Source organism: Mycolicibacterium nivoides (assembly GCF_003855255.1).
GTDB lineage: Bacteria > Actinomycetota > Actinomycetes > Mycobacteriales > Mycobacteriaceae > Mycobacterium > Mycobacterium nivoides.
Genome location: NZ_CP034072.1, coordinates 1,603,723 through 1,660,772 on the forward strand (window position 1 = coordinate 1,603,723; position 57,050 = coordinate 1,660,772).

57 protein-coding genes, 1 pseudogene and 1 riboswitch (1 of these 59 running past the window's edge) are annotated in these 57,050 nt (G+C 67.6%); of the genes and pseudogenes, 32 read left to right on the plus strand and 26 right to left on the minus strand.

What is annotated here, in order from left to right; genetic code table 11:
- Both EH231_RS33765 and aceA read right to left on the minus strand, forming a co-directional pair.
- Window positions 1–186, minus strand: a pseudogene (locus tag EH231_RS33765) (hypothetical protein); the annotation flags it as partial.
- A 238-nt stretch (window positions 187–424) separates the two neighbouring features.
- Window positions 425–2,701, minus strand: a complete 2,277-nt coding sequence (gene aceA, locus EH231_RS07635; protein ID WP_124712179.1) for an isocitrate lyase ICL2 — start codon at window positions 2,699–2,701, stop codon at window positions 425–427.
- 216 nt (window positions 2,702–2,917) lie between these two features.
- Between aceA and EH231_RS33770 the strand changes: the two genes are divergently transcribed.
- Both EH231_RS33770 and EH231_RS07640 read left to right on the plus strand, forming a co-directional pair.
- Window positions 2,918–3,079, plus strand: coding sequence for a hypothetical protein (locus tag EH231_RS33770; RefSeq protein WP_164480804.1), 162 nt, complete (start codon window positions 2,918–2,920; stop codon window positions 3,077–3,079).
- A 62-nt stretch (window positions 3,080–3,141) separates the two neighbouring features.
- Entirely contained in the window at window positions 3,142–3,537 is a 396-nt protein-coding gene (locus EH231_RS07640; protein ID WP_090433089.1) for a DUF4267 domain-containing protein, read from the plus strand.
- Between the two features lie 16 nt (window positions 3,538–3,553).
- On the opposite strand, the gene EH231_RS07645 is transcribed toward EH231_RS07640, so the two are convergent.
- Window positions 3,554–4,855 carry a spinster family MFS transporter gene (locus tag EH231_RS07645; protein WP_090433091.1) on the minus strand — a complete coding sequence of 434 codons (1,302 nt, stop codon included), beginning with the start codon at window positions 4,853–4,855 and terminating at the stop codon, window positions 3,554–3,556.
- The gene (locus tag EH231_RS07650; protein ID WP_170856471.1) at window positions 4,848–5,702 is read right to left on the minus strand and encodes an SDR family oxidoreductase; all 855 of its coding nucleotides are present in this window, start codon (window positions 5,700–5,702) and stop codon (window positions 4,848–4,850) included. Before EH231_RS07650 ends, EH231_RS07645 begins: the two co-directional genes overlap by 8 nt.
- Window positions 5,703–5,762: 60 nt before the next feature.
- Here EH231_RS07650 and EH231_RS07655 point away from each other — a divergent pair, with 60 nt between their 5' ends.
- The 3 genes from EH231_RS07655 to EH231_RS07665 all read left to right on the plus strand — a co-directional run bounded on the left by EH231_RS07655 (window position 5,763) and on the right by EH231_RS07665 (window position 8,275).
- Window positions 5,763–6,563, plus strand: a complete 801-nt coding sequence (locus EH231_RS07655; RefSeq protein WP_090433381.1) for an SDR family NAD(P)-dependent oxidoreductase — start codon at window positions 5,763–5,765, stop codon at window positions 6,561–6,563.
- A complete protein-coding gene (locus tag EH231_RS07660) occupies window positions 6,560–7,063 on the plus strand; it encodes a nuclear transport factor 2 family protein (RefSeq protein ID WP_090433095.1) in 504 nt (167 codons plus the stop codon). Before EH231_RS07655 ends, EH231_RS07660 begins: the two co-directional genes overlap by 4 nt.
- A 120-nt stretch (window positions 7,064–7,183) precedes the next feature.
- Complete coding sequence (locus tag EH231_RS07665; protein ID WP_090433096.1) at window positions 7,184–8,275, plus strand: DUF7159 family protein; 1,092 nt, start codon at window positions 7,184–7,186, stop codon at window positions 8,273–8,275.
- 7 nt (window positions 8,276–8,282) lie between these two features.
- Here the strand turns inward: EH231_RS07665 and EH231_RS07670 are convergent, their stop codons facing one another.
- The 5 genes from EH231_RS07670 to EH231_RS07690 all read right to left on the minus strand — a co-directional run bounded on the left by EH231_RS07670 (window position 8,283) and on the right by EH231_RS07690 (window position 13,547).
- Window positions 8,283–9,287, minus strand: coding sequence for a hypothetical protein (locus EH231_RS07670; RefSeq protein WP_124712180.1), 1,005 nt, complete (start codon window positions 9,285–9,287; stop codon window positions 8,283–8,285).
- A complete protein-coding gene (locus EH231_RS07675; RefSeq protein WP_124712181.1) occupies window positions 9,284–10,615 on the minus strand; it encodes a Dyp-type peroxidase in 1,332 nt (443 codons plus the stop codon). The genes EH231_RS07670 and EH231_RS07675 overlap by 4 nt, the downstream gene beginning before the upstream one ends.
- 5 nt (window positions 10,616–10,620) lie before the next feature.
- Entirely contained in the window at window positions 10,621–11,181 is a 561-nt protein-coding gene (locus EH231_RS07680) for a hypothetical protein (RefSeq protein ID WP_170856469.1), read from the minus strand.
- A gap of 255 nt (window positions 11,182–11,436) precedes the next feature.
- Entirely contained in the window at window positions 11,437–12,957 is a 1,521-nt protein-coding gene (locus tag EH231_RS07685) for an AMP-binding protein (RefSeq protein WP_124712182.1), read from the minus strand.
- Entirely contained in the window at window positions 12,954–13,547 is a 594-nt protein-coding gene (locus EH231_RS07690) for a TetR/AcrR family transcriptional regulator (protein WP_124712183.1), read from the minus strand. Before EH231_RS07690 ends, EH231_RS07685 begins: the two co-directional genes overlap by 4 nt.
- A gap of 114 nt (window positions 13,548–13,661) precedes the next feature.
- Here EH231_RS07690 and EH231_RS07695 point away from each other — a divergent pair, with 114 nt between their 5' ends.
- From EH231_RS07695 to EH231_RS07705, 3 genes are read left to right on the plus strand one after another with little or no spacing between them, the layout of a single operon-like run.
- Window positions 13,662–14,498, plus strand: coding sequence for a mycofactocin-coupled SDR family oxidoreductase (locus EH231_RS07695; RefSeq protein WP_124712184.1), 837 nt, complete (start codon window positions 13,662–13,664; stop codon window positions 14,496–14,498).
- Window positions 14,495–15,679 carry a cytochrome P450 gene (locus EH231_RS07700; protein WP_090433108.1) on the plus strand — a complete coding sequence of 395 codons (1,185 nt, stop codon included), beginning with the start codon at window positions 14,495–14,497 and terminating at the stop codon, window positions 15,677–15,679. Before EH231_RS07695 ends, EH231_RS07700 begins: the two co-directional genes overlap by 4 nt.
- 5 nt (window positions 15,680–15,684) lie before the next feature.
- Window positions 15,685–16,143: an SRPBCC family protein gene (locus tag EH231_RS07705; protein WP_090433110.1), complete on the plus strand. Its 459-nt coding sequence runs from the start codon at window positions 15,685–15,687 to the stop codon at window positions 16,141–16,143.
- A gap of 104 nt (window positions 16,144–16,247) precedes the next feature.
- Here EH231_RS07705 and EH231_RS07710 read toward each other — a convergent pair whose 3' ends face one another.
- The 3 genes from EH231_RS07710 to EH231_RS07720 form a co-directional block, all read right to left on the minus strand.
- Window positions 16,248–17,921 (minus strand): acyl-CoA synthetase, encoded by a 1,674-nt coding sequence (locus EH231_RS07710; protein ID WP_124712185.1) that lies wholly within the window; start codon window positions 17,919–17,921, stop codon window positions 16,248–16,250.
- 84 nt (window positions 17,922–18,005) lie between these two features.
- Window positions 18,006–18,443, minus strand: coding sequence for a hypothetical protein (locus tag EH231_RS07715; protein WP_044518856.1), 438 nt, complete (start codon window positions 18,441–18,443; stop codon window positions 18,006–18,008).
- A 113-nt stretch (window positions 18,444–18,556) separates the two neighbouring features.
- Complete coding sequence (locus EH231_RS07720; protein WP_090433112.1) at window positions 18,557–18,943, minus strand: Rv0313 family protein; 387 nt, start codon at window positions 18,941–18,943, stop codon at window positions 18,557–18,559.
- Between the two features lie 90 nt (window positions 18,944–19,033).
- On the opposite strand from EH231_RS07720, the gene EH231_RS07725 reads away from it, so the two are divergent.
- The 3 genes from EH231_RS07725 (at window position 19,034) to EH231_RS07735 (ending at window position 20,915) form a co-directional block, all read left to right on the plus strand.
- On the plus strand, window positions 19,034–19,834 hold the full coding sequence (locus EH231_RS07725; protein WP_124712186.1) for a ketosteroid isomerase family protein: 801 nt from the start codon (window positions 19,034–19,036) through the stop codon (window positions 19,832–19,834).
- 71 nt (window positions 19,835–19,905) lie between these two features.
- Complete coding sequence (locus EH231_RS07730) at window positions 19,906–20,469, plus strand: hypothetical protein (RefSeq protein ID WP_090433116.1); 564 nt, start codon at window positions 19,906–19,908, stop codon at window positions 20,467–20,469.
- Between the two features lie 44 nt (window positions 20,470–20,513).
- Entirely contained in the window at window positions 20,514–20,915 is a 402-nt protein-coding gene (locus tag EH231_RS07735; RefSeq protein WP_090433118.1) for a DUF732 domain-containing protein, read from the plus strand.
- Here EH231_RS07735 and EH231_RS07740 read toward each other — a convergent pair.
- Both EH231_RS07740 and EH231_RS07745 read right to left on the minus strand, forming a co-directional pair.
- On the minus strand, window positions 20,912–21,682 hold the full coding sequence (locus tag EH231_RS07740) for an SGNH/GDSL hydrolase family protein (RefSeq protein ID WP_090433121.1): 771 nt from the start codon (window positions 21,680–21,682) through the stop codon (window positions 20,912–20,914). The genes EH231_RS07735 and EH231_RS07740 overlap by 4 nt on opposite strands.
- Before the next feature lie 101 nt (window positions 21,683–21,783).
- Entirely contained in the window at window positions 21,784–22,083 is a 300-nt protein-coding gene (locus EH231_RS07745) for a hypothetical protein (protein ID WP_090433123.1), read from the minus strand.
- A 299-nt stretch (window positions 22,084–22,382) separates the two neighbouring features.
- Here EH231_RS07745 and EH231_RS07750 point away from each other — a divergent pair, with 299 nt between their 5' ends.
- Window positions 22,383–22,880, plus strand: coding sequence for an NUDIX hydrolase (locus EH231_RS07750; protein ID WP_044519593.1), 498 nt, complete (start codon window positions 22,383–22,385; stop codon window positions 22,878–22,880).
- A 4-nt stretch (window positions 22,881–22,884) separates the two neighbouring features.
- Here EH231_RS07750 and EH231_RS07755 read toward each other — a convergent pair whose 3' ends face one another.
- From EH231_RS07755 to lysA, 5 genes are all read right to left on the minus strand, one after another.
- A complete protein-coding gene (locus EH231_RS07755; protein ID WP_205263817.1) occupies window positions 22,885–24,000 on the minus strand; it encodes a PDR/VanB family oxidoreductase in 1,116 nt (371 codons plus the stop codon).
- 11 nt (window positions 24,001–24,011) lie between these two features.
- Window positions 24,012–24,911 carry a metal-dependent hydrolase gene (locus tag EH231_RS07760; protein WP_124712187.1) on the minus strand — a complete coding sequence of 300 codons (900 nt, stop codon included), beginning with the start codon at window positions 24,909–24,911 and terminating at the stop codon, window positions 24,012–24,014.
- A gap of 97 nt (window positions 24,912–25,008) precedes the next feature.
- Window positions 25,009–25,419, minus strand: coding sequence for a hypothetical protein (locus EH231_RS07765; protein WP_090433127.1), 411 nt, complete (start codon window positions 25,417–25,419; stop codon window positions 25,009–25,011).
- 79 nt (window positions 25,420–25,498) lie between these two features.
- Entirely contained in the window at window positions 25,499–27,640 is a 2,142-nt protein-coding gene (malQ, locus tag EH231_RS07770) for a 4-alpha-glucanotransferase (RefSeq protein WP_124712188.1), read from the minus strand.
- A 33-nt stretch (window positions 27,641–27,673) separates the two neighbouring features.
- Window positions 27,674–28,951, minus strand: a complete 1,278-nt coding sequence (lysA, locus tag EH231_RS07775; protein ID WP_241177906.1) for a diaminopimelate decarboxylase — start codon at window positions 28,949–28,951, stop codon at window positions 27,674–27,676.
- Window positions 28,952–29,029: 78 nt separating this feature from the next.
- Between lysA and EH231_RS07780 the strand changes: the two genes are divergently transcribed.
- From EH231_RS07780 to EH231_RS07790, 3 genes are read left to right on the plus strand one after another with little or no spacing between them, the layout of a single operon-like run.
- Window positions 29,030–29,638: a TetR/AcrR family transcriptional regulator gene (locus EH231_RS07780; RefSeq protein ID WP_124712189.1), complete on the plus strand. Its 609-nt coding sequence runs from the start codon at window positions 29,030–29,032 to the stop codon at window positions 29,636–29,638.
- Entirely contained in the window at window positions 29,635–30,543 is a 909-nt protein-coding gene (locus tag EH231_RS07785; RefSeq protein ID WP_124712190.1) for an SDR family NAD(P)-dependent oxidoreductase, read from the plus strand. The genes EH231_RS07780 and EH231_RS07785 overlap by 4 nt, the downstream gene beginning before the upstream one ends.
- Before the next feature lie 30 nt (window positions 30,544–30,573).
- Window positions 30,574–31,836 (plus strand): MFS transporter, encoded by a 1,263-nt coding sequence (locus EH231_RS07790; protein WP_090433134.1) that lies wholly within the window; start codon window positions 30,574–30,576, stop codon window positions 31,834–31,836.
- Here the strand turns inward: EH231_RS07790 and EH231_RS07795 are convergent.
- From EH231_RS07795 to EH231_RS07805, 3 genes are read right to left on the minus strand one after another with little or no spacing between them, the layout of a single operon-like run.
- Window positions 31,780–32,109, minus strand: a complete 330-nt coding sequence (locus tag EH231_RS07795; RefSeq protein ID WP_164481170.1) for a DMT family transporter — start codon at window positions 32,107–32,109, stop codon at window positions 31,780–31,782. The genes EH231_RS07790 and EH231_RS07795 overlap by 57 nt on opposite strands.
- Window positions 32,109–32,444, minus strand: a complete 336-nt coding sequence (locus EH231_RS07800) for a DMT family transporter (RefSeq protein WP_044518839.1) — start codon at window positions 32,442–32,444, stop codon at window positions 32,109–32,111. Before EH231_RS07800 ends, EH231_RS07795 begins: the two co-directional genes overlap by 1 nt.
- A gap of 56 nt (window positions 32,445–32,500) precedes the next feature.
- Window positions 32,501–33,751: an acyl-CoA dehydrogenase family protein gene (locus EH231_RS07805; RefSeq protein ID WP_090433138.1), complete on the minus strand. Its 1,251-nt coding sequence runs from the start codon at window positions 33,749–33,751 to the stop codon at window positions 32,501–32,503.
- 186 nt (window positions 33,752–33,937) lie between these two features.
- Here EH231_RS07805 and EH231_RS07810 point away from each other — a divergent pair, with 186 nt between their 5' ends.
- The 6 genes from EH231_RS07810 to EH231_RS07835 all read left to right on the plus strand — a co-directional run bounded on the left by EH231_RS07810 (window position 33,938) and on the right by EH231_RS07835 (window position 40,319).
- A complete protein-coding gene (locus tag EH231_RS07810) occupies window positions 33,938–35,500 on the plus strand; it encodes a carboxylesterase/lipase family protein (protein ID WP_241177907.1) in 1,563 nt (520 codons plus the stop codon).
- A gap of 29 nt (window positions 35,501–35,529) precedes the next feature.
- Entirely contained in the window at window positions 35,530–36,441 is a 912-nt protein-coding gene (locus EH231_RS07815; RefSeq protein ID WP_124712191.1) for a sterol desaturase family protein, read from the plus strand.
- 333 nt (window positions 36,442–36,774) lie between these two features.
- Window positions 36,775–37,383: a LysM peptidoglycan-binding domain-containing protein gene (locus tag EH231_RS07820; protein WP_090433143.1), complete on the plus strand. Its 609-nt coding sequence runs from the start codon at window positions 36,775–36,777 to the stop codon at window positions 37,381–37,383.
- 188 nt (window positions 37,384–37,571) lie between these two features.
- Window positions 37,572–38,234 carry an Rv1815 family serine proteinase gene (locus EH231_RS07825; protein WP_090433394.1) on the plus strand — a complete coding sequence of 221 codons (663 nt, stop codon included), beginning with the start codon at window positions 37,572–37,574 and terminating at the stop codon, window positions 38,232–38,234.
- 106 nt (window positions 38,235–38,340) lie between these two features.
- Complete coding sequence (locus EH231_RS07830) at window positions 38,341–38,835, plus strand: VOC family protein (protein WP_090433395.1); 495 nt, start codon at window positions 38,341–38,343, stop codon at window positions 38,833–38,835.
- Window positions 38,832–40,319, plus strand: coding sequence for an FAD-binding protein (locus EH231_RS07835; protein ID WP_090433145.1), 1,488 nt, complete (start codon window positions 38,832–38,834; stop codon window positions 40,317–40,319). Before EH231_RS07830 ends, EH231_RS07835 begins: the two co-directional genes overlap by 4 nt.
- A gap of 13 nt (window positions 40,320–40,332) precedes the next feature.
- Here EH231_RS07835 and EH231_RS07840 read toward each other — a convergent pair whose 3' ends face one another.
- Complete coding sequence (locus EH231_RS07840; RefSeq protein ID WP_090433147.1) at window positions 40,333–42,246, minus strand: ABC transporter ATP-binding protein/permease; 1,914 nt, start codon at window positions 42,244–42,246, stop codon at window positions 40,333–40,335.
- 32 nt (window positions 42,247–42,278) lie between these two features.
- The gene (locus EH231_RS07845) at window positions 42,279–44,210 is read right to left on the minus strand and encodes an ABC transporter ATP-binding protein/permease (RefSeq protein ID WP_090433149.1); all 1,932 of its coding nucleotides are present in this window, start codon (window positions 44,208–44,210) and stop codon (window positions 42,279–42,281) included.
- Between the two features lie 98 nt (window positions 44,211–44,308).
- Here EH231_RS07845 and secA2 point away from each other — a divergent pair, with 98 nt between their 5' ends.
- From secA2 to gcvP, 11 genes are all read left to right on the plus strand, one after another.
- Complete coding sequence (gene secA2 / locus EH231_RS07850; protein ID WP_124712192.1) at window positions 44,309–46,654, plus strand: accessory Sec system translocase SecA2; 2,346 nt, start codon at window positions 44,309–44,311, stop codon at window positions 46,652–46,654.
- A gap of 9 nt (window positions 46,655–46,663) precedes the next feature.
- Entirely contained in the window at window positions 46,664–47,293 is a 630-nt protein-coding gene (locus EH231_RS07855) for a CDP-alcohol phosphatidyltransferase family protein (protein ID WP_164480805.1), read from the plus strand.
- Complete coding sequence (locus EH231_RS07860) at window positions 47,290–48,189, plus strand: DUF881 domain-containing protein (protein WP_090433155.1); 900 nt, start codon at window positions 47,290–47,292, stop codon at window positions 48,187–48,189. Before EH231_RS07855 ends, EH231_RS07860 begins: the two co-directional genes overlap by 4 nt.
- Before the next feature lie 28 nt (window positions 48,190–48,217).
- Window positions 48,218–48,550 carry a small basic family protein gene (locus tag EH231_RS07865; RefSeq protein ID WP_003882035.1) on the plus strand — a complete coding sequence of 111 codons (333 nt, stop codon included), beginning with the start codon at window positions 48,218–48,220 and terminating at the stop codon, window positions 48,548–48,550.
- A 1-nt stretch (window position 48,551) separates the two neighbouring features.
- Window positions 48,552–49,484: a DUF881 domain-containing protein gene (locus EH231_RS07870; RefSeq protein ID WP_420891955.1), complete on the plus strand. Its 933-nt coding sequence runs from the start codon at window positions 48,552–48,554 to the stop codon at window positions 49,482–49,484.
- Between the two features lie 37 nt (window positions 49,485–49,521).
- Window positions 49,522–49,917 (plus strand): glycine cleavage system protein GcvH, encoded by a 396-nt coding sequence (gene gcvH / locus EH231_RS07875; RefSeq protein ID WP_036449745.1) that lies wholly within the window; start codon window positions 49,522–49,524, stop codon window positions 49,915–49,917.
- 189 nt (window positions 49,918–50,106) lie between these two features.
- The gene (garA, locus tag EH231_RS07880) at window positions 50,107–50,586 is read left to right on the plus strand and encodes a glycogen accumulation regulator GarA (protein ID WP_090433156.1); all 480 of its coding nucleotides are present in this window, start codon (window positions 50,107–50,109) and stop codon (window positions 50,584–50,586) included.
- A 3-nt stretch (window positions 50,587–50,589) separates the two neighbouring features.
- Entirely contained in the window at window positions 50,590–51,339 is a 750-nt protein-coding gene (gene ftsR / locus EH231_RS07885; RefSeq protein ID WP_090433157.1) for a transcriptional regulator FtsR, read from the plus strand.
- A 123-nt stretch (window positions 51,340–51,462) separates the two neighbouring features.
- Window positions 51,463–51,957 carry a bifunctional nuclease family protein gene (locus EH231_RS07890; RefSeq protein ID WP_044518823.1) on the plus strand — a complete coding sequence of 165 codons (495 nt, stop codon included), beginning with the start codon at window positions 51,463–51,465 and terminating at the stop codon, window positions 51,955–51,957.
- Between the two features lie 255 nt (window positions 51,958–52,212).
- Window positions 52,213–52,833 carry a MerR family transcriptional regulator gene (locus EH231_RS07895; protein ID WP_090433159.1) on the plus strand — a complete coding sequence of 207 codons (621 nt, stop codon included), beginning with the start codon at window positions 52,213–52,215 and terminating at the stop codon, window positions 52,831–52,833.
- 116 nt (window positions 52,834–52,949) lie between these two features.
- Window positions 52,950–53,048: riboswitch (glycine riboswitch) on the plus strand.
- A 153-nt stretch (window positions 53,049–53,201) separates the two neighbouring features.
- The gene (gene gcvP / locus EH231_RS07900; protein WP_124712193.1) at window positions 53,202–56,033 is read left to right on the plus strand and encodes an aminomethyl-transferring glycine dehydrogenase; all 2,832 of its coding nucleotides are present in this window, start codon (window positions 53,202–53,204) and stop codon (window positions 56,031–56,033) included.
- A 30-nt stretch (window positions 56,034–56,063) separates the two neighbouring features.
- On the opposite strand, the gene EH231_RS07905 is transcribed toward gcvP, so the two are convergent.
- Both EH231_RS07905 and EH231_RS07910 read right to left on the minus strand, forming a co-directional pair.
- Entirely contained in the window at window positions 56,064–56,489 is a 426-nt protein-coding gene (locus EH231_RS07905; protein ID WP_090433163.1) for an EVE domain-containing protein, read from the minus strand.
- A 43-nt stretch (window positions 56,490–56,532) separates the two neighbouring features.
- On the minus strand, window positions 56,533–57,050 hold the final stretch of the coding sequence (locus EH231_RS07910) for a substrate-binding domain-containing protein (protein WP_124712194.1). 1,774 nt of this gene lie beyond the right edge of the window; only the last 518 of its 2,292 coding nucleotides appear in the window; the start codon falls outside the window, past its right edge — the gene reads right to left on this strand; the stop codon is at window positions 56,533–56,535.

The following is a 57,050-nucleotide window of genomic DNA, read 5'->3' on the forward strand; positions in this document are numbered from 1 at the left end:
ATCGGACATGCCACGGTAACCGCCGTGGTGATAGCCCTGGCCCGCACCGATCATCAGTCCGCTGAAGAAGATGACGGCAACGATGAAGAGGATCCCGGCGATGATGCCCACCACGGCGGCAGCCTGACCGAGCCGGTTGGGCCGGCTTACAGATTCGTCCGTGTGGGGTTGGGGTGCTTCGGTCATGTCTGCTGCCCTCCTGAACGAATGTGGCTGTGGTCAGTATGTGCCGCCTTGGCGGCTGCCAATAGGGACGTTGGTCCTCAATTTGGGCAGCACGGGTCCGTTGTCAACTGTGCATCGGATTCCACGGCCGGGTGGCGATCAACCCTGCGGTCCACGTGCCGCCGCCGAATGAGCACACGTGCATCGGCTGCGCATCGCACATGCGTCAGTGACGCGGTACGAATTTCCGGCGAAAACCTCAGTCCTCCTTGCGGATCAACCGTCCCAGTGCCTCACGATCGGGTGCCAGCAGTTCATCGATGCGGGCCTGGTTCACATCGGCGACGATGATCTCACCGACCTCCTGGTACACATCGCTGAAGATGCCGTGCGCCTTCATCTTCTCGGTCTGATAGACGTTGTCCTCGGTCGGCGTCACGTAGTAGACGATCTCCGGCTTGAACCGGTGGATCAGCCACACATGGATCAGATCCATCAGGCGCTTCTTGCGCAGCTTCTCGGCGAAGGTGTTCTGGTCGCGCACCGTGAGAATGTTGCGGCCGTGCCGGTCCTTGATCGGGTCGACGACGACGTTGGCCAGCGGCTCCTCGCCATCACCGTAGATGCCGAGGTCGAGCACGTCCGACCCTGCGCGGCGCGGCCGAAGCTGCACGCGCAGATTTTCACCGATCTTGTAGTAATCGCTCCACAGCGCCAGCCACTCCTCGAGCAGCTTCTTGGGCACCTCGGTCTGCACCAGATGTTGGTGTTGCGTGGAGCCTGCGCCCATCGCCTTGGTGGTGGCGGTGCGGCCCGAAGAGGCGGCCAGGGCGGCATCGCTGCGAGGCCCGCCCACCAGGGTTTGCGGTGTGCGATAAGGAGATTCGACCAACCGCATCTTGCGTTGCAGCCGGGCCAGCGCCAGCATGCCCTCCTGCTGCAGGGACGTCGCGAATTCCTCGCACGCCACGCCGTCGACCTGATGGCCGCCGTAGGTGATGAAGTTGAAGACGAACCCCATCTTGCCGAGTTCCGCGGGGAAGGCCCGCATTTCGTCGTCGGTCATGCCGGTGGTGTCCCAGTTGAACGACGGTGACAGGTTGTAGGCCAGCATCTGGTCGGGGAACTCGGCGTGGATGGCATCGGCGAACTGCTTGGCATCGGCCAGGTCGGCGGTCTTGGTCTCCATCCACAGGATGTCGGCGAACGGTGCGGCCGCCAGCGACTTCGCAATCGCATACGGGATACCGCCGCGCACCTGGTAATAGCCCTCGGGGGTCTTGACCCGCTCGCAGTCCCAGGCCACGTCGGCGCCCAGCTCGTGGGCTTTCTCCTGCGCCGTGTACAGCGACGCCCGGGCAGCGAAGGCGCGCCAGTCGGCGGCGCTCATCGCGGCGGGCTCGCCCTCGCGTTCCCGGAATTCCAGAAGCTCGGCAACCGCCTCGCCGTAGGTGTTCAGACCGGCGTCGGCCTGCCACGCCTCGACGAATGCCGACTCGACCTTGTCGAAGAGGGCATCCACCGAGCCGCCGGTGTGGCCCTTGACGGCGTCGGCGATGGTGCTCGTGAGGCCCTGGCGTTCCAGCCAGGCCTCGGCGGTCGCGTACTCGCCGGTAGGCAGCGCGTACAGCAGGTGGCCGTTGAGTTCGGTGACACCGAGGTCGTAGAACCGGCGCACCATTGCCAGGAAACACGACTTGTACGTCGGCACCGAGAGGTTCGTAGCCCCCAGCAGGAATGGTTGATCACGCTCATCGGCGCGGCTGTCGATCAGATTGGCCGCCTCGGCGTCGGTGCGCGCGACGATGATGCCGGGCACGCGCATGATGTCCAGCTGGAATCGCGCGGTGTTGAGCCGTTTGATCTGCTCATCCGAGGGCACCAACACCTTGCCGCCCTGGTGTCCGCATTTCTTGGTGCCGGGACGCTGATCTTCGATGTGATAGCCCGGCACCCCGGACTCGACGAAGCGGCGGATCAGGTTGCGCACATGCGGATCGCCACCGTGACCGGTGTCGGCGTCGGCGATGATGAACGGCCGGTAGTCGACCGCCGGGGTGGCCGCGCGCTGTTCGGGGGTCATCCGCAGCCGCAGATACTGCTGGTTGCGGTCAGCGGTGAGCAGCGCCCGCACCAGCCCGGCTGCTTCATCAGGCACCTGACTCAACGGGTAGCTGGCCAGGTCGGGCCCGGGATCCTCACTGATCGAGCCCTTGGCCGAGGTGGCCCATCCACCGAGGTAGATTCCCCTGATCCCCATCCGTTTCATCACCACCGCCTGGCCAGGCGAGTACGGCCCGAAGGTGGTGATGCTCAGCTTCTGCGCGAACAGGTCTCGAAGGTAGAGAAAGAACTCCGTGGCGGCCTCACGGGCCACCGGATAGTCCGATGGGATCGTGCCGCGTTGCTCGGCGACCTGACGCGCCGAATACAGCCGGGTGATGCCCGCGAACCGAGGGCTGTCGATGTAGGCCTGGGTGGCCTCGACATCCTTCGTGAACGGTGACGTCTCTGCGTTGGCTTCGATGGTGGCCATGGGTTTGCTCCTCTACGAGCTCGGCTTCCTCGATTATCGCGGCGTAGGCGATGAAAGGGACCGGATGCGGAAAAATCGCCGCGATGGCCGGCAGCACCGATGCCACCTGCTTGCGGACAATCTCGAAAAGCTGTGTATTTCAGCCAGTTTGACAAGCGGTTTCGCCGACTTCGCCAACCCGTGGCCGCCGCCTGCGTTCGCCCCTACGATCGGGGCATGCCGAAGCTGACCAAGAAGGTGAAATCGCTGTTCAGTAGGCGTCGGCCGGTCACGCGCGAAGATGCCGCAGAGATTGCCGACTGGCTCAACGAAGGCGGTGCGCTGCATCCCGACGGACCGCCGACGGTCATCGATCCGAATAAGAGCAAGAACGCCTGACACCGGGCCGGATTCGCAGATAACGGGCTTGTCGATTCCGCTCGCCGCCTAGGCTGCACGCCATGTCGATCGACCGGGCCGCGCTGGCCGCCGGTGCCATCCGATTCGCGTCGGGCGTCTCGTTTCTCGTCGACCCGAAGCGGGCCGACCGGTTGTGGGGCGGACGGGAAACACCAGACGCGACCGCGCAGTTGATGTGGCGGTCGATGGGCTATCGCGATGCGCTGATCGGCGGCCTGCTGCTGGCGGCGGGTCTGCGGGGCAGGGACACCCGCGGTTGGTTCCTGGCCTCCGGCGGGGCTGATGCCGCCGACCTGCTCGGCGGGATGGCGGTACACGACCAGCTGCCACGGTCGCAGCAGGTCATCGGCCTCGGGGGAGCCGTGGTCGGCATCGCGGTGGGACTCTGGGGCGCAACCCGCCGCCGTGAGCGCGCGGCAGAATCGGTCACCGGCTAGGTCGATCGACCTCGATCTAGAAATCTGCCTCGACGATGTCGCCGCGGTACCAGCGCGTCCCCATCAGATAGCAACCCATGGCCATCAGCTGCAGCGTCGGCACCAGGATCAGCAGCGCCCGGCCCAGCGCGTGTGCGCCGAGATCAGGGGTCAGCGTGTCACTGATCAGGCCGGTGACGAACGGCCCGACGGCCCCCAGGGTGGCATTGAAGAACAAGAAGATCGCCGAGGCGGTCGCCCGTTGACCGGGTAGCACCAGACGTTGAATGGCTGCGATCGACGGGGCCATGTACGACGTGCCGATGATGTAGCTCAGCGCCAGGAACCACACGCATGCCACCCGACTCTCGACCGTGAACGCCAGCACCGAGGCCGGCAGCAGCAGGGCCGTGGTCAGCACCACGATCCACAACAGCCAGCGCGGATCGCGCGCGGCCAGCCGATCCGCCAGCCGGCCCACGATCAAAAGCCCCAGGACTCCGGCCACCCCGGTGGCCAGGCCGTACTCCCACCCGACCTCACTGAGCGTCATGGACCGGGTCCGCATCAGGAAAGCCGGGGTGAACGTGGTCAGCGAGTACCCGGCGGCCGCGATGAACGCGGTGCCGCCGACAAGTGACAGGAAGCTGCGCTTGCGCAGCAGGGCCCACCACTTGACCTGCGTGCCCGGTTCCGCGGGCGCCGTCACCGGCAGCGACTGGCGGACCCCGACCAGCAGCAGCACCAGCGGGGCGAACACCACGCTGATCACACCCATCACCACGAAAGCCGTTCGCCAGCCGAGGTTGTCGGCCAACAGTCCGCCGCCGATCAGGCTGGCGCCGCTGGCCAGGGGGATGGCGAAGGTGAGCACCGCCAGCGGTGCCGCGCGATGCTGCGGGGCGAAGTTGCGGGCCACGTACGCATGAGCGGCCGGGGTGCTCCCGGCCTCACCCACCGCAACGCCCACCCTGGTGAGGGCGAGCTGAAAGCCGGACTGCACGGCACCACCGAGCATGGTCATGGTGCCCCACAGCGTCAGGCAGGCCGCGACGACCGCGCCATACGTTCCGCGGTCGGCGATTCGCGCCACCGCGATGCCGAGCACCGCGTACACGATGAGGAAGCCGAACCCGTTGATCACCCCGATCGCGGTGTCCGACAGGGCGAGGTCGTGCTTGATGGGCTCGGCCAGCACCGCAGGCAGGAACCGGTCGACGTAGTTGAGGGTTCCGACCAGGGTCAACAGTGCGACCGCCGCCCACGCCCGCCGCGGCCCGTGCCCGTCGGCGGCTGCGGACGGCAGGGTGGTCAATGGCGCCTGGCCGGTCTCACCCATGCCGGACGCCGCGCGCGAACCGCCACAGGTACTGCGGCAGACGCCGTACCGGCACGGACTTCGGCCAATCCCGGGGACGGAAGAAGGCGTCGGAGCCTCCGTCGACGAACACCACACTGCCGCAGAGGAAATCGGCCGAGTCCGACAGCATGAAGCAGATCCAGTCGGCCAGATGGCCGGCGTCGCCGTAGCCACCGATGGGCACCGGGAACGACCGTACGGCGCGGCCCTCGCGCGGATCCGCGAGTTGGGCCTCGAGCAACGGCGTCAGGATCGCCCCCGGAGCCAGTGCGTTGAGCCGGATCCCTGCACCGGCCCACGCTGCGGTGACCGCATTGATCCGCAGCCAGCGGCTGACCGCGATCTTGGAGGCCGCGTACATGATGGCCGACCCGTTGCGGCCCAGCAGCCGCAACGAGCGCACCGCCTTGTCGGTGTCACGCGCCAACAGCGCCCGAATGGTCCGGCGCGGAACGACCGGTACGGTTGTCGTCGAATTACTGGCGATCACAACGACTTTGGCGCGGTCCGCGGCGGCCAGTGCCGGGCGCAAGGCATCCAGCAGCTCCACCACGCCGAGGAAGTTGACCTCGGCGATCAATCGGTTCCGGTCAGCGCCGGATCCGGGACCCAGCCCGGCGGCCAGCACGGCCCCATCGAGCACCCCGCCGCACGCTGCCAACACGCCATCGGCCGCTGCCCGGCGCCCCTGCGGGGTGGACAGATCGGCCACCACATCGCCGGACGTGACGTCCACGCCGACCACGGTGTGCCCGAGTTCTCGCAGCCGTTCGGCGGCCTGCAGTCCCATGCCGGATGCGGACCCGGTAACCGCGTATGTGCCGATGATCGCCTCCTTGCGGCCCGATCGTGGGCCGGTCCGGCGGCCAAAGATAGCATCCGAGACATGACCGACCTTGCCAAATACGGGCCGTGGGCCGTAATCGCCGGCGGCTCCGAGGGGGTCGGCGCGGAGTTCGCCCGGATGCTCGCCGAGGACGGGTTCAACCTGGTCCTGCTGGCGCGGAAAGCCGGTCCGCTGGAGGTCACCGCGCAGCGCTGCCGGGACCTGGGCGTGCAGGTGCGCGCCGTGGCGGTCGATCTGGTGGACGATGCGTCGACCGCGCAGATCGCCGAGGCGACTGCCGACCTGGAGATCGGCCTGCTGATCTACAACGCCGGGGCCAACACCTGCAGCGAACGCTTCCTGGATGCGCCGCTGGCCGATTTCCAGAAGGTCGTCGACCTCAATATCACCAGGATGATGGAGTTGGTTCAGCACTTCGGCAGGCCGATGGCCGCACGAGGCCGGGGCGGAATCCTGCTGGTGGGTTCACTGGCGGGCTACGCGGGGTCGATGCGGCACACCGTCTACGGCGGGGTGAAGGCGTACGGCCGGCTGTTCGCCGAGAGCCTGTGGCTGGAGTTGCGCGAATACAACGTCGACGTGCTGGAGCTGGTGCTCGGTGTGACCCGTACCCCGGCGATGGAACGCGCCGGCCTGAACTTCGAGGCACCGGGCATGCGGATCAACGATCCGGCCGAGGTCGCGCGGGAGGGGCTGGATCACCTCGGTGCGGGGCCGGTGCACGTGGCGGGCGGCAACGCCAAACGCGCCGAGATGAACAGTGCGCCGGACCGGGCGCAGGTTGTGCTCAAGTCCGACGCCGCGATCCGCAACCTGATCAATCAGCGGGCGCCGCAATGACATCCGAGCTCGCTGCGCTCGAGGCGCGGCTGCGCCGACTCGAGGACGAACGCGACATCGCCCGGTTGATCGCGTCCTACGGCCCGCTGGTGGATGCCGCGGACGCCGACGGGACCGCCGCGCTGTGGGCGACCGACGGTCGCTATGAGGTCGAGGGCTGGGCGATGGCCGGCCGGGCAGACGTCCACGCGATGGTCAGCTCGACATCCCACCGCGCCCTGGTGGCCACGGGATGCAGTCACTTTCTCGGCCCCGCCGTGGTCACCGTCGACGGCGACACCGCGGTGGCCGTGTGTGAGTCGCTGGTGCTGGTCCGCCGCGAGACCCCCGACGACGGGTCCAGCGAGTATGGGGTGTGGCGGGCAACGGCCAATCACTTCGAGCTGGCCCGCATAGACGGGCGATGGCAGATCAGCCGGCGTTCCAGCCGCCTGCTCAACGGCGACCCGGCAGCACACCGGCTGCTGACCGCCGGTGTGGCCGGAGAGCCAGCGACCTGACCCAGATGAATTCTCGGTGCCCAGGCGGTTACCGATCTCTCCTCCGAGATGCCGATGCGGCCGGGGCGACTTACGCTCGTCGCGGTCGGGTGTCAGCCGAGGGGAATCGAGGTCGCAGGGGTGAAGACAGTGCTGGGGCTGTCGGTGACTTCGCACGGCATCGCCTGGGCGCTGGTCGACGGCCGCTCGACGGATGTCACCGCGCTCGATGACGACGCTTTCGAGGTCGACGCCTCCGATCAGCTGGCCGACCGCGTCGCTGCCGCTGCCCGCAGTGCACAGGCCATCGCGGCGACCAGCGGCCAGGACGTGGCCGCGATCGGTGTGACCTGGCACGGGCCCGACGGTGCCGATACCAGCGACGAGTTGGCCGAACTTCTCGATCTTCTTGCCGCCGCGGGGTTCGACGACGTGCGCGTGGTTGCCGGGCAGACCGGCGCCGACGACCTGGACGAGGACGAGGCTCAGGTGCGCGACGCCCAGGCCGCCGCACGAGCTGTCGCGACCAACGCGGTCGCCGCCACATCCAGACTGCCCCGCTACCGCCCGCCGGCCCCGTGCAAAAACCGGGCGGCACGGGTGGTGGCCGCCGCCGCGGCGACGGTTGCGGCGGGCATGCTGACGGTCGGCTCACAGTTCACCGCACCCGCACCGGTCCCGGCCGGCGACGAGGGGGACATCACCGCGGCGGCCCCGGCTCCGCGGCTGGTCACCGTCGCCGCACCCCGACTGTCGGAACGTGCGGTGCCGATGCTGCCCACCGAGGAGCCCGTCCAGGTGCAGGTCGCCGAGCGGGCCGAACGGGCACCGGTCGAGCAACCGGCGGAACCGGTCGTGGCCGCACACGTGACGCCCGCCGAGCCGGTTGCTCCCGTGCAACTCGCCCAGCCGGTATCCGTGGTGCAAACCGCTGGGCCCCAAACGGTTCCAGTGGTTCAGATGGCAGTCCCGGCGCAGGCGCCGGTCGCGTCGAACATACCGACGCAGCAGCCGGCCGGAGTCCCCGCCGCGCACCTGCCGGCTGTCCAGCCGCAGCTGCCTGCAGCCGAAGCCCACATCGCGGCCGATCCGTCGCCGGGCCCCACGTCGGCCCCCACTGCCTTGTCGGTACCCGCCCCAGCACTGGCCCCCGCGCCTCTGACGGCCCCCGCGCCGGCCCCCGTACCTCCACCTGATCCCATCAGCGGATGGCTGCTCGCCGCGATGCCGTAGCGCGGGGTCAACCCATCGTCGCCAGGTTGTTCCAGAAATGCCTCAGACTGCCGGTGCCGCCGAACAACGTCGTGAAGTTGGTGGAATCGACCAGGACGATATCGCCGGCCCGGCCGGACGCCGGGGGCATCCAGATCAGCGCGTTGAACTCGGCGTTGCCCGCCTCGGTGAACGGATGCGGCCGGGTGGGGTCGACGAGCTGGCGTCCCAGCACCCGCAGGGCGTCGCTTTCCGGTGCCGTCAGTTCGTAGTGCGGCAGGTGCGGATGGAAATTGAAGGTGCTGACGTCGGCGAGCAATCCAGGGGAGTCCAGATCGCGCAGTGCCGTCAGCGGTGCGATCTCGGTGGTGCCCTCGACGACGGCCGGACGCAGCCCCCACACGTTGTGCACCGGGACGTCGAGCGCGGCCATCAGCGAGCGGGTGTACTGGCCGAAGCGCTGTTGCCGTGGTACCAGCGGATCTCCGTGATGCAGGTACTCGACCTGGCGCCGGCCGAAGTCGTCAGTGTCACCGACGTCGTGGTGCGGCGCCAGCAGCAGGCAGGTGCCCTCGCGCTGTAGCCAACGCCGGATCGCCGCGATCTCGGCCGGGTCGGCCTCTTGTTCCGACAGGATGTGGTCGAGGCCGAACACCATCAAGGTGTCGCAGTCATCGAGAACCCGCTCGTCGATGGGGAGCCGGTAGCCGGCCTGATCGATCCGCTGGAACACGGCCACCGGATGCCCAGTGACCTCACCTGCCAATTCCTGGAAGGCCAGCGTCGAACGGTGGAACAACTCCAGCGTGCCGGCGATGCCCTGCAGGAAGGAGGCGGCATCGTATTCGGGCGTCTCGTATGCCGGCCACAGCACGTTGCGGACTTCGGTCATGGTGGAGAACCGGTTCTCCATGGCCGCCGGATCGCGTTGGGCTTCCCAGGGGTAGCTCCAGGTCCAGTAGATGCTGATCCGGCGGTGCCCGTCGTGAGGGCGGGGAATGTGCGTCTGGTTGTACGTGCGGGCACCGGTCATGAGGCCGCCTCTCCTTCACCGGTGGCCAGATAGCGCAGTCCCGACATGCCCGGCAGGAAGAAATACGCACCACCCCGAAGTGTGGTGAAAGCTGGAATCCCCTTGTGTACCTTACGTATCGGCCGCTTGGGGACGGTGAAGTCCAGGGTTCCGTCCTGCGTGCCGCAAATGGGGTCGTGCTCGTTGCCCAGCTCGTGGAACGTCTTGTCGTTGATCCAGACGTTCTGGGCGAACTCGAACTGGCGCACCAGGTCGGCGCAGATGATGAACGCCGCGATACCCCGGTCCGCTCCGTCGTCGGGTGCGTCGTCCGGTAGGGCCGGACCGTAGGTGGCGCCGCGCCGGATCATCCGCCGCCGGTTCATGTAGTGCGCGGTGTCGCGGGGGTTGAGCCGGCGCGCGTGCGACCCCAGGGGGCAGGCGTAGCCGAAGGGGTCCATCTCCTTGTAGTTGAAATCGTTGTTGCGCAGGGGATCCGCGCCGAGCTCGGGATCGTCGTGGTCGGGTGCCAGCACCAGGGGAGCGCCGCTGCGCCACCGGCCCATGAACTTCGCCGCCAGTAGTTCCTCGGCTTCCGGCGTATCCGACCGCTGGCGAACGTACTCCCGGAACAGCGTGACGTGTTCCTCTAGCCGGCGGTAGGCCATATAGCTGCCGTTGCGCGAAAGTACCTCCGGTTGAGGAAGATTCGGTATAGACCCGTCCTCGTCGGGATAGCCGAGGATGAATTCGCCGGGCTCGAGCGGGTCGCCCGATCCCGGTGTCGGCTCTTCCCCGGAACCCTTCATCACCGGCTGGGACAACCGGTCGCGGAATCCGAAGTGATCGTGTGCGTAGTTGAACGGCGGCGTCGCGTTCAGGTCCAGATAGGACAGGCTGCGCACGCCGGCGGTTCTGTCGAGCAGTTTGTCGTGCTCCTCGATGGAGCGCCGGCACTGCTCTTCGGTGCGTGAGAACAGGATCGCGATCGCATGAAGATCCTCACCGGCAAGACCGCCCAACCAGTGTTCGGGTGCGGCCTCACCGGTGTCCCCGAGGATCGTGGCACGCTGCGCCATGCCCTCCCGGAACGCGGCCGGGAAGGTCGCCAGCGACTCCTCGCCGACACCGAGTGCCCGCAGTCCGGTCCAGGTGAACGCCAACGTGACCCAGCGGTCGGATTCGTCCATGGTGGATACCGCCTCGGTGGCCGAGGCCACCTTGTCCAGCAGCTCGGAGAGCCACGCCCGGCCGCCCTCCGGGGTGTCGAAGGTCAGGAACTCGTAGCGCCCGGTGATGGCCGGGGTGCGAGTCAGCAGGATGTGCTGGATCTCGTCGAACTCGAGCACGGCCGCTACTGCATCTGGTCGAGCATGGTGGAGAAGGCGGCCTTGAGCCGCAGTGCTTTCTTGATCTCGTCGGCGGTCACGTACGGGTACTCGCCGTACTCCAGGAAACTCGGGACCTGGTGGGCCCGGACGAACTCGATGAATGCCTGGGGGTTCTCCTTCCAGTCCTCGGGGAACCCCTCCAGATTGGTGAAGACGGTGGTGATGCCGGTGGCACTGAACAATTGCACCGCGTCCTCGGTGTACTTGTCGAAGTCGGTGTCGAAGATGCCCTGATATTGGAAATGCAGTCCCGAGCCGACGTCGAAAAGTACCCAACGCAAATAATGCAGCCGCAGCGGCGCCAGCACCTCCGGGCTGGCCGCGATCGCCTCCTCGATCTGTTTTCCGTATGCCCGCACCGCATCTTCGCGGCCTTCTTTTACCTTCGCGATGATGGAAAAGCCGTGGCAGGCAGGGGTTCTCGGGTAGGTGGGCCCGTACCGGCCCGGCTCGAGTTCGAAATAGCCTTCGGGCGGGATGGCCATCGCGGCCGGCTTGCTCCAGACAGGTTCGGTGGCAGTCAATTTGGGGCCCCCTATACGCTCTCGGATAACGCGGAACGCTAGCACTGTTGCAGGCCCGTGAACGGCGATTGTGTTGACGCGCCATTAAATTTGCCGCGCATTTCTCGGAAAACCTGGAAAACACGCGTACCGGGCGTATTGTCCGCTGTGTCGGGGCCGTTCGAGGGGTAGGCCGCGACCGTTACCGAGTGACAGTGCGCCAGAGATGGGGCAGCGATGACGATCGGAGCGGGCACGAGGATGAAGCCCGATCTGTTACGCGTCCTGGGTACCGCCGCGGTCGACGGCAGCGCGAGCGAAGGCGCGAACCTGGTCCTTCGCGACCTTCCCGTTGCCGGTCAGCGGTAGCCCCTCGGTGAACAGCACCACCCGCGGTCGCTTGAAACCCGCGATCTCTGTCCGGACGTGGTCGACGAGTTCTTCGGCGGTCGGCCGGAGTCCCGGCACCGGGACGACCACCGCGCACACCGCCTCGCCCCAGTAGTCATCGGGTACCGCGACCACGGCCACCTGGTCCACCGCTGGGTGGCCGGACAAAACGTCCTCCACTTCACGGGAGGACACGTTCTCGCCGCCGGTGACGATGATGTCCTTGAGCCGGTCGACGACGAACAACCGACCGTCGGGGTCGGTGCGGCCCATGTCCCCGGTGTGCAGCCAACCGTTCTCGGTAGTGACACCGCCGGGCCAGTAGCCGGGCGTCACCTGCGCGCCGCGCACCACGATCTCACCGACCTGCCCGGACGGCAGTAGATCCCCGGACGGCGCGGCGATTCCGATCTCGACGTCCCGGTGCGGATAGCCGGCACTGGTGAGCAGCTCGGGTCGGTCCGCCGCTCCGGCGCGGTGGTCGTCGGGGCCGAGAAACGTGATATTCCCACCGGTTTCGGTCATCCCGTACCCCTGGTGAAAGTCCACGCCGAGCATCTCGATCGCGCGGCGCAGCAGATCCAGCGGCATCGCGGCCGATCCGTAGGCGATCGCCGTGAGGCTGGGCAGGCCGGTCCCGGTGTGGTCCAGATGGCCGAGCAGCGAGTGCAGCATGGTCGGCGCCAGCGAACACGAGGTCACTCCGTGCGTGCGGACGAGCTGTGCGAAACCCTCCGGGCGGAACTGTGCGCACAGGACGACCGTGGCCGCCACCGCATGCTGGACCAGTATGTTGTATCCGGCGATGTGACACATCGGGAACGGCAGCAGGTACACCCCGCCGGGCGGCACGGAGCGGCCCTCGACCGAGCCCCAGACCGCCGTAAGAATCGAACGATGGCTGTGCGCAACAGCTTTCGGTACACCGGTGGACCCGCTGGTGAACAGCAGCCAGGCCGGATCGTCCGGGTTCGTGACGTCAGGGCAGGGGAGATCGGCCGCGGGGGCGGTCCGCCACTGCTCGTCTTCGAACGCGATTGCCTGCTCGACGGGAGCCCCGGCGCCGGCCAGGGCCGACAGATAACGCTCGTCGCCGAGCAACAGGGAGGGCGCGGCGGTGACCAACTGCGCGGCCTGCTCGGCCGGGCTGAGACGCTGGTTGATCAGCGTCAGTACGCGTGCACTGCGCGGCACGGCGTAATACAGCTGGGCGTAGGCGGCGCTGTTGTCGGCGACGACGGCCACCCGGTCACCAGGAGCGGTCCGGGCGGCCACCCAGCCTGCGACACCGCGGATCTGGCGGTCGAACTCGGCAAAAGTGGCGGTGGTGCCGTCGTCGGTCACCACGGCCCGGCGCTGAGGCGCACCGGCCGCCGCCGCCGAGATCAACTCATGCAGCAGGGTCATGCCGGGCCACCCGGGGGGAGTTCGAACCGGTCCAGATATCGCCGCACGAAATCCTGCGCCTGGGTATGGCCGCGGCTGATGCCCAGGCCCTGCTCCAGCACCAGGATGCGCGCCAGGCTCGCCACGATCATCGACATCACCACGGGTGGGAATTCGTCGGTGTCGACGCCGTGGGCCTGCAGCGCCGAGGCCATTGCGGACTCCTCAAGGTCGCGGAACCGGTCGGCGTAGCCGGCGATCTCGCTGCGGATGGCCTTGCGGTGGTTGGCCAGCGCCATGAATTCCATCCACAGCGCCGCACCTTGCGCGCTGTTGAGTTCCCACAGCGCATGCAGCGGGGAGTCCTCGGCGAAGGCCTCCTGCTGGGTGCTCAGGTTCGTCTCGGCGCCGGCCTGCAGCACCGCCACGAACAGGTCGTCCATGCTGGGGAAGTAGTAGTGCACGAGTGCGGGTTTGACCCCGGCCTGCGCGGCGACCCGCCGCGACGTCGCCGCGGCGTACCCCTCTTCGAGCATGACCTGGGCGGTGGCCCGGATCAGCGCCCGGCGGGTCGTCGAATCGCGTCCGGAAGGCGCCTTTTGCGTACTCATCGCACCCTTGACCACGCGCGGCAGCGGCTGCTAGACATGGCCTGAGTGTAATTATTGGGCGATCGCCCAATATCGGCAGTGTGGCGGCACCTGCCCTGGCGACGAAGGTGGGCAATGACAGGACGGGTCGACGGCAAGGTCGCGCTGATCACCGGGGCGGCACGCGGGCAGGGACGCAGCCATGCCGTGCGGCTGGCCGCCGAGGGCGCCGACATCATCGCCGTGGACATCTGCGCGACCTTCGACCGGTCCCCGGCATCGGGTGCGACGGCCGAGGACCTCGCCGAGACCGCCGATCTGGTCAAGAACCTCGGGCGGCGCATCGTCACCGCCGAGGTGGACGTGCGCGATTTCAGCGCACTCAAGGCAGCGGTCGACAGCGGCGTCGAACAGCTGGGCCGGCTCGACATCATCGCGGCCAACGCGGGTATCGGCACCACCGGGGTGAAGCTGGACCGGATGGACGAGGACCTCTGGCAGGAGATGATCGACGTCAACCTCAGTGGGGTGTGGAAGACGGTGAAAGCCGGTGTGCCCCATATGCTCGCTGGCCGACGCGGCGGCTCGATCATCCTGACCAGCTCGGTGGCAGGGTCGAAGGCTTACCCGTTCACGGGGCACTATGTCGCGGCCAAGCACGGCGTGGTCGGCCTGATGCGCAGCTTCGCGGTCGAACTGGGCCACCATTCGATCCGGGTGAACTCCGTGCACCCGACCCACGTCAACAGCCCGATGTTGATGAACGAGAAGACCTATCGCATGTTCCGGCCCGATCTGGCGAATCCGGGACCGGACGATCTGGCGCCGATCTGCCAGACCTTCCACATGCTGCCTATCCCGTGGGTCACACCCGAGGACATCAGCCATGCGGTCCTGTTCCTGGCGTCGGACGAAGCCCGTTACATCACCGGGGTCACGTTGCCCGTCGACGCCGGTAGCTGCTTGAAATGACCGTCTACTACGACCCGTACGACGTCGGCATCGTCGCCGATCCGTATCCGGTGTACACCCGCCTGCGCGACGAGGCGCCGATCTACTACAACGAGCGCTACGACTTCTGGGCGTTGTCCCGGCACGCCGATGTCGAAAAGGCGTTGTCGGACTGGGAAACCTTCTCCAACAGCCGAAGCGACATCCTCGAACTGGTCAAGTCCGACTTCGACATGCCGCCCGGCGTGATGATGTTCGAGGACCCGCCCATGCACACCCTGCTGCGCGGACTGATGTCGCGGGTGTTCACCCCGCGGCGCATGGCCGAGATCGAGGATCAGATCCGGCAGTTCTGTGTGCGCTGTCTGGACCCGCTGGTCGGCTCGGACGGATTCGACATCATCGCCGAACTGGCGTCGATGATGCCGATGCGGGTGATCGGAATGCTGCTCGGCATACCGGAATCCGAGCAGATCGGGGTTCGTGACGCCAACGACGCCAATCTGCGCACCAAGCCCGGCGCGCCGATGAAGGTCGTGCAGGCCGACCGTATCGCCGACGGCCGGATCTACGCCGACTACGTCGAGTGGCGGGCCAACAACCCGTCCGACGACCTGATGACGGCCCTGCTCAACGTCGAATTCACCGACGAATTCGGAGTCACCCGCAAGCTTGACCGCAAAGAAGTCCTGCACTACACGCAGGTGGTGGCCGGGGCGGGCAACGAGACCACCGGCCGGCTCATCGGCTGGCTGGCGAAAGTGCTTGCCGAACACCCCGACCAGCGTCGCGAGGTGGCCGATGATCGCTCACTGCTGACCCGCGCGGTCGATGAGACACTCCGCTTCGAACCCACCGGCCCGCACGTAGCGCGATGGGTGGCAAGGGATTTCGAGTACGACGGCACAACGGTACCGGCCGGCAGTGCGGTGCTGCTGCTGTTCGGTGCCGCCAACCGCGACCCGCGTCGCTACCGCAACCCCGATACCTTCGACATTCACCGCGACAACATCAGCCACCTCACCTTCGGCAAGGGGCTGCACTACTGTCTGGGCGCCAACCTGGCCCGGCTGGAGGGCCGCGTCGCACTCGATGAGCTGCTCAACCGCTTCCCCGAGTGGGAGATCGACTACGACAGTGCCCAACTGGCGCCGACCTCGACGGTACGTGGCTGGGAGAAACTGCGCCTTGTGGTGAACTGAGCACCGTGAACATCTGGATCGGACAGGCCCGGCGCCGCGTCGGCGGTGAGGTGCCCGCACCGCCCGAGCAGGTGCGGGCCTTCTACGTCGACCTGGACAACATCTCGCAGGTGCACCCGCTCGTGCAGTGGGTGCGCAGCACGTCCCGGGTGGACCTGGCCGACGGGTATCGGCAGGACTATCAGGTGCGCGATCGAATACCGTTGGGGCCGTTGGCGCTCCCGATCACCTACCGGGCCCGGCTCATCGTTCCCGCCGTGGGTCCGGTGACCGCGCAGGCCCGGCAGTTCCCGCAGGTGAGGCTGGACAGCCGGGTGGACTTCGCGGCCACCGGGACCGGAACCCGGATCACCGAGGAGTTGACCATCGCCGCGCCCAGGCCGTTGCTGGCGATCACCGTGAAGCAGGCGGTTGCTGCCCACGCCACGATGCTGGCGGCCATCGGAAAGCTGTTCGCGGCCTGAACTGAGGCCCAACGTTTTTCCGCGAGCAGACGCGTATGTACCCGGAAATCGCGGATTCGGGGTACATACGCGTCTGCTCGCGCGAAAAAAGGGGGCTCGTCGGGCTACGAGGTGGCGACCGCCTCAGCGTGCTCGGTGGCCACCGTCTTCGCCCAGCGGTAGTCGGCCTTGCCGGCAGGGGAGCGCACGATCTGCGGGGACCGGACGAACGCCTTCGGGATCTTGTAGCGCGCGATCGAGCGCTCACACACCGCCGCGAGATCCTCGTCGGTGGCCGAGGCGCCCTCGGCGAACTGCACGACCGCCACGACCTCGTTGCCCCAGCGCTCCGACGGGCGGCCGACCACGACCACGTCGTAGACGGCGGGGTGCGCGGCGACGGCCCGCTCGACCTCTTCGACGAAGATCTTCTCGCCGCCGGAGTTGATGGTGACCGAATCCCGGCCCAGCAGCTGAATACGCCCGTCTTCCAAGACATTTGCCCGGTCACCCGGAACCGCCCAGCGGACCCCCTCGATGGTGGGGAAGGTGCGTGCGGTCTTGGCCTCGTCGCCCAGGTAGCCGAGCGGGATCAGATCGCGCCGCGCCAGCCAGCCGCCGCTCTCGCCGGGGCCGAGCACCCGGGACAGATCCTCGGCCACCACAGCTGTGTCGGACTGGGCGTTGAAGGTGGCTGCCTCGGAATCGGTGCCTGCGGTGGAAGCGGTGCTCATCTGGGTGCCCGACTCCGAGGAACCCACGGCATCGAGCAACATCAGATGCGGCAGCGCGGCCAGGATGCGCTCACGCACGGTCGGGGACAGCGGCGCGCCGCCGTTGGTGATCGTGAACAGACCCGACAGGTCGTAGTCGCCCTTCTCGATCTCGTCGATCAACGGTCGGGCGATCGCATCGCCGACCACCGGGATGCTGAGCACCCGTTCGCGTGCGGCCAGCTCCAACACGTTGTCCGGGCGCATCTTCACCACATCGTCGGGGATGACGAGCTTCCCGCCCATGGTGATGGCGTTGTAGGCGGCCCACTGCGCGGCACCGTGCATGAACGGCGGGATCATCAGCAGCGACAGCCCGCCGCCGGCGGTGGCGGCCCGCTCGGCGAGTTCCTCGTACGACGCGATGAAGGTGTCGCTGCCGAACGGCCGGCCACCCATCGAGGACAGGAAGATGTCGTGCTGGCGCCACAGCACGCCCTTGGGCATGCCGGTGGTTCCGCCGGTGTAGAGGACGTACAGGTCATCGCCCGACGGAGTCGGCATCCCTGCTGGGGGCGCAGGGGTTTTCAGGATCGTCTCGTAATCGACGGCACCCGGCAGGAGCTCGTTGCCCGATTCGTCGGCGACCTGGATGAGCACCTGCAGATTCGGCAGCTGGTCGCGGATCGCGGCCACCCGGGGCGCGAACTCGGCGTTGTAGATCACCGCCCGGGCGTTCGAATCCTTCAGCAGGTAGAGGAGTTCCTCCTCGACGTAGCGGTAGCTGACGTTGAACGGTGCCACCCGGGCGCGGTAGCTGCCGATCATCGACTCGAGGTACTCGTTGCCGTTGCGCAGGTAGATGCCAAGGTGGTCCTGACCTGATTCGTGTCCGGCCAGCCCGTCGCGCTCGGCGTGCGTGCCGAGACCGGCCGACACCAGGTAGTGGGCGAATCCGTCGACGCGCGCGTCGAAGTCGGCGTAGCTGAAACGGCGGTCCCGCCACACCAGGAAGGTTTGATCGGGCACGGCTTTGGCCACCGTGGAGAACACTGTGGACAGGTCGAACTTCACGTCAGCGCTCATGGCACTCCTGGTGTGCGCGGATTCGGGCTCCACGACCATACATGGACCACTTGGCTGTATGGCCTAGGGGATGTGACCCGCGCCTCAGACCGGGAAGAAGCCGTCTCCGGTCAGAATCCCCGGCTGCCAGCCCTGCGGTCCGAGGCACAGCATCGGCCGGCCGTCAGGCGACTGAGCGGCCTCTTGCGGCCCCGGACACGGCGACCCGATCTCCTGCACGCCGTTCAACGGGTAGGCGTAGGTCCAGAAGCCGGTGTAGACGGGCGGCCACTGGTTGGGAATCCACTTGCACTGCATCGCCGTGCCGCCCGGCCCACGGCCGAACACGTTGCGTTCCCAGCTGTAGCAGGGTGCGCCGTTGGACGCCTCGTAGCTCATCCCCGGGACATCGGTGGGGTAGCGGCCCGGATTGTCGGGATACATGTTGCTGCCGTCGTCGGCCATCGCACCCGGCGCAGCCGAGATCGCTGTTGCCAGTGCCGCCGCGGCGACCGCCGTCGTGGCGAAGAGTTCGCGAATCATGTTCCACCCTCAGCATTGCCGACCGCCAGTCGAATCAGGCTGGCCAGTTCTTTGACTTTGGGCCAGAAGCCTAGCTGGTCGCCAAGGCGAGCAGTCGACATTTGGGGCCGTTGTTACTCGCCGGTATCGGTGTCGAGCACGCTGACCGCGATGCCGTAGGGCAGGAACCGCACCCGCCGGACCGGATCGGTGTTGCCCGCGTTGGCCCGCAGGGCTTCGAGCTCGCTGGGATAGACCTGCTCGATGTGGGCGCCGCCGGCGTCGTCGACGGTGTAGATGGCCCACACCCCGTCGCCCTTCTCGCCGGTGGTCTCGGGCTCGGTCCTGGGCCGGGAGAAGCGGGTCACCTCATCCAGCAGGCCGGCCCACCCGGTGGCCTGGCCGGGGTTTGCGATGAACTTGCTCAACCCGTCGATGGCATCGCGCAACCCTTCGCCGGCCTCACGGGCGACGCGGTCGAAGTCCTCAGGGTCGAATCCGAACGGTCCACTGCCACTCATGGCGCTCTCCTCGGTGGTTGTGGGCAATCTCAACCTGTCAAACACCAGTGTGCTCGCATGCGGCGGTGAGCGGGATGGTAAACGAACCATATGGCCTTCACACGGGACGAACTGTTAGCCACCGTCGAATTGTCACCGCAGGCAGCGGGTGCACACGACCGCCAGGGTTGGGTGGGACTGTTCGCTGCGGGCGGAAAGGTCGAGGACCCGGTGGGTTCGCGGCCACACCGCGGAGCCGCCCAGATCGAGCGGTTCTACAACACCTTCATCGCCCCGCGCGACATCACCTTCCACCGCGACGTCGACATCGTCGCAGGGTCCACGGTGATCCGCGATCTCGAGCTCGAAGTCGTCATGAGCCCGTCGGTCACCATGCGGATCCCCGCGTACCTGCGCTACGCCGTCGCTCCCGGCACGGAGGGACCGCGAATCGACGAACTGCAGGCCTATTGGGAGCTGCCCGCGATGATCGGGCAATTCGCCCGGGCCGGACTCGGCGCCGTGCCGGTCGGGCTGCGGCTGAGCGCGGCGTTGCTGCGTAACCAGGGGCTTTCGGGCACGCTCGGTTTCGCCAAGGGAATGGGTGGCGCGGGCCGCAAGGGCGAGCGTCTGATCGCCGGGCTGCTCGACGACCTGTGCCGCGGTGACGCGGTGGCGGTGCAACGACGGCTGGGCGCCGACACCGTCATCTGCGCCGGCGACGACGGACCGCTGAGTGCGTCCGGGCTGGTGGAGCACACCTCGGGCGCGTCCTGGCGCAAACTGATCGCGTCCGGCCCGAGCCTGGTGGCCGGGCTGGACCGCGACGGCCGCCGGGCGGTCGTGATCGTCGATCTGGGCAGCCGGCCGCGCGCGATCGCCCGATTGCGGTACTTCGCTGACGCGACATGACCGCGGCATGAACACGCGTACAGGCCCGGCTGCACCATCCCCACATACCGGCGTGAGACCGTAGAAGGATCATGGCTGATCACGCTTTCATCACCTACGAGGAATTCGGTCGCCGGTTCTTCGAGGTGGCCGTATCCGAGGACCGGGTCGGCGACGCCATCGGGGCGATCGCCGGCGATGAGTTCGAGCTGGGTCCGATCGGCCAGGGGCCTGGCAAGATCGCCAAGGTCACCGCGCGGGTCAAGATCCAGAAGCCCCGGGTGAGCCGCATCGTGGGCGAAACCATCACGTTCTCCATCCGGATCCCGCTGGAGATCGACATGGTGATCGACCTGCGCATCGACCGGCCCAAGTTCATGGTGTTCGGCGAAATCGCGCTGCGCGCCTCGGCGTTGGCCGCCGAGCCGCTGTTGCTGATCCTCGACGTCAAGAAACCGCGCCCGTCCGACATCTCGATCCACGTCACCTCGAAGTCACTGCGTGCCGAGGTGTTGCGCATCCTGGCGGGTGTCGACGCGGAGATCAAACGGTTCATCGCCGCGCACGTGGCCGGTGAGATCGACAGCCCGGAATCGGAGCAGGCCAAGGTGATCGATGTCGCCAAGGAGCTCGACTCCGCGTGGGGCGGGATCTGACACCGAGGCGGGGGTGCCGGGCGTCGGCCCGTACCATTCAAGCCATGCAGCGCAACGTGATCCGGTCCAGTCGAGTGCTCGCGGGTGCCGGGGCATCGGTGGTGATCGGGATCGCAGCTGTCGTCATCGCAGCGCCGGCCCACGCCGATCCGGTGGACCGGACTTTCGTCGACGCGCTGAGCCAGGCGGGCGTGGGCGCGGCAGATCCGGCCCAGGCCGTGGCGCTCGGGCAGTCGGTGTGCCCGATGCTCGCCGAACCGGGTCAGAACGCCGCCGATGTGGCAGCCAAGGTCGCCGATGCCGGCGGGATGTCGCTGGGGCCGGCCACGATGTTCACCGGGATCGCGATCTCGACGTTCTGTCCCGCGATGGTGGCCAAGGCCGGCGAGGGCAATCTGACCGGCGGCCCGGCCGACCTGGCCTGGTCGATCCTCGGCTTCGGTTAGGCGGTCAGGTACATCAGATCGGGCCGGCGCGGCGAGCGGCCGGTGCCGCCCGACTGGCCGCGAAGGTGACGCCACAGCCACGGCATGAGCATGTTCTGCGTCCACAGCACCTGTGAGTACGCCCGGGACCGGAACGACTGGGTCTGGTCACGACCGGTGGCCAGCGCCCAATCATGGTTGCTGCCAGGCAATCCGAGTGCCTCTGCGGCTGCCGCGGCGAACAGGCGGTGTCCCTTCGCCGACCCGTGCACCCGATCGGGACTCCAGGTCTCCGGTTCGCGCATCGAAGGCGCCGAGTACAGATCGACAAGGTGGAACCCGTAGCGATCGGCGGCACCGTTGACCGCGTCGTTGATCTGGATCACCCGCTTCCCGAGCAACCGGCCCACCGGCAGGATCTGGGTGATGTCCGGGAACGTCGTGGTGACGACGGTGGCCCCGGAATCCGCGAGGGTGCGGTAGACGTACTCGAGATCGCCGAGTGCCCGGGTGAACGAGCGCCCGGGCCGGGTCACATCGTTCATCCCGATGCACACGGTGACCAGGTCGGGCCGCATGGACAGCGCGGTGGGCAACTGGGTGTGGAGCACATCGCCGATGCGATGGCCGCGAATGGCGAGATTGGCATACCCCAACCCCGGGTAGAGCCCGTCGAGGCGTACCGCGAGCCGGTCGGCAAAACCCATCAGGCCGACGGTGTCGTCGCCATCCCACAGTCCTTCGGTCTGGCTGTCGCCCAGGGCGACATACCGGGTGAAACGTCGCACTCTGGGGACTCTAGCGCGCACGGGATCGGGCTCCGCACCCAGACACGTCGAAGGGGCGCCCGAAAAGGGCGCCCCTCCTTGATGTTTCGATAAGTTTGGGCTTACTTCACGTCCACGTAAACCGTCTTGTTGACGACGTTGGTCTGCAAGTTGTCGCCCGGGTTACCGGAATCTGTCCGGGTGTAGGTCTGCCCCGGTCGTACCGCCACCACCGACGCCTTGTCCAGCGGGGTGGAGCCGACGTGGTTGACGACCACCTTGTAGCCCTGGGCCTGCAGTTCGCTGATGGTCTGTTGGGCGTTGCCCGGTCCGGTCGGAGCGGCTTGGGCGGGTGCGGCCAGGCCGATCACCGCTGCGGCTGCCGCGCCTACCAGTGCTGTGGCAAATCCGATTCTCATCATCTTTGGTGCCTTCTTTCTTGTTCTGTTGTGCCGCATGCGACGCACCGGTAGGAGATGTCGGTTGGCGCCGTAGCTTGTTCGTTTAGGTGTTACATAGGAGTTAACCAGCAGTTCACAAATAAAATTCCGGCTGCACGAAAAGGTATGCAGAGGGCTGCGTCACACTCGGGAACCGGCGGGCGGGTGCCGCGTGCGGGTTCGTGATACCGACGCTGAAGTGACCCGAGTTACGCAGATCCAGCAAAGTGTCCTGGATCACCTGCGTTGTCGTGGCCCGGCGCTCGCGTAGCGTGCAAGCCGTGGCAAAGCTGAGCGCCGGTGTTCTGCTGTACCGCTTCGCCGGAACCGATGTGGAGGTGCTGATCGCCCACCCGGGCGGGCCGTTCTGGGCCCGTAAGGATGCCGGGGCATGGTCGGTACCGAAGGGTGAGTACGCCGACGGGGAAGACCCGTGGTCGGCGGCGCAACGCGAGTTCACCGAGGAACTCGGCGCACCGCCGCCCACCGGCCCGCGGATCGATCTCGACCCGGTGCGGCAGGCGGGAGGCAAGGTGGTCACGGCGTTCGCGGTGCGCGGGGACTTCGATCCGGCGACGGCCGTGAGCAACACGTTCAGCGTGGAGCTGCCCAAGGGGTCGGGGCGCTTCGTCGAGTTCCCCGAAATCGACCGTGTCGCTTGGGTTTCGGTGGCGGTAGCCCGTACCAAGCTGCTGAACGGGCAGCGTCCGCTGTTGGACCAGCTGATGGCCGCACCCGAACTGGCCGGCTACGGAGAGGGTCACCCGGAGGCCGGGTGAGGGCTCAGAGGTCGAGCGTCAGCCGGTCTCCGGCCTCGGCCCGCGACACGCAGGTGAGCAGATAACCCGCGTCGCGCTCCGGGTCGGTCAACAACGTATCGCGGTGCTGCACAGTACCGTCGGTCACCCTGATCCGGCAGGTGCCGCAGAAACCTTGCTGGCATGAGTACGGGGCGTTCACCCCGGCCCGGCCCAATGCGGCGAGCAGGGTCTCGTCGGCTCCGACGGTCACCGAGTCGCCGGTGGAGGCGATCGTCACCGAGAACTCGGCACCATCGACAACCGGTGGCGCCGCGAACCTTTCGAAATGCAACTCGACGTCGTCGCGGCCGGTGAGCGCGGCCCGGATTCCGGTCAGCATCGGGGCCGGGCCGCAGGCGTAGACCGTGGTGCCGTCGGGGCAGCCGCCGAGAAGATCCTCGGCAGTGGGCAGGCCGTCGACATCGTCGGTGCGGATCTCGATGCGGTCGCCGAACCGCGCGAGCTCATCAAGGAACGGCAGGCTGTCGCGGCTGCGCCCCGCGTAGACCATCGACCAGTCGACGCCCAACCGCGCCGCCAACCCGAGCATCGGCAGGATCGGGGTGATGCCGATTCCGCCTGCGATGAAGCGGAACCGCTGGGTGGGCGACCCGTATCCGGGCACCGTGAGGGCGAACGCATTGCGCGGGCCGTGCGTGCTCACCCGGCTGCCGACCTGCAGGCTGTCGTGCACCTCCAAGGAGCCGCCGCCACCACCGGGGATGCGCCGCACCGCAATTCGATAACGATCGGACGCGGAGGGATCCCCGCACAGCGAGTACTGCCGTACCCGGCCGCTGGCCAGGTGCAGGTCGATATGAGCACCCGGATACCACGGTGGCAGCGTCCCGCCGTCAGCGGCGGCCAGGGTCAGCGCGATGACGTCCTGATCGTGGGCCACCACCTGCCGGTCCGTCACGGTCAGCGTGATCGTGCGGTCGAGTTCGGGCGGCGGACTGGAACGCCGCACCAGCCTGCCCACCGTCCAGATGGTGGCGATGGCGGCGCCGGCGGCGCCGAGCATCGGATCATGCCGGAAACGGCCCGACATGCTCGGTGGCAGCCGGCGGTATCGGGATATCAGTGACAGCGTCGGCATGCCGGCGCCCGTCACAGGTGTGCGGCCCGCGCCGCGGGTGAGCTCGCCAGGTAGGCGACGGCCTGGGCCGTCGAACCCATCTCCTCGGGGGAGAAGCCAGGCCGGCAGTAGGCCAGGGTGTTGGAGCCGAACATACGGGAGAACTTCGGCAGCAGTCCGAGCTTGGAATCACGCATGCGCATCTTGTTCATCCGCCACCAGCCGATGTCGAGGGTCGGGTCACTCTTGACCATCGCCCAGCAGCCGCGCTGGAAGAACAGGTAGACCGCTGTCGCGGCGATGGACATCGCCCGCACCCGGCTGAAATAGCTGTCCTGGAAGTACACCGCGACGTCGTGGGCGACGCTGCGGTGCTCGACCTCCTCGGCGCCGTGCCAGCGGAACAGGTCGGTCATTGTCGCGTCGGCGTCGTAGTCCTCCCACGCGCAGTTCAGCACGAAGTCGCCCAGCACCGCCGTGTAGTGCTCGATCGCGGCGATGAGCCACAACCGGTCGCACAGGTGCGCCAGCCTGCGGCGCGGATCGGGGGAGTCCGATGGTGCCAGCGTCTTGGTGAACACGTGCTCCACCAAGGACAGGACCGGCTTGTAGTCCACTCCGTGGGTGGTGAGGAACTCGTCGAGCACCTGATCGTGCGTCTCGGCGTGCGTGGCTTCCTGGCCGATGAAGCCTCGCATGTCATCGGCGAGCTTGGGATCGCGCACGTACGGCAGCGCTTCGTTGAACGTCGCGACGAACCAGTGCTCGGCCACGGGCAGCACCACGTTGAACAGATTCACCATCGACGAGGCCACGGGATGGCCCGGAATCCAGTGCAACGGGATGTCGTCGAGATCGAAGTGCACTTTGCGGGCCTGGATCTGTACCGGGCCCGGGTCGATCTCATTGTCGAACCGCAACGGACGCAACATCGAGAGCCTCCCTGGGATGAGTGGACTCTCAGCAGTGTACGGATTTAGGTGGGAACAGCGGTACCGGGTTACCCCTTTGGGTGAACCCGGGCCGGCATCAGGCCGGCGGCGGGGTGCCCGCGCCCGGGGCTCCTGCGATCGGGACCACCGGCGTCGGCGTCACCGTCGTCACACCGTTGCTGCCCACCCTGGGGCCGCCCGGCACGGCCGCATCGGCACCCTGCTCGGCCGCCGCCTCGCTGCAGTCCAGCATCAGGATCATCTTGCCGCTGGAGTTGACCTTCTGGGAATCGACCAGGCACTCGGACTGCGGCAGAGCGCTGCCGAAGGAGCCGCCGAAGGTGGCCTTGACGCCCTGGCTCTTCAGGATCGCCAGCGCCTTCATGTACGGCTCGCCGACGACGTTGATCGAGGCCGCGCTCGGCTGTGAGGTGGCGGTGCCTGAGGCCAACAAGGCGATCGAACCGGCGGCGAGCAGACCGCCGCTGAGCGCAACAAGCTTCTTCACGTGAACTCCGTCAGTCGGGTGCGGTTGCGAACATATCGCAGCTGTGACGAATGTGAAACCGGAGCGGACGCCCCGCGCGTTACATACGGTCGCGGTCCGGGCGGGCGGTGATCGACGCCATCACGTCGCACAGCGCCGCCGCCCGCGGATCCGCGAACACCTCCTCGAGCAGAATTCGCCGGCCGTCGGGACCTGCCAGCGGGATCCGCCAGTTCGGGTATTCGTCGGTGGTTCCGGGCTGATTCTGGGTGCGCACCTCGCCGACCGCGTCGGCCAGTGACAGCGCCAGCAATTTCGAGGGAGTGCGGCCGAGATAGCGGTAGAGCGCCGACACGATCTGATCGGTATCCGGATCGGGTCCGAGCAGCCCGACCCGGCGCAGCTCGTCGAGCCACGCCGTCTGCGCGGTGCGGTCCGCCGCCAGCTCCTGATCGGCCGGCCGGGTCAGCAACCCCAGTCGTTCCCGTAACCGCACGTGCTCGCCGGCCAGGTATCCGGGTGTCGGCGGCAGATCGTGCGTGGTCACCGACGACAGGCAGTACTCGCGCCAGCGTTCGGCGGGTAAGGGTCCTCCGGACTCGTCGGACTCGAACCACAGGATCGAGGTGCCGAACAGGCCCCGCTCGCGCAGATAGTCACGCACCCATGGTTCGACCGTGCCCAGATCCTCGCCGACCACGAGGGCGCCTGCGCGATGCGCCTCGAGCGCGATGATGCCGATCATCGCGTCGTGGTCGTAGCGCACATAGGTGCCTTCGGTCGGTGCGGCCCCCTTCGGGATCCACCACAGCCGGAACATGCCGATGATGTGGTCGATGCGTACCCCGCCGGAATGCCGCAGCGCCATGTTGACCACTGCCCGGAACGGTTCGTAGGCCTGCTCGGCGAGGCGGTCCGGTCGCCAGGGCGGCTGCGACCAGTCCTGCCCGAGTTGATTGAACTCATCCGGCGGTGCGCCCGCCGTGACCCCCAGTGCGAGCACATCCTGAAGGGCCCAGGCGTCGGCTCCGTCGGGATCGACGCCGACGGCGAGGTCGCTCATGACGCCCAGCTCCATCCCCGCCTGTACCGCGGTGGCCTGGGCCGCGGTGAGCTGCTCGTCGAGCAGCCACTGCACCCACCGGTGGAAGTCGACCGCCTGCGGATCGGCCGCCGCGAACGCGGCCACCTCAGGGTTCGCCGGATGCTGCAGCGCGTGGGGCCAGCCGTGCCAGTCGGCGCCGTACTGTTCGGCCAGCGCGCACCAGATCGCGAAATCCTCGAGGCTGCGACCCTGCCGGGCCCGATAGGCGGCGTACGCCACATCCCGGCCCGCCGAGCGTTCAACCCGGTACACCTGTTCCAGCGCGGTGCGTTTGGCCTGCCAGGCCGCGTCGCGGTCGATGGTCGCGTCACGGTCGGCGCGCCTGTTGAGCGCGGTACGCAGCGCCCGGATGCGGCCGCGGTGCCGGACCGTGGCGAACTCCGGGATGGCGTCTACCCGCAGATAGAGCGGATTGCCGAAGCGCCGGGAGGTGGGCAGGTACGGCGAGGGCTCCATCGGTGCGGTGGGGGCAGCCGCGTGCAGCGGGTTGACCAGGATGAACCCGGCGCCGTGCTCGGCCGCCGACCACACCGCGAGATCGGTCAGATCGGTGAGATCGCCTGTGCCCCAGGAGTTTTTCGAGCGAATGCTGTACAGCTGGACAGCCAGGCCCCAGGCTCGCCGCCGGCCCAGCCGGGCGGGCAGTTCCAGCGTGGCGGGGGAGATCACTACGGGGGTTTCGGTATCGAACTCGCCGACCCGCAACCGCAGCCGGTGATAGCCCAGCGGCAGGTCCGCAGGCAGCTCGAACGTGGCCTCACCGACCAACCGGTCCCCGAGGTCGTACGGCGGGCGGTTGTTCTCCAGCTGTCGCAGACCGCTGCGTTCGGTGCCGTCCTCGAGGAACAGCGTCAGGTCGACCGGATCCCCGTGGGTGACGTGCACCCAGAAGCTCGACGCCACTGCCGCCCGGCCCAGCACGATGGGCGGCAGAGCGCGTTGCCAGTACTGGCGGTCGTGGGCGGCCAGGGCGTCGGCTCGCATCTGCTCAGTGCCGGCCGGCACGCCGAGCGCCTCGAGCACGGCCACCAGCGTGGACTCCGGGACGTCGGTGCGCCGGCCGGTCCAGTCGTCGAACTCGGCGGCCACCCCGTAGCGGCGGGCCAACTCCAGCAGGGCCGGTGACGAAGCGGTCATGCTGCCAATCTTGGTGCCAAGAACGCGATCGTGTCAGTCGACATCGCGGGACAGCAGGTCCTCCCAGGTGTCGCGGCGCACCACCGACCGGGCAGTTCCGTTGTGCGCGAACACAACCGGAACCCGGCGGGCGCCGTTGTACTGATTCGACATGGTGTAGCAGTACGCCCCGGTGACCGGCACCGCCAGCAGGTCGCCGACCTTCGGTTCGCGCAGCGCGACGGCGTCGATGAGCTGATCTCCGGACTCGCAGTGCCTGCCGACGACGCTGACCGTCTCGCCGCCGCCGACACGGTCGGCGATGGTGGCCTCGAACCGCTGGCCGGTCAGCGACACCTCCAGGTTGTCGCCCATCCCGCCGTCCACCGCCACATGGGTGATCACCCCGCGTTTGACGGTGGTGACGCGGTACAGCGTGCACGCACTGGTCGCCACCATGCTGCGACCGGGTTCGACGATGATCCGGCTGTCGTGCGGCAACAGCTCACGGGCCTGGGCCACCATCGCCTCGGCGTAGTCGTCCAGGCTCGGCGGGCGCTCGTCGTAGGTGTAGCGCACCCCGAGTCCGCCGCCGAGGTCGTAGACCTCGAATGTGCCCAGCGCGGCGATCGGTTCCACCGCCGCGGCCAGCTGCTCGACATTGAGCAGTTGCGATCCGACGTGGGTGTGCACACCGTCCATGCGTAGCCGCGGGCTGGCCTCGATCCGCGCGATCGCGGCCCGGGCGTCCGCGGGCATCAGTCCGAACTTGGACCCGGCATGGCCGGTGGCCTGCGAGGCGTGCGTGGCGGCCTCGACGCCGGGGATCACCCGGACCAGACACGGTTGCTTGTGGCCGGCGGGCACGATCCGCTCCAGCCGGTCGATGTCGTCGAAGTTGTCGACCACCACCAGGCCCACACCGCGCCCGACGGCCAGCGTGAGCTCCTCGTCGGTCTTGGCGTTGCCGTGCAGCACCAGCCGGGCCGGGTCGGCGCCGGCCTTGATCGCCGACAGGATCTCGCCTCCGCCCGCGACGTCGAGGTGTAGTCCTTCGGACACCATCACCCGCTGGACCGCGGTGCACGGGAAGGACTTCGACGCGAATGCGACATCGCTGCGTGGCCAGCGGCTGCGGAAGGCCGCGAGGTAGTCGGCGGCCCGCTGCCGCAACGCGCCCTCGTCCACCACGATCGCCGGGGTGCCGAACTGATCGGCGACGGTATCCATCCGGCAGCCGCCGACCATCAGCGTGCCGTCGGCGTCCTGCTGCGTTCCCGGTGGAAATAGCCCGATCAGATCGGCGGCGGTGGTCTCGCTGTGGATCGTCACCGGTTCAGCGTGCCACTGGCGAAGTGTCTGCGAGCGCTGTTAGCCTGTCTGTAACGATCCTTACAGAGGTGGGTTCAGATGACAGCTGCCGCCACGAGACGACAACAGCAGGGCGCGGATTCTCGCGAACAGATCCTCGACGCCACCGGGCGACTGATGGCCACGCGCGGTTACGCCGCCACCTCGATCAGCGACATCCGCAAGGCCTGCGGCCTGCCGGCCAGCTCGATCTACTGGCATTTCGGGTCCAAGGACGGAGTCCTCGCGGCCGTGATGGAACGCGGAGCCGACCGGTTCTTCGCGGCCATCCCGAGCGGCGGAAGCATCGACGACCAGCTGGCGGTCCTGGCCGACCAGCAGTCGCAGCGCCCCGAGTTCCTCCGCATCCTCTACCTGCTGTCCCTGGAACGCGGCGACGACCCGACGGTGACAGCGGTGGTGCGCCGCGTGCGGGACACCGCCATCTCGCGCTTCTCGGCCGCCGTGCGCGGCCAGTTGCCCGACGACGTGTCGCCACGCCGTGCGGATCGGGTGGTCGCCGAACTCACGGCATTCGCCGTGGCGCAGTCCGACGGCGTGTTCTTCGCCGGGCACCTCGAGCCCGACACCACCGACGTGGCGCGCATGTACCTTCGGCTGTGGCAGGCCGTCACCGCCCTCATCCCGATACTCCTGGAGGAAAAGTGACCGGCAAGACCGCGATCATCACCGGCGCGAACACGGGGCTCGGATTCGAATGTGCCCGTGCACTACTGGAATCCGATCCGGGGTGGCATGTGGTGCTGGCGGTGCGCGACACCCGACGTGGGGCCGACGCGGCGGCCCGGCTCGACCGTCCCGGACGCAGCACGGTCGTTGAACTCGACCTGGCCTCGCTGCGGTCGGTGCGCGACTTCGCCGGCAGATTGCCGGATCTGGAGGTTCCGCCGTTGACCGCGCTGGTGTGCAACGCCGGGCTGCAGGTGGTCTCGGGTGCGGCGACGACGGCGGACGGCTATGAGATGACGTTCGGTGTCAACCACCTCGGTCATTTCGCCCTGGTACAGCAGGTGCTCGGTGCCCTGACCACCCCGGCCCGAATCGTCGTGGTCAGCAGCGGCACCCACGATCCGGACAAGTTCACGGGTATGCCTGCACCGCAATACAATTCAGCTGACGAACTGCTGCGCCCGCCGGCGGGTGGCCTGACCGGTGAAGAGGGCCGGCGTCGCTACACCACTTCCAAACTCTGCAACATGCTCTTCGCCTACGAACTGGACCGGCGGCTGGGGCACGGGGCCCGCGGAGTCACGGTCAACGCATTCGATCCGGGCCTGATGCCGGGTTCAGGGCTGGCCAGAAACTATGGGAGCGTCCAGCGGCTGGCTTGGCGCCTGGTCATGCCGGTACTGCGGATCTTGCCCAATGTGAACAGCACCAGACGTTCCGGAGCCAATCTCGCCGCGCTGGTCGGCGATCCCGCCCTCGACGGCGTCACGGGGGAGTACTTCGAGGGAACTCGCCGGATCCGCTCCTCGCGCGATTCGTACGATCCGGCCCTGGCCGCCGATCTGTGGCAGGTCAGCGAGCGGTTGGTGTCGGCGGTCGGCTAGCTTTCCCGGCGGCCCAGTAGTGTCGCCTCGGTGGCATCCAGACCGGTCTCAGAACAACGCGGCACCGCCACGCTGCGCCGGGCCCGGATCGCCGTGGGAGCGCTGTTCCTGACCAACGGAGCGATCTTCGCCAATCTGCTGCCTCGCTATCCGGAGATCAAAACCGACCTGGACCTGAGCAACGCGGTGTACGGCGCGGCCGTCGCCTCGTTCTCCGGCGGGGCACTCGTCGCGGGATTGACTGCGGCGACGCTGATTCGACGGTTCTACAGCGCGCGGGTCGCGGTGATCGGCACCGTGGCCCTTTCCGCCTTCGTCGTCGCGGCAGGCGCCGCGGGCACACCGCTCATGCTTGCCGCGGCGCTGTTTCTTGCCGGGGCGAGCGATTCGGTGGTCGACGTCGCGCAGAACGCGCACGGGCTGCGGCTGCAACGCAGACACGGGCGCTCGATCATCAACTCCCTGCACGCGGTCTGGGCGGCCGGGGCGATTCTCGGCGGGCTCATCGGTGCCGGTGCGATTGCGCTCGGAATACCGCGCGGAATCCAGCTTTCGGTGGTCGGAGTGCTGCTGAGCGCGGTGGCCGTGGTCGCCTACCGCTACCTGCTGCCCGGCCCCGACCATGACGACCACCCGGCCGCACACGCTTCGGCGGCGGGGACCAGGGCCGGGCCGCGGGTGTACCTGATCCTGGTGGCCCTGGTGCTGATCGCCATCGCGGGTGCCACCGTCGAGGACGCCGGAAGCTCGTGGGCCACGCTGTACCTGCGCGACTCCCTGCACACGCCGCCGGCGCTGGCGGTCTCCGGTTACATCGCCCTGGTCGGGTTCATGTTCATCGGCCGGCTGCTCGGCGACCGGCTGGTCGACCGGTTCGGCGAGGCCACGGTGGCGCGGGTGGGTGGCTCGATCGCGGCGGCCGGGATGGGGGCCGCACTGGCCTTCCCGAGCATCGCCACCACGATCGCCGGGTTCGCGCTCGCGGGACTGGGGGTGGCCACCCTGGTGCCCGCCGCCATGCACGGCGCCGATCAGCTGCCCGGTCTGCGACCCGGCACCGGTCTGACCGTGGTCACGTGGCTCATGCGGGTCGGCTTCTTCGGGGCGCCGCTGCTGGTCGGGCTCGTCGCCGATGCCGCCGGATTGCGGGCCGGTCTGCTGGCCGTACCGGTGGCCGGGGTGGTGGCCGCGTTGCTGGCCGGGGTGCTCCCGCGGAGACCGGCGTCGGTACCCGATTCAGTGGGTGGGGCCGACGCCCGCGAGCTCGATCGTGAACACACCCGACACGATTAACGCGATGCCCAGCATCATCACCGGGGTCAGCGGCTCCTTGAACAGGAACTTGGCGATGACCGCGACGAGGGCGACCCCGCACGCGGTCCAGATGCCGTAGGCGATCCCCACCGGCACGCCCAAGGACAGGGCCAGCCACAGCAGATAGAACGACATCACGTACCCGGCGACGACCGGCACGACCCAGACCTTGCGGCGGAATCCGTCCGATGCCCGCAGTGCCAGCGTGGCGAACACCTCGACCAGGATCGCCCCGGTCAGCGTCAGCCACATCATGATTCGGCCCGCGGCGGGTGCGATCCGAGTTCGACCAGCAGCACGCCCCCGATGATCAGACCGATGCCGGCCACGATCGGCCAGGTGAACGGGTCCCCGAACAGCACCGCGGCCAGCACGGCCGTCGCCGCGGTACCCAGGGCACCCCAGATGCCGTAGGCGACGCCGACGGGCATGCCGGCTCGCAGAACCAGGGTCAACAACACGAACGCGGCCAGATAGCCGGACACCACCAGTACCAGCCAGCCCGCATGGTCCTGGGACGCGCGCAGCGACAGTGTGGCGCTGACCTCCGTGGCGACGGCCGCGATCAACAACGCCCAGGTCCGCACCCGACAAACCTAGCCGAGCTCTCCTCGGTGCGGCGCCGCGGTTGTCGCGGGCCGGTTCAGAGCACCAGGCCCAGCCGCGGCGGGCGGGTGCCGTGCAGCGTGTGGTTGCCCAGGTGGACGTACTTCCAGCGGGCCGGATCATGCAGCGAATGCGTGCGTACATTGCGCCAGTGCCGGTCGAGATTCGCCGCCGAGTCGGTACCCGAGGTGCCGGTCAATTCGAAGATGGCACTGGCAATTTCGACCGCGTACTCCTGTGCGAGCGCCTTGGCGGCGGCAACTTGCAGCGACGCGCGCGCCGCGGTGTCCCGCGACAGTTCGGTCTCGGCCAGACCCTCGTCGACCACCGCGGTGCCGTGGGCCAGCAGGGCCTCCAGCGCGTATAACCGCGCGGTCAGCTCACCGAACCGGCGCACCACGTGGGGCTCCTCGTCGGCGCGGGTCACCCCGGCCAGTACCGCCTCCTTCCACGGCCGTGACCGGGTGCCCACGAACTCGGCGCCGTCCTCGAGCGCGGCGCGGGCGATGCCGATGTCGACCGCGGCGTGCAGGGCTTGGTCGTAGGCGCCGAGCACACTGGGCGGCCCGTCGACCGGATCCGGTGCGGCGCCCTCCTCGATGACCAGGTCCCCGTCGACCACGACGTCGGCCAGTCGCACCTCGCCGCTGACGGTGCCGCGCTGTCCGAACGCCGACCATTGGTCCAGATCGAGTGTCACACCGTCCTGATCCGGCCGGATGAACACCGTGGCGGTCTCGCCGTCCCTGCCGGCGATGACGGCGGCCACCGCGATCCACTTCGCGCCGAGTGCACCCGTCGCGTAGTACTTGGTGCCGTTGAGCACCCACGTCCCGTCGGCTTGCGGGGTCACGGTCGTCCGCCGGTCCAGGGCGGTCGCGGTGCCGCGTTCGGCGGTGGCATTGCCCAACTGCGCACCGGCCAGGATGTCTGCGTAGATGCGCGGCGCCGGCTGCTGTTGCCCGAGGCCTGAAATCGCTTGTCCGATGACGAAATGCGACAGCAGCAGCTGGCCGATCGCGCTGTCGCCGCGGGACAGCAGGCGCAGCACCTCGACCTTGACGGCCGCCGACAGCCCCGGCCCGCCGTGCTCGGCCGGAACCACGACGCTCAACAGGCCCGACTCGGCAACCTGTCGCAGTTGAGGCAACAGGGAGGCTCCGGAACGCTCGCGCTCGGCGCTGCCCGCGGCAAGCTCGCCGGCCAGCGCCTCGGCGGCGGCCAGGGCCTGCTCCGCCGTGCCCAGCAGAGCGGGAGTGGTGGCTGGATCGATGTCGGTGACGGTCATGGCGGCAGACGCTACGACGGCCGTAACGCCAGGCCGAGGTTTGCAACCAGCACGAATGTTTTCCGGCCCCGCACAGCCGGTGAGTACCGTGGGGGAGTTCGCCCAGATTCACCGAGGAGCCCGCATGACCGATCCGACACGCGCTTGCACCAGGGGTTTCCCGGGTGCCGACGAGCGGGCCGAATCGTGACGGCCCCCGGTAGCCCGGTCGTCGACACCGGGTACGGCCCGGTTCGCGGGAGCGACGACGGAACTGTCAAGCAGTGGCTGGGTATTCGCTACGCCGCGGCGCCGGTCGGTGAGTTGCGCTGGCGGTCACCGCAACCGCCCGCGCGCAGGCAGGAGATCGCCGACGCGACCGTATCGGGGCCGGTGTGCCCGCAGATCACCGATCCGAGGCTCCCGCTCGACCTCGGCGGGCGTCAGGGCGAAGACAGCCTGGTGCTCAACGTCTGGGCGCCGAGCGGAACCGAGGCCGGCGACGGCAAACCGGTCATGGTGTGGGTTCACGGCGGTGCCTATGTCATGGGGTCGGGAAGTCAGCCGCTCTACAACGGGGCTGTCCTGGCCGCCGAGGGTGATGCCGTGGTGGTCACGGTCAACTACCGGCTCGGCCCGTTCGGATTCCTCGACCTGTCCCAGTTCAACGGGCGTCCCGGTGCGAAGGGACTGCGTTTCGACACCAACCTCGGCCTGCGTGATGTGCTGTCCGCATTGCGTTGGGTACGCGACAACATCGCCGCATTCGGTGGCGACCCGCAACGGGTGACCCTGTTCGGTGAGTCGGCCGGCGGCGGGATCGTCACCACCCTGCTGGCCAGCCCGGCCGCCGAAGGGCTGTTCAGCGCTGCGATCGCGCAGAGTTCCCCTGCGACATCGGTCTACGACGTCGAGCGATCCCGGGTCGTGGCCGCCCAGTTCCTCGAGCGCCTCGGCATCGAAGGTGACGAGGTCGGGCAATTGTCCGGCGCACCGGTGCCCGGCATCCTGGCCGCGGCCAAGGAGGTGTTCGACGCGGTTCCGACCGAGACGCCCGGCCTGCTGGCGTTCGCCCCCGTCGTCGACGGCGACGTGGTCCCGGACTATCCGGTGACGGCGGCAAGGGAGGGGCGCACCCACCCGGTGCCGCTGATCATCGGAACCAACGAGCACGAGGCCACGGTGTTCCGCTGGATGAAGTCGCCGCTGATGCCGATCACCCCCGGCGCGTTGCGGTCCATGTTCGCCGCGATCGCGGCCGAACAACCGGGGCTGCAACTGCCGACCGAAGCCCAGATCACCTCCGCCTACGCGGGTCTTCGCCCCAAGGCGATCGGGTTGGGCATGGCGCGTGACATCGGATTCCGCATGCCGACACTGTGGTTCGCCGAGGGGCACAGCGCTGTCGCTCCGGTGCATCTGTACCGCTTCGACTTCACCACCCCGATGCTGCGCCTGCTGCGGCTCGGCGCCGCCCACGCCACCGAGCTGCCTTACGTGTGGGGCAATCTCGTTGCCGGATCGAAGGATCCGACGTTCAAGCTGGGTGGGCTCAAGCCCGGACGTGCGGTGTCGCAGCGGGTGCGTCGTCGGTGGGTCAACTTCGCCGCCACCGGGCAACCCTCGGGTGCCGTCGGGGAACCGGTGTGGCGGCCATACCGCCGCGAGGACCGGGCCACCCTGGTGATCGACAAGCACGACAAGACCGTCGCCGACCTGGACCGCGATCTGCACGCGGCGTGGGGAAGCCAGATACTCAATTTCCGGTGAGACGAATCCGCTGAGACAGAGACAATTACATGGACATGATCAGGTCCGTTCTGGACTTCCTGCCTCCGCCGATGCGGGACCCGGTGTTCTTCGCGATCCCGTTCTTCCTGGTCTTGCTGACCGTGGAATGGGTTGCGGCCCGGCGCCTGGAGCACATCGAATCCCAACGGGCGCCCGCCGGTGCGTTCAACTCCCGCGACGCGTGGGCGAGCATCTCGATGGGGTTGGTGTCGATCCTCACCACCGCCGGATGGAAACTGCTCGCGCTGTTGGGTTATGCCGCCATCTACGCCTACCTGGCGCCGTGGCACCTGCCCGGAAACCGGTGGTACACCTGGGTGATCGCGATAGTCGGGGTGGATCTGCTGTTCTATGCCTACCACCGGATCGCCCACCGGGTGCGGTTGATCTGGGCGACGCATCAGGCCCACCACTCCAGCGAGTACTACAACTTCGCCACCGCGCTGCGGCAGAAGTGGAACAACAGTGGTGAGATTCTGGCGTGGATCCCGTTGCCGCTGCTCGGCGTCCCGCCGTGGCTGGTGTTCGCCAGCTTCTCGGTGAACCTCGTCTATCAATTCTGGGTGCATACCGAGCGCGTCGGAAAACTGTGGCGGCCAATCGAATTCATCTTCAACACACCGTCGCATCATCGCGTGCACCACGGACGCGACCAGCTGTACCTGGACCGCAACTACGGGGGCATCCTCATCATCTGGGACCGGATGTTCGGCACTTTCCAGCCGGAGGTGTTCCGGCCGCACTATGGGCTGACCAAGCCGGTGAACACGTTCAACATCTGGAAGCTGCAGACCCACGAATACGTGGCGATCGCCCGCGACGTGCGACGGGCCGGCGGGCTGCGTGACAGGTTGGGCTACGTCTTCGGCCCTCCGGGCTGGCAGCCCGCCGAGGTGTCCGAATCCCAGCCGGTCGGGTAGCGCGGTCTCCCGGGCCGGCCCACCCCGTCCGCGTCGGCCGGGGGTCAGCGTCCGGCCCTCGCCAGAATCATTGGCCGGCACAGGAATTGACGCGACTTACGATTCGCGCTGACCCGGTCCGGTCGCACCGGAGGGATGTCCTCCGAGCCTGAACCGCGACACGCCGGGAGTGTGCGATCCGGGCCTTCCGGCGGCGAAGTTCCCAGTGTTCCCCAGTGTTTGTTTGACGTTTGAATTCGGGCCGAGCCGAATGGCACCAAAGCAAACTTCGAGTCAGTAAGGTCGACAGAGCCGGGTGCACAATCCGGATCACGGTTCAGAAAGGGGCAATGCGTGGGAGACACACTGACCGAAGGACAGAAGCTGGAGAAGGGGGGGTCGCTCACCTCCAACAACGGCGCGTACACGCTGACGTTGCAGGATGATGGCAACCTCGTGTTGGAAGCACGTGGCCAAGCGGTCTGGTCGACTTCCACCAACGGCCAGGACGTGCAGCGGGCGGAGGTGCAGACCGACGGCAACTTCGTTCTGTACACGTCCGAGAAGCCGGTGTGGCACACCGACACCAAGGGCAAGAAGGACGTCAAGCTCGTTCTCCAGGATGACCGCAACCTGGTGCTGTACGCCGCGGACGGGCCCGCGTGGTCGTCCAAGACCGAGACCTCCGAGCCGCCGCCACCGGCGCCCGAGGCCGCCGCTCCCGAGGTCGAGGTTGCCCCGGCCGCTGTCGAGGAGCCGGTTGCCGCGCCCGAGCCGGCCGCGCCGCCGCCACCCCCGCCGGCACCCGAGCCGCGGACCTACACCGTGGTCTCCGGTGACACCCTCTGGGCGATCGCCGAGCGGTTCTACGGGGACGGCAACAAGTACCAGCAGATCGCCGATGCCAGCGGCGTCGCCAACCCTGACCTGATTCACCCGGGCCAGGTTCTGACGATTCCCTGACCTAGAACAGATGCACGGCCCGGACCTTCGCGGTCCGGGCCGTCGTCGTTTTCGGGCCGTGGATACGGGCACCCCCGGTAACGAAGTTGCCACCTGGCCGATATTGAAGTCGGTAGGGTGACTTTCACCACGTCCGAAAACGAGGGAGGCCGGCCGTGAACAGTTGGCTTGGTGGGGCGATGCGGGCGATGGCGGGGGTGCCGGTGGCAGGGCTGCTGGTATGTCCGGTTCCGACGGCCGCGGCGGCAGGTTCGCTGGTGTATCCCGGGATGGAGATCCGGCAGGGCACCAATTTGTGCACTCTGGGCTTCGTCGACCCGGCCAGCCGGGTCGGGTTCACCGCCGGGCATTGCCGCGCCGGCGGACCGGTGAACGACCGGGACGGCAATTTCATCGGGCACATGGGTTCGTTCCGGGACAACACGCCCGACGGGGCCACTGTCGATACCAATCACATGATCTCCGACTGGGAGACCATCCAACTGGCCGGCGACGTCGTGGTGAACAACATCCTGCCGGGTGGACGGATGCTCGTGGAGGATCCGGCGGTGGTGCCGACACCGGGGGCCCCGGTCTGCCACTTCGGGGTGGTGACCGGGGAGACCTGCGGCACCGTCGAGGCCGTCAACAACGGCTGGTTCACCATGGCCAACGGCGTGGTCAGCCAGAAGGGTGATTCCGGGGGTCCGGTGTACATCGTCACGCCGGACGGCCGCGCGGCCATCGTGGGGATGTTCAACAGCACATGGGGCAACTACCCGGCCGCCGTATCGTGGCAGAACGCCAGCGGCCAGGCCCGCAGCGACGGCGCGCCACTCGGCGAGGTGTCGAATCTGGTCGGGCAACCCTGACCGCGGTGTGAACCGGACGCTCTGCGGCGCCCGCTTCAGGCCCGGCGAATCCCAGAACTAGAACACGTTCTAGCTTTCGCGCCGGGCGGGCGATATTCTCATGGCGATGCTTAGTCAGACACCTGTCCAGATCGCCTGGGTAACCGCCGATCTGGACGCCACCGAACAAGCGCTGACCACCCTGCTGGGGGCGCGCCGGTGGGTGCGTATGCCCGCGGTGCACTTCAGCCCCGAGGCCTGCAGCTACCGGGGAAGGCCCGCCGACTTCGTGGCCGACATCTCGCTGAGCTACGCCGGTGACACCCAGCTGGAGCTCATCGCACCGGTGCGCGGCGAGAGTGTCTACACCGAGTTCCTCGACCGCCACGGCGCGGGACTGCACCACATCTGCATCGAGGCGGCCGACGCACAAGCGTTCGAGGCAAAACTGCGCGAAGCCGAGGCAGGCGGGACACCGGCCGTCTGCCAGGGCGAGATGCCCGGAGGAATGAGATTCGCCTACCTGTCGGCCGCTGGGGCCGGGGTGCCGTATCTGGAGATCGCTTACATACCGCCCGAGATCCGGGCGTTCTTCGAGTATGTGAAACAGGAGCAGCAGTGAAGGAAATCCCCGAGGTCGTCGAGGCTGCGGACGTCGAATCCTGGTCCGACGAGTTCGACGTCGTGGTGATCGGGTTCGGCATCGCCGGAGGTTGCGCAGCGGTCAGTGCCGCAGCGCAGGGGGCCCGCGTCCTGGTGCTGGAGAAGGCCGCGGCGGCCGGCGGGACCACCGCGATGGCCGGTGGGCACTTCTATCTCGGCGGCGGCACCGCGGTGCAGGAAGCGACCGGGCATCCGGACACCGCCGACGAGATGTACAAGTACCTGGTCGCCGTCTCGCGCGAACCGGATCTGGACAAGATCCGCGCCTACTGCGACGGCAGCGTCGAACATTTCAATTGGCTTGAGGCGCTGGGCTTCCAGTTCGAGCGCAGCTTCTACCCGGGCAAGGTGGTGGTGCCCCCGGGTACCGAGGGGCTGTCCTACACCGGCAACGAGAAGGTGTGGCCGTTCACGGAGCAGGCCAAGCCGGCTCCGCGCGGGCACTCGGTGCCCGTCCCGGGGGAGTTGGGCGGCGCCGCGATGGTGATCGACCTCCTGCTGAAACGCGCCGAGACGCTGGGCGTCACCATCCGCTACGAGGTCGGGGCCACCAATCTGGTCGTTCAGGGCAGTGCCGAGGACCGCACCGTGGTCGGCGTGAAGTGGAAGCACTTCGGCGAAACCGGTTGTGTCAAGGCGAAATCGGTCATCATCACCGCCGGTGGCTTCGCGATGAACCCAGAGATGGTCGCCGAATACACCCCGGCGCTCGGCAAGAAACGTCGCACCAAGCACCACGGTGAGGTCGAGCCCTACATCCTGGGCAACCCGAACGACGACGGCCTGGGCATCCGGATGGGCGTCGCCGCGGGCGGCGTGGCCAACGGCATGGACCAGCTGTTCATCACCGCCGCGGCCTACCCTCCGGAGATCCTGTTGACCGGCGTCATCGTCAACAACCAGGGCCAACGGTTCGTCGCCGAGGACTCCTACCACTCGCGCACCTCGGCTTTCGTGCTGGAACAGCCCGATCAGCAGGCGTACCTGATCGTGGACGAGGCGCACATGGAGATGCCCGCCATGCCGCTGATCCAGTTCATCGACGGCTACGAGACGATCGCCGAAGCCGAAGAGGCACTGGGCATTCCGGCCGGGAACCTGGCCGCGACCCTGGAGCGCTACAACAAGGACGCGGCCAACGGCGAGGATCCCGACTTCCACAAGCAGCCCGACTACATCGCGGCGCAGGACAAGGGCCCGTATGCGGCGTTCAACCTGTCCCTCGGTATCGCCATGTACTCCGGATTCACCATGGGCGGGCTGACCGTGTCGATCGACGGCGAGGTACTGCGGGAGGACGGCAGCGTCATCGCGGGCCTGTACGCGGCGGGCGCCTGTGCGTCCAACATCGCCCAGGACGGCAAGGGGTACGCCAGCGGTGTGCAGCTCGGCGAAGGGTCGTTCTTCGGACGCCGCGCCGGTACTCACGCGGCGGCCCGCTAGCCGACGCGACGCCTCAGGCCGGCGAGCCGACGGGCGCGAGGTTCCACCGACCGTCGCCGAGCAGTTCCAGGCGACGGTCGTGGAGCCGGTTGACGCTGTCTCGATGGCTGATGCTGACCACGATGCAATCGGGTAACTCGGTGCGCAGTGTCGTGTACAAGGCGTGCTGCTGACCGGCGTCGAGTGCCGAGGTGGCCTCGTCGAGGAACACCGCCGACGGTTTGGCCAGCAGAACCCGGGCGAAGGCGATCCGCTGCTGTTCCCCCGGGGACAGCACCTTTCCCCAATCGGCATCCTCGTCCAGGCGGGACGTCAGGTTTCCCAGCGCGACTGCGTCGAGCGCTGCCCGGATCTCGTCGTCGCTGTAGGTGCCGGGCGGTGAGGGATAGCAGGCCACCGTCCGCAGATCGCCGAGCGGGGCATAGGGGAGTTGGGACAGGAACATGACCCCGCCCTCCTCGGGATACCGCACCGTGCCGGATCCGTACGGCCACAGCTGTGCCAGGCTGCGCAGCAGCGTCGTCTTCCCGGTACCCGACGGCCCGGTGATGACCAACGAATCACCGGGGGCGAGCTGCATGTCCAGGTCGTGCAGCAGCAGATCGCCATCGGGGGAGCGCACTTCGACGTCCTCGAGCTCGACCCCGCCGTTGGCGCTCACCCCGGTATCCAATCGTGGTAGCGCCCTTGCCTGTTCGTTCGCGGCGACCAGGCCGTCGAGGCGGATGATGGCGGCGCGGTAGCCGGCGAATGCGTCGTACACCGAGCGGAAGAAGCTCAGGGAGCTCTGCACCCGGTTGAAGGCGCTCGACGACTGCAGGACGTCTCCGTAGGTCAGTTGACCCGCGAACAACCGCGGCGCCTGGATGATCAGCGGGAGAGGGTCGATGATCTGGTTGATGGACCGATTCCAGCCGAGGAACGCGACCCCCCGGAGCACGAGCCTGCGATAGTTGGCGATGACCCTGGCGAACCGATCCGCCAGCGTGGCGCGTTCGGTGCGTTCGCCGTGATAGAAGCCGACCGCTTCGGCGCCGTCCCGAACCCGCACGAGGGCGTACCGGAACGCGGCGTTGGTGAGCGAGTTGCGGAAGGTCAGGCGGATCATCGGCCTACCGATCCAGATCGCCACGACCGTCGTGACCGCCACCCACAGCAGCGCGATCCAGAACAATGCCTTGGGCACCGTGATGCCCAGAATCGTCAACGGGCCCGCGAGATTCCACAGGATCGGCGTGAACGCGACGACCGAGACGATCGAGTACACCGATCCGAACAGCAGCGTCTGCGCGGTGGCGACCGTCGGTGTGTTGGTCTCGGGCCCGGTACCGGTGGTGAAGACATCGATGTCCTGCTGGATGCGCTGATCCGGGTTGTCGATCGGGGTACCGCCGAAACCGCCGACGAATCGGCCGCGATAGTAGGCGCGTTGATCCAGCCAGTCGCCGGTGAGCCGGTTGGTGAGCCACACCCGCCACCGAACGATGAAGTACTGCATCAGATACAGGTCGAGCAGGGTGCGGGTGATGTCGGCCGTGACCAGCATCGCGAAGATCAGGATCGACTGCCAGAACCCGTCGATTCCCGAACGGCGCACCGCTTCATCGCCAGAACCGGCTCCGGAGAACGCCACCTGCAACGCGGTTGTCTGGTCGTTGAGGTAGTAGCTGAACAACACGTCCATGCGCACCGAGAGCATCACCGACAGGAGCAGCACCCCGAGCAGCGCCCACACCGGAATGCTCTGGCGCCCAATGAAATAACCACCCGTGACCCGCCAGAACTGGCGGCCCCATGTGGTGATTCGGGCCAGCACGGCAAGGACGGCCACGAGTGCCACCGCGCCGATCGCCCACGCCTTGAGGACCCAGAACAGCGACGCAAGGATTTCGTTGCCCCAGTCCAGCGACTGGGTGAACATCTCCATACCCCCGGAAGTTACCGGGAACTACCGCCCGATCAGGGTTGCTTGACCAGGTCGGCTGTGTCGTCCTCGACCCGGCCGAGTCGCCATTCGCCGTCACCCAGCAGTTCGAGCTCGTGGGTGTGGTGCTGCTCGACGGTCGTGCGGTGGCTGACACTGACCAAGATCGTGTTGGGCAGGTCGGTGCGCACACGCTGATAGAGCATGTACTCGAGACCTTCGTCGAGTGCGGAGGTCGACTCGTCGAGGAACACGACCTTGGGCTTGACGAGCAGGATGCGGGCGAACGCGATCCGTTGCTGCTCACCGGGAGACAGCACCTTGGCCCAGTCCTGGACCTCGTCGAGTCGGTCGACCAGATGCGCCAGCGCCACCTCTTCCAGCGTCCGCTTGAGTGTCTCGTCGTCGATGGTGCACTCCTCACCGGGATAGGTGACCACGGCGCGCAGATCTCCGAGCGGCACGTAGGGGAGCTGGGACAGGAACATCGTCTCGTTCGGGCCGCACGGACGGGTCAGAGTGCCCGAGGTGAACGGCCACAGCTCGGCAAGGCTTCGCAGCAGGGTGGTCTTGCCGCTGCCGGACTGGCCGGTGATCACCAGTGTGTCGCCAACCTGCAGGTGCAGGTCGAGCGGCTTGATGAGCTGTTTCCCGTCCGGCGTGCGGACCTCGACATCGGTGAGCTTCACCGTGCCGTCGACGCATGGCAGGGTGGTCACCTCCGGCAATGCCCTGCCCGCGTCGTTGGCAACGACGAGCCCGTGCAGACGCATGATCGCGGCCCGGTAGCCGGCGAATTGGTCGTAGGCATTGCGGAAGAAGGACAGCCCGTCGAGCAGGCTTCGAAAGGCGCTGGCAGTCTGGTTCAGCGCGCCGAGGGTGATCTCGCCGCTGTAGAACCGCGGGAATTGCACGATGTAGGGGATGAGCTCCTGGGCTTGGTCGATGGAGTTGTTCCAGCCCTGGAACTTGATCATCCGGTTGATGTAATTCCGGTAGTTCGACACGACCGGTGCGAACAGCTTCCGTAGGCCGGTTCGCTCGGCGATCTCTCCACGGTAGAAGGCCACTGCCTCGGAAGCATCGCGCAGCCGCACCAGCGCATAGCGGAAGGCCGCGTTGTACTTCTCGTTGTTGAAGGCCAGCCGGATGATCGGCCGGCCGAGCCAGAATGCCACCACTGTGGCGAACAGGACATAGACGATGCCGATCCAGAAGATCGCCCGTGGCAGTTCGATCCCGACGAGGGGCAAGGTGACTCCACCGGACAGGTTCCACAGAATCGCTGTGAACGAAATCATCGAGGCCACCGAATAGATGGAGCCGAACAGCAGGGTGTTCGTGGAGCCGGCGCTGGGACGGTTCGGCAGCGAGTCGATGCCCGCGGTGAAAGTGTCGATGTCGGCCTGGATGCGCTGGTCCGGATTGTCGATGGTGTCGTCGATGAAGCGCGTCCGGTAGTAGGCCTTGCCGTCCAGCCAGTCACCGGTGAGCCGGCTGGTCAGCCAGGCCCGCCAGCGCAGCATGAATCGTTGGGCCATATAGATGTCGAGCATGATCCGGGCGATGTGGATCGCGGCCAGGAACGCGAAGACGCCCAGCGACAGCCAGAAACCGTCTTTACCGGACACCTTCACGGCCTCGTTGCCGCTGGATATGCCGCCGGCGATGACCTGGAAGCTGGTCATCATGTCGTTGCCCTGGTAGCTGAAGAGCACCGCCAGTCGCACCCCGGTGATCACCGACAGCAGCATCGCCCCCAGCCACGCCCACACGATCACACTGTCGCGCCCGGTGAAATACTCGCGGGTGATCCGCCAGAACTGCCTGCCCCAGGTGGTGAACCGGGCGATCAGGACCAGGATCACCAAAGTGCAGGCCGCGGTGATCAGCCAGCCTTTGGCGATCCACACCAGCGACGTCACGAGCTCGACGCTCCAATCGAGCGTGGGACTGAACATCTCCATGCGGGCAAGGTACCCCGCAATGCTGCGACGGGCGGCGCGGAGCGCTCAGCGGGACCGGTCGCGTTCGCGGCCCACTGACCTCCGCGTACCGTGAACATGTGCCGAAGACGTCCAACGCCAAACCGGGCCGCGTGAGCAGCAAGTTCTGGAAGCTACTGGGGGCCAGCACCGAGCGGAATCAGGCCCGGTCGCTCTCAGAGGTGAAGGGTGCAGCCGAATTCGAGGACAAGGCTGCCGGACTCGACGACGAGCAGCTCACCAAGGCCGCCAAGCTGCTTGAGCTGCAGGACCTGGCCGCGTCCGCGGACATGCCGCAGTTCCTGGCGCTGGCGCGCGAAGCCGCCGAACGGACCACCGGTCTGCGTCCTTTTGACGTGCAGCTGCTCGCGGCGCTGCGCATGCTCGCCGGCGACGTCGTCGAGATGGCCACCGGTGAGGGCAAGACCCTGGCCGGGGCGATCGCGGCGGCCGGTTACGCGATCGGCGGGCGCCACGTCCACGTCATCACCATCAACGACTACCTGGCGCGACGCGATGCCGAGTGGATGACCCCGCTGCTGGAGGCGCTGGGGCTCACGGTCGGCTGGATCACCGCGGATTCCACGGCCGAGCAGCGCCGGGAGGCTTATGAGTGCAACGTCACCTACGCCTCGGTCAACGAGATCGGTTTCGACGTGCTGCGCGATCAGCTGGTCACCGACGTCGCCGACCTGGTCTCCCCGAATCCCGACGTGGCCCTTATCGACGAGGCCGACTCGGTGCTGGTCGACGAGGCGCTGGTGCCGCTGGTGCTGGCCGGCACCAGCCACCGGGAGCAGCCGCGCGTCGAGGTCATCCGCATGGTCGGCGACCTCACCGCCGGAACGGATTTCGACACCGACGACGACAACCGCAACGTGCACCTCACCGAGGCCGGCGCCCGCAAGCTGGAGGCCCGGCTGGGCAACATCGACCTGTACTCCGAGGAGCACGTCGCCACCACACTGACCGAGATCAACGTCGCGCTGCACGCGCATGTGCTGCTGCAGCGCGATGTGCACTACATCGTCCGCGACGGTGCGGTCCACCTGATCAACGCGTCCCGCGGGCGCATCGCCTCGCTGCAGCGCTGGCCGGACGGCCTGCAGGCCGCTGTCGAGGCAAAGGAAGGCATCGAGACCACGGAGACCGGTGAGGTGCTCGACACCATCACCGTCCAGGCACTCGTCAACCGCTACCCGACGGTGTGCGGCATGACCGGTACCGCGCTGGCCGCCGGCGAGCAGCTGCGCCAGTTCTACAAGCTCGGCGTGTCGCCGATCCCGCCGAACAAGCCCAACATCCGCGAGGACGAGACCGACCGGGTGTACCTCACCGAGGCGGCCAAGAACCACGCCATCGTCGAGCACATCGCCGAGGTGCACGAGACCGGTCAGCCGGTGCTGGTCGGCACCCACGACGTCGCCGAGTCCGAGGACCTGCACCGCAGGCTGGTCAAGGCGGGCGTGCCCGCCGTCGTGCTCAACGCCAAGAACGACGCCGAAGAGGCCGCTGTGATTGCCGAGGCGGGCAAGTTGGGCTCGGTGACGGTGTCCACCCAGATGGCCGGCCGCGGCACCGACATCCGGCTGGGCGGATCCGACGCGGCCGACGATTCGGCCGAGAAGGAGAAGGTGGCCGACCTCGGCGGACTGCACGTCGTCGGCACCGGCCGCCACCACACCGAGCGGCTCGACAATCAGCTGCGCGGGCGCGCCGGGCGCCAGGGCGACCCCGGCTCGACGGTGTTCTTCTCCAGCTGGGAGGACGAGGTGGTGGCCTCTCACCTGGACGACACCAAGCTGCCCACCGAGACCGACGAGGACGGCCGGATCACCGCGCCCAAGGCGGCGGGTCTGCTCGACCACGCGCAGCGCGTCGCCGAGGGCAGGCTGCTCGACGTGCACGCCAACACCTGGCGCTACAACCAGTTGATCGCGCAGCAGCGCGCCATCATCGTGGACCGTCGCGAAACCCTGCTGCGTACCGACACCGCACGTCAGGAGCTGAAAGACCGCTCACCGGAGCGCTACGCCAAGCTGGCCGAGGACCTCGGCGAGGACAGTGAGGAGAAGCTGGAGAGGATCTGCCGGCTGATCATGCTGTATCACCTGGACCGGGGCTGGTGTGACCACCTGGCGTTCCTCGCCGACATCCGGGAGAGCATCCACCTGCGGGCGCTGGGCCGCCAGAACCCGCTCGACGAGTTCCACCGGATGGCCGTCGACGCGTTCGCGTCGCTGGCCGCCGATGCCATCGAGGCTGCGCAGCAGACCTTCGACACGGCGGACTCGATCGAGGACGAGCCGGGCATCGATCTGTCCAAGCTCGCGCGGCCGACGTCGACGTGGACCTACATGGTCCACGACAATCCGCTCAACGACGACACGATGTCGGCGCTGAGTCTGCCGGGCGTATTCCGCTAGGTTTTAGGCATGGAACACGCGCCTGCTCCTGAGGGCAGGAGCGCGACGAGTCGGGCCGCTTCACCGGGGCCGGACCGGGTGCTGACCGTGCCCAATGCGCTCAGTGTGCTGCGGCTGGTGCTGGTGCCGGTGTTCCTGTGGCTGCTGTTCGGTGCGCATGCCAACGGGTGGGCCGTCGCGGTCCTCATGTTCAGCGGCTTCTCCGACTGGGCCGACGGCAAGATCGCGCGCCTGGTCGCCAACCAGTCCTCGCGGCTCGGCGAACTGCTCGACCCCCTCGTCGACCGCATCTACATGGTCACCGTCCCGGTCGCGCTGGCGTTGTACGGCGTGGTGCCGTGGTGGCTGGTGTTGACCCTGCTGGGGCGTGATGTGCTGCTGGCGGCGACGCTGCCGCTGTTGCGCAGCCGGGGACTGACCGCTCTGCCGGTGACGTATCTGGGCAAGGCCGCCACTTTCGCGCTGATGTCGGGATTCCCGTGGGTGCTGCTCGGCCAGTGGGACGCGACGTGGAGCCGGGTGGCACTGGCCTGCGGCTGGGCCTTCCTGCTGTGGGGCGTGGCGCTGTATCTGTGGTCGGCGGTGCTGTATCTGATACAGGTGACGATGGTGGTGCGACAACTCCCCGCCCGGTCATGAGCACCCTGGGCGGCTACGAGTCAGGGGCCGGGCTCAACGACCATGAGGCCCACGCCCCCAAGCGCATTCCGCTGCCCTCGCTCCTGCGGTCGTTGCTGACGGACCATCTCGATCCCGGTTATGCCGCGGCAGCCGCAGCTCGTGAAGCCGGTGACCGCCCGCGCCGGCGGTTCGGCGATTTCGCGTGGATGCTGGTGGGCGCGGGCGCGATCGCCACGGTGTTCGCCGTGGCTGCCGGTCAGGCCCAGACCGCTGCCCCGGCCGCCCGGGAAGCCCAGCACACGCTGGCAGGCCGGGTGCGGGCGGCTCAGATCGGTGCTGACAAGGCCAGTTCCGAGCGCGACGCACTCGTGGATCAGGTGGACGCCGAGCGCCGCAGCAGACTCGGCATGGACGAGAACGGCCAGCGTCTGCTCGGCAGCCTGGACACGGCCAACATCGAAGCCGCGGCCATTCCGATGATCGGTCCCGGGCTGACCGTCACGGTCACCGACCCCGGTCTGTCCAAAGATCTGAGCGACGTGTCCAAACAACGCGTTGCCGGTGGTCAGCAGATCATCCTCGACCGGGATCTGCAGCTGGTGGTGAACTCGCTGTGGGCCAGTGGGGCAGAGGCGGTTTCGGTGGGCGGCGTGCGGGTCGGTGCCGGTGTCACGATCCGCCAGGCGGGCGGAGGGATTCTGGTCGACAACCAGCCGATCACGAGTCCGTATGTCATTGTGGCCATCGGACCGCCGAAGGGGATGGCCGATACTTTCGATCGCACTCCGGGTCTGCAGCGGCTGCGGCTGCTGGAGACCTCCTACGGGGTCGGAGTGAACGTGAGTGCGGGCGACGGGCTGACCGTGCCCGCGGTATCGGTACGAGATGTCAACTTCGCCAAACAGATTGGATAGGCCTGACGTGCACAGGATTGACCGTTAGATGATCGGGATCGTCGCACTGGTCGTCGGGATCGTGCTCGGGTTGGTATTCCACCCGAGCGTTCCCGAGTTCGTCGAGCCGTATCTTCCGATCGCCGTGGTGGCCGCACTCGATGCGGTCTTCGGCGGGTTGAGGGCCTATCTGGAGCGGATATTCGACGCCAAGGTGTTCGTGGTGTCGTTCGTGTTCAACGTGCTGGTCGCCGCGTTGATCGTCTACGTCGGCGATCAATTGGGCGTCGGTACCCAATTGTCGACGGCGATCATCGTGGTCCTCGGCATCCGGATCTTCGGCAACGCCGCAGCGCTGCGGCGCAGGTTGTTCGGCGCCTGACATGAGCGAACCCGAATCTCCGCCCCCGCCCGAACCGGACAAGCCGGTCGGCACCCCCGAGCCGGACCAGCCCGAAGCGCAGCCTGATGCCCAGCCCGCGGCGCAGGCCGAACAAGCGCCGCCGGAAGCGCAGCCGGAACATCACGCCGAGCACCATGCCGAGCACCACGGCCGCCATGAGATGCCCGCGGATGTCTCGCCACGCCGGTTCCGGAATCTTCGCATCGCGCGCCGCAGCCGTTCGCAGCTGATGTTCGGCGCCCTCGGGGTGTTGCTGTGCATTCTGCTGGGCATGGCGATCGTCACACAGGTTCGCCAGAACGAGTCCGGAGATTCGCTGGAGACTGCCCGGCCGGCGGATCTGCTGGTGCTGCTGGATTCTCTGCAGCAACGTGAGGGCTCGCTCAACACCGAGGTGGCCGATCTGCAGCGGACCCTGCAGCAGTTACAGGCCTCCGGCAGCAGCGATCAGGCCGCGATCGAGAACGCGCAGTCCCGGCTGGAGGCGCTGTCGATCCAGATCGGCACCGTGGCTGCGACGGGTCCCGGAGTGACGCTCACCATAGAAGACAACGCGCCCGGGGTGCCTGCCGAGACGATGCTCGATGTGATCAACGAGCTGCGTGCCGCCGGGGCCGAGGCCATCGAGATCCGCGGTGGCGATCAGCAATCCGCGGTGCGGGTGGGCCTGGACACCTGGATCATCGGTGCGCCCGGGGCGCTCACCGCCGACGACGTGACCCTGCGGCCGCCGTATTCTGTTCTGGCGATAGGGGATCCGCCGACGCTGGCGGCCGCGATGAACATTCCCGGCGGGGCAATGGACAGCGTCAAGCGCGTAGGCGGCACGATGGTGGTACAACAAGCCGAGCGTGTCGACGTCACCGCCTTGCGGCAACCGAAACCGCGCCAATACGCTCAGCCCGTCAAGTGAGTCCAGCAACCCATCGCCCGACAACCAAAGGAGCGCCGTGAGCGAGATCCCAGCCGACCTGTACTACACCTCGGAGCACGAGTGGGTACTGCGTACCGGTGACGACACGGTGCGCGTCGGCATCACCGATTACGCGCAGTCCGCCCTGGGCGATGTGGTGTTCGTGCAGCTGCCCGACGTCGGTGCCCAGCTGGCCGCGGGCGATGCGTTCGGCGAGGTCGAGTCGACCAAGTCGGTGTCGGACCTGTACGCCCCCGTCGCGGCGAAAGTCGTTGCGGTCAACGGTGATCTGGACGGCAGCCCGCAGCTGGTCAACTCCGACCCCTACGGCGAAGGCTGGCTCGTCGATCTGCGGCTCGAGGAGGGCACGCTCGAGGACGCCCTCGCCGGTTTGCTCGACGCGGACGGCTACCGCGCCGCCGTGACCGAGTAAGTAATTGTTAGGGTTTCCACGGCCGGTCGCCAAGACCGGTTGGGCCGTGCCCGGCGCGCAGATATCTTCCCCATCGGATCCGGCGGTGGTGGACCCAACGATGCCTGATGCGCGGTACGGTCGACATGAGACCGACGATGGGCTGGGGCCACGCCGGGCAACGCCACAGCAGCCAGTGAGGAGCAGCGGGTGACGGACAAGGACAGCAATTTGGGGGCCGACCAGTCGGAGGACGTGACGGTGGAAACCACATCGGTTTTCCGCGCGGACTTCTTGAACGAACTGGATGCGCCCGCAGCGGCCGGTACCGAAGGCGCCGTATCCGGTGTCGAGGGCCTGCCCGCGGGTTCGGCATTGCTCGTCGTCAAGCGCGGACCGAACGCCGGGTCGCGTTTTCTGCTCGATCAGCCGACCACGTCGGCGGGGCGCCACCCGGACAGCGATATTTTTCTCGATGACGTGACGGTGAGCCGGCGACACGCCGAGTTCCGGTTGGAGAGCGGCGAGTTCCAGGTTGTCGACGTCGGCAGCCTCAACGGAACGTATGTCAACCGCGAGCCGGTCGATTCGGCCGTTCTCGCCAACGGCGACGAGGTGCAGATCGGGAAGTTCCGGCTGGTGTTCCTCACCGGTCCCCGGTCTGACGACGACAGCGGCTCCGCCAGCTAGCCGATGACTGCCCCCGACAGACCTGCACTGGCCGGGATGTCGATCGGCGCAGTGCTGGACCTGCTGCGGGGCGACTTTCCGGACATCAGCATCTCCAAGATCCGATTCCTTGAGGCAGAGGGACTGGTCACGCCGCAGCGCACCGCGTCGGGGTACCGGCGGTTCACGGCGTACGACTGTGCGCGGTTGAGGTTCATCCTGACCGCCCAGCGTGACCAGTACCTGCCCTTGAAGGTGATCAAGGCCCAGCTGGACGCTCAACCCGACGGTGAGTTGCCCCAGGTGGGATCCGCCTACGGCGTGCCGCGTCTGGTGCCGGTATCCGAGGGCGGGGACGGCTCGGCGGACGGCGCTGCCGGTGTTTCAGCGGTGGCGCCGCCCCAGGTCCGGCTGTCCCGTGAAGATCTGTTGGCCCGGTCGGGCATCGACGACGAGATGCTGGGGGCGCTGGTGCGCAACGGCATCATCACCGCCGGGCCGGCCGGGCTTTTCGATGAACATTCCGTGGTGATCGCGCAGTGCGCGCGCGCCCTCGGTGACTACGGTGTCGAGCCCCGACACCTGCGGGCGTTCCGCTCCGCGGCGGACCGGCAATCTGACCTGATCGCCCAGATCGCGGGCCCGGTGGGCAAGGCGGGCAAGGCCGGAGCCCGCGACCGCGCCGACGATCTGGCGCGTGAGGTGGCCGCCCTGGCGATCACCTTGCACACGTCGCTCATCAAGTCCGCCGTACGCGACGTTCTGGATCGCTGAGGACTAGACTCGTTTTGACGGCCAGTTCGTCTACGTCGGGACCCCTGGCAATGTGGTGATGGCGGACGGTGCGACGGACGAAGATTCGACGAAACGGCACGGCGGTGCGGAGGGCAGGCACAGATGGCTGAGGTTCGCGTGGTCGGCATTCGGGTGGAACAGCCGCAGAACCAGCCCGTGTTGCTTTTGCGGGAATCCAACGGCGATCGCTACCTACCGATCTGGATCGGGCAGTCGGAGGCTGCCGCGATCGCGCTGGAACAGCAGGGCGTCGAACCCGCCCGGCCGCTCACCCACGACTTGATCCGAGATGTCATTACCGCCCTTGGGCATTCGCTCAAAGAGGTGCGGATCGTCGACCTGCAGGAAGGCACTTTCTACGCCGACCTGATCTTCGACCGTGACATCAAGGTGTCGGCCAGGCCTTCGGATTCGGTGGCGATCGCCCTGCGTGTCGGCGTCCCGATCTACGTGGAGGAGGCGGTGCTGGCCGAAGCCGGCCTGCTGATTCCCGACGAGAACGACGAAGAGGCCGCCGGCACCGTCCGCGAGGACGAGGTCGAGAAGTTCAAGGAATTCCTGGACAGCGTTTCACCGGACGACTTCAAGGCCACATGACCGCCGCCCGCGCCGCTGCGCCGTCGCAGATCACGGATACGTCTCAAGTGCGCATACCGGTGTCAACACGCGGCGCGGGAGCCAATCGGGCAGGAATTCGGGCGCCATACTTTCTCTACAGCGGGCAATCAGGGCTCGGCGGGAAGCGTATGCTCGACACATTCGAGCTCGCAGCAAACCGCCGCGGCACAGGTGGCCGCGGTACATGACGTAGCAGTACGACGCGGGCGAGTTCGAACGGCGAGAGGATTCACAGTGGGTGACACGCCACGGCAGGAAGAGCTGGATCTGACCACCGGGAGCGGCGCGGAGCCGCCTGTCAGGCCGGCTGGCGAACCCGTGCAGGGTGGGCTGTTCCCCGACGATTCGGTTCCTGACGAACTCGTCGGTTACCGCGGTCCCAGCGCGTGCCAGATCGCCGGGATCACCTACCGGCAGCTCGATTACTGGGCGCGTACCTCCCTGGTGGTTCCCTCGATCCGGGGCGCGGCCGGTTCGGGCAGCCAGCGCCTCTACTCGTTCAAGGACGTTCTGGTCCTCAAGATCGTCAAGCGGTTGCTCGACACCGGTATCTCGTTGCACAACATCCGGGTCGCGGTCGACCACCTGCGCCAGCGCGGCGTGCAGGATCTGGCCAACATCACCCTGTTCTCCGACGGCACCACGGTCTACGAGTGCACGTCGGCCGAAGAGGTTGTCGACCTGCTGCAGGGCGGTCAGGGCGTGTTCGGCATCGCGGTATCCGGCGCCATGCGTGAGCTGACCGGCACCATCGCCGATTTCCCGGGTGAGCGTGCCGACGGCGGCGAGTCCATTCCATCCCCCGAGGATGAGCTGGCGTCGCGGCGCAAAAGCCGCGACCGCAAGATCGGCTGACCCTCCCTCCCGACCAGACACCTAGGTGCCCCGTATCCGGTGATGCGGGGCACCTGCGCGTCGGTTCGCGGCTATGCGGAGAAGCCGGTGGATGCCCGGTAAGATGAGGGACGCATCGCCCTCGCGCGGGAGAGCTTCGTGACAGCCAGCCACGGACGCCGAAGGAGCAATACCTCTCCGTCAACCTCTCAGGCACCCAGGACCGCGCCAGGCCCCGATGCCTCTGGAAAGTGGTGCCCGCTGGGCACCCGCCCATGGGGAAAAGTCCTGTACCGGGACTGAATCTCTCAGGCGCCCGGACCGGGTCGACGACAGAGGGAGAGGGACGCCTAGGACGTCTGAGCACGTCTGCGCCTCAGGGGAGTGTCGTGTCCGACCAGCATCAATCGCGTTTCTCCGATCGTCACATCGGCCCGGACGCCTCCGCCGTGAGCACCATGCTCGAAGTGATCGGCGTGGCATCCCTCGACGAGCTCGCTGCCAAGGCGCTTCCGGCGGGCATCCTCGACGCGCTGTCGTCCGGCGGTGTCGCCCCGGGGCTGGAGGGTCTGCCCGCGCCGGCCACCGAGGAGGAGTCACTGGCCGAGCTGCGCGCGTTGGCCGACTCCAACACGACCGCGGTCTCGATGATCGGTCAGGGCTACTTCGACACCTTCACTCCCGCCGTCCTGCGGCGCAACATTCTTGAGAACCCCGCCTGGTACACCGCGTACACGCCGTATCAGCCCGAGATCAGCCAGGGCCGTCTCGAGGTCCTGCTGAACTTCCAGACCATGGTCTCGGATCTGACCGCACTCGAGGTCGCCAACGCCTCGATGCTCGACGAGGGCACCGCCGCGGCCGAGGCCATGACGTTGATGCACCGCGCGACCAAGTCCAAGGCGAATCGGCTCCTGGTCGACACCGACGTGTACGCGCAGACCGCGGCCGTGCTGGCCACCCGGGCGGAGCCGCTCGGCATCGAGATCGTCACGGCCGATCTGCGCCAGGGACTTCCGGAAGGCGAGTTCTTCGGTGTCATCGTGCAGCTGCCCGGAGCGAGTGGGCGTGTCGTGGACTGGGCGAGCTTGGTCTCGGATTCCCATGAGCGTGGCGCGCTCGTCGCCGTCGGTGCCGACCTGCTGGCACTGACCGTGATCACGCCGCCGGGCGAGATCGGCGCCGACGTGGCCTTCGGAACAAGCCAACGGTTCGGCGTGCCAATGGGATTCGGTGGACCCCACGCCGGCTATCTCGCCGTGCACGCCAAGCACGCCCGGCAGTTGCCGGGCCGGCTGGTCGGCGTCTCGGTCGACGCCGACGGCGCGCCGGCCTACCGCCTGGCGCTGCAGACCCGCGAGCAGCACATCCGCCGGGACAAGGCGACCAGCAACATCTGTACCGCACAGGTGCTGCTGGCGGTGATGGCCGCGATGTACGCCAGCTATCACGGCGCTCAGGGACTGACTGCCATCGCCCGCCGCGTACACGGCCACGCCTCGGCGATCGCCGGCGCGCTCGGCGATGCGCTGGTGCACGACAAGTACTTCGACACCGTGCTGGCCCGGGTTCCCGGACGCGCCGACGCGGTGGTCGCGGCCGCCAAGGCCAAGGGGATCAACCTGTGGCGTGTGGACGCCGATCACGTCTCGGTGTCCTGCGACGAGGCGACCACCGATGCGCATGTGGCTGCGGTCGTGGAGGCGTTCGGTGTCTCCGCCGCCGAACCGGTGTCGGCAGGCATCGTGACGCGGACCTCGGACTTCCTCACGCACCCGGCGTTCAACAAGTACCGCACCGAGACCGAGATGATGCGTTATCTCCGGGCGCTGGCGGACAAGGACATCGCGTTGGACCGCAGCATGATTCCGCTGGGCTCCTGCACGATGAAGCTCAACGCGGCCGCCGAGATGGAGCCGATCACCTGGCCCGAGTTCGGCCGTCAGCACCCGTTCGCGCCGGCATCGGACAACCCGGGACTGCGCCAACTTATCGCCGATCTGCAGGGCTGGCTCACCGGGATCACCGGCTACGACCAGATCTCATTGCAGCCCAATGCCGGTTCGCAAGGCGAGTACGCCGGATTGCTGGCGATCAAGGCCTACCACGTCTCACGTGGAGACACCGATCGCGACCTCTGCCTGATCCCGTCGAGCGCGCACGGCACCAACGCGGCCTCGGCAGCACTGGCCGGCATGCGCGTCGTGGTGGTGGCGTGCCGTGAGAACGGCGACGTCGACCTCGACGACCTGCGCGCGAAGATCGCCGAACACGCGGATCGTGTTGCGGCGCTGATGATCACCTACCCGTCGACGCACGGGGTGTACGAGCACGACGTCGCCGACATCTGCGCGGCGGTGCACGATGTGGGCGGACAGGTCTATGTGGACGGCGCGAACCTCAACGCGCTGGTCGGCCTGGCGCGGCCGGGTCGCTTCGGCGGTGACGTCAGCCATCTGAACCTGCACAAGACGTTCTGCATCCCGCACGGCGGCGGCGGTCCCGGTGTCGGGCCGGTCGCGGTGCGGTCGCATCTGGCTCCGTTCCTGCCGGGCCATCCGCTGGCCGACGAACTGCCCGATGAGCACACCGTGTCGTCGGCACCGTACGGGTCGGCGTCGATCCTGCCGATCACCTGGGCCTACATCCGGATGATGGGCGCCGAAGGTCTGCGCGCGGCGACCCTGACCGCGATCGCGTCGGCCAACTATGTGGCCCGCAGGCTCGACGAGTACTATCCGGTCCTCTACACCGGCGAGAACGGCATGGTCGCCCACGAGTGCATCCTCGACCTGCGCGGGATCACCAAGGCCACCGGCGTGACCGTGGACGATGTGGCAAAGCGACTGGCGGACTACGGCTTCCACGCACCGACCATGAGCTTCCCGGTGGCCGGCACGTTGATGGTCGAGCCGACCGAGAGCGAGAGCCTGGCCGAGGTCGACGCGTTCTGCGACGCGATGATCGCCATCCGCGCCGAGATCGACCGGGTCGGCTCGGGGGAGTGGTCGGTGGACGACAACCCCTTGCGCGGCGCCCCGCACACCGCCGAGTGCCTGCTGGTGACCGACTGGGACCACCCCTACACCCGCGAGCAGGCTGCCTACCCGCTGGGCAAGGGATTCCGTCCCAAGGTCTGGCCGCCGGTGCGGCGCATCGACGGCGCCTACGGTGACCGGAATCTGGTGTGTTCCTGCCCGCCGGTCGAGGCGTTCGCCTGACGGCCCCTGCGGCTGCCGGTTGTGCCGCCCCTATCGGGGCGACGGTGTCATCGCCGAACGGATGAGCTCGAAGTCGTGTCGGTCGATGCGGAACAGGCCGAACCGGAACCGGTAGCCCCAACGGCGCTTGTCCTCGATGAAATCGAGTTCGTCGATGAGTGGCCGGATGGGTGTCTCGACGCAGTCGGCGAATGCCACATGGCGTCGGTACGGATGGAAGTCGGGACTCATCTCGACTTGGTAGGGCTCGTCGTCGGTGACTGTTCCGAGGGCCGTGAAAGTCTGCAGCACAGCTCCGTCGGGGTAGTCCGACTTGGGTGAGTAGAAGATGATCTCGTCACCACGACTGAGCCGACGCACCCCGTCGGCCTTCCCGTGGTTGGCCTGCGTGAAGCCTCCGGCGACGCCCCGCAGTACATGCGCCCGGGTGATCGTGTTGATCCAGTACGCGGTCACAGCGCCACGTTAACCGTGACGTGTGACATCGCCTGATCGCGGATCAGCCCAGCAGGGTGTTGACGGCGGTGGTCAACTCGGGTGAGGCCGAGCTGGAGATGTGTTGGTAGGTGCCGCTACTGGCCTGTGCGACAGCCTCCCAGGTGGCCCGGTCGGAGCTGCTGCCGAAATCGATCACGTTGACCGCGATCGGGCGCGCGGGGTCGAATGCGCCGCGGATGTACTCCTGCAGCCCGGGCCCGTCCAGGCTCTGATCGGTGTGTGGCCCGGTGGTGATCACCAGAATCGAGTTGGTCTGGCCCTCACGGTACTTCGACAGTGCCTCGGTGTAGAGCATCCGCAGCGTGGTGAACGACACCGCACCGCCACCGGACGCGGACTGTTCGTCCAGCGTCGAGGTCAGCGCATCGGAGCGGCGTTGACCGCTCACCGGTTCTGCCAACGGCCCGGTCGAGATCTCGGAGCGGCCCTCGGTGCCGTCGAAGGTCCACAACCCGACCGAGGCGGTGTCCGGCATCGCCTTGAGCCGGCTGTCGAGCGCGGCCACGACGTTGGCCAACC

Coding starts and splice junctions, on each gene's coding strand:
- aceA (WP_124712179.1), bottom strand. CDS start 2,701: ATGGCCACCATCGAAGCCAACGCAGAGACGTCACCGTTCACGAAGGAT.
- EH231_RS33770 (WP_164480804.1), top strand. CDS start 2,918: ATGCCGAAGCTGACCAAGAAGGTGAAATCGCTGTTCAGTAGGCGTCGG.
- EH231_RS07640 (WP_090433089.1), top strand. CDS start 3,142: ATGTCGATCGACCGGGCCGCGCTGGCCGCCGGTGCCATCCGATTCGCG.
- EH231_RS07645 (WP_090433091.1), bottom strand. CDS start 4,855: ATGGGTGAGACCGGCCAGGCGCCATTGACCACCCTGCCGTCCGCAGCC.
- EH231_RS07655 (WP_090433381.1), top strand. CDS start 5,763: ATGACCGACCTTGCCAAATACGGGCCGTGGGCCGTAATCGCCGGCGGC.
- EH231_RS07660 (WP_090433095.1), top strand. CDS start 6,560: ATGACATCCGAGCTCGCTGCGCTCGAGGCGCGGCTGCGCCGACTCGAG.
- EH231_RS07670 (WP_124712180.1), bottom strand. CDS start 9,287: ATGACCGGTGCCCGCACGTACAACCAGACGCACATTCCCCGCCCTCAC.
- EH231_RS07685 (WP_124712182.1), bottom strand. CDS start 12,957: ATGACCCTGCTGCATGAGTTGATCTCGGCGGCGGCGGCCGGTGCGCCT.
- EH231_RS07690 (WP_124712183.1), bottom strand. CDS start 13,547: ATGAGTACGCAAAAGGCGCCTTCCGGACGCGATTCGACGACCCGCCGG.
- EH231_RS07695 (WP_124712184.1), top strand. CDS start 13,662: ATGACAGGACGGGTCGACGGCAAGGTCGCGCTGATCACCGGGGCGGCA.
- EH231_RS07700 (WP_090433108.1), top strand. CDS start 14,495: ATGACCGTCTACTACGACCCGTACGACGTCGGCATCGTCGCCGATCCG.
- EH231_RS07710 (WP_124712185.1), bottom strand. CDS start 17,921: ATGAGCGCTGACGTGAAGTTCGACCTGTCCACAGTGTTCTCCACGGTG.
- EH231_RS07715 (WP_044518856.1), bottom strand. CDS start 18,443: ATGATTCGCGAACTCTTCGCCACGACGGCGGTCGCCGCGGCGGCACTG.
- EH231_RS07720 (WP_090433112.1), bottom strand. CDS start 18,943: ATGAGTGGCAGTGGACCGTTCGGATTCGACCCTGAGGACTTCGACCGC.
- EH231_RS07725 (WP_124712186.1), top strand. CDS start 19,034: ATGGCCTTCACACGGGACGAACTGTTAGCCACCGTCGAATTGTCACCG.
- EH231_RS07730 (WP_090433116.1), top strand. CDS start 19,906: ATGGCTGATCACGCTTTCATCACCTACGAGGAATTCGGTCGCCGGTTC.
- EH231_RS07735 (WP_090433118.1), top strand. CDS start 20,514: ATGCAGCGCAACGTGATCCGGTCCAGTCGAGTGCTCGCGGGTGCCGGG.
- EH231_RS07745 (WP_090433123.1), bottom strand. CDS start 22,083: ATGATGAGAATCGGATTTGCCACAGCACTGGTAGGCGCGGCAGCCGCA.
- EH231_RS07755 (WP_205263817.1), bottom strand. CDS start 24,000: ATGCCGACGCTGTCACTGATATCCCGATACCGCCGGCTGCCACCGAGC.
- EH231_RS07760 (WP_124712187.1), bottom strand. CDS start 24,911: ATGTTGCGTCCGTTGCGGTTCGACAATGAGATCGACCCGGGCCCGGTA.
- malQ (WP_124712188.1), bottom strand. CDS start 27,640: ATGACCGCTTCGTCACCGGCCCTGCTGGAGTTGGCCCGCCGCTACGGG.
- EH231_RS07780 (WP_124712189.1), top strand. CDS start 29,030: ATGACAGCTGCCGCCACGAGACGACAACAGCAGGGCGCGGATTCTCGC.
- EH231_RS07795 (WP_164481170.1), bottom strand. CDS start 32,109: ATGTGGCTGACGCTGACCGGGGCGATCCTGGTCGAGGTGTTCGCCACG.
- EH231_RS07805 (WP_090433138.1), bottom strand. CDS start 33,751: ATGACCGTCACCGACATCGATCCAGCCACCACTCCCGCTCTGCTGGGC.
- EH231_RS07815 (WP_124712191.1), top strand. CDS start 35,530: ATGGACATGATCAGGTCCGTTCTGGACTTCCTGCCTCCGCCGATGCGG.
- EH231_RS07825 (WP_090433394.1), top strand. CDS start 37,572: ATGGCGGGGGTGCCGGTGGCAGGGCTGCTGGTATGTCCGGTTCCGACG.
- EH231_RS07830 (WP_090433395.1), top strand. CDS start 38,341: ATGCTTAGTCAGACACCTGTCCAGATCGCCTGGGTAACCGCCGATCTG.
- EH231_RS07840 (WP_090433147.1), bottom strand. CDS start 42,246: ATGGAGATGTTCACCCAGTCGCTGGACTGGGGCAACGAAATCCTTGCG.
- EH231_RS07845 (WP_090433149.1), bottom strand. CDS start 44,210: ATGGAGATGTTCAGTCCCACGCTCGATTGGAGCGTCGAGCTCGTGACG.
- EH231_RS07855 (WP_164480805.1), top strand. CDS start 46,664: ATGGAACACGCGCCTGCTCCTGAGGGCAGGAGCGCGACGAGTCGGGCC.
- EH231_RS07860 (WP_090433155.1), top strand. CDS start 47,290: ATGAGCACCCTGGGCGGCTACGAGTCAGGGGCCGGGCTCAACGACCAT.
- EH231_RS07865 (WP_003882035.1), top strand. CDS start 48,218: ATGATCGGGATCGTCGCACTGGTCGTCGGGATCGTGCTCGGGTTGGTA.
- EH231_RS07870 (WP_420891955.1), top strand. CDS start 48,552: ATGAGCGAACCCGAATCTCCGCCCCCGCCCGAACCGGACAAGCCGGTC.
- ftsR (WP_090433157.1), top strand. CDS start 50,590: ATGACTGCCCCCGACAGACCTGCACTGGCCGGGATGTCGATCGGCGCA.
- EH231_RS07890 (WP_044518823.1), top strand. CDS start 51,463: ATGGCTGAGGTTCGCGTGGTCGGCATTCGGGTGGAACAGCCGCAGAAC.